Source organism: Pseudomonas sp. 2hn (genome assembly GCF_019646095.1).
GTDB classification, from domain to species: Bacteria; Pseudomonadota; Gammaproteobacteria; order Pseudomonadales; family Pseudomonadaceae; genus Aquipseudomonas; species Aquipseudomonas peradeniyensis.
This window is the reverse complement of sequence record NZ_CP081016.1, coordinates 5,421,330-5,479,000: the sequence shown is the minus strand read 5'-3', so window position 1 is coordinate 5,479,000 and position 57,671 is coordinate 5,421,330. Positions and strand designations below refer to the sequence as shown.

Below are 57,671 nucleotides of genomic sequence, written 5' to 3'. Positions count from 1 at the left end.
GCGCGCACCTTCTGCTGAGTGCGTGGCAAGGCGACAGGCGGCCGGTCTGTTTTTTTTGCAGCGTTTCGATTCGGGATCACGGTTTCCAGGTGCCTTTTATAACACCTTGCGCAGTAGGGCTATTGCACCAATTGCGCGGGACATAACTGTTTAGCCTCCACTGCCGCACTGCCCGGAGCATTCGTGCAATGAGTTCTGCCTCCCTGACAACCCCCCCCGCCGAGCGGGTACGGGTCAACCGCGTGGTGTTCTACACCTCGGCGCTGATGATCCTCGTTCTGACTGCCCTGCTGATCGCTGTCCCCGAAGCCGCTGGCCAGGCGCTGGGCGTCGCCCAGAAATGGCTGACCCGTACCTTCGGCTGGTACTACATGCTGGTGATCTGCGGTTACCTGCTGTTCGTCGTCTACCTGGCCTTCTCCGACTACGGCAAGCTCAAGCTTGGCGGCAAGGACGATACCCCCGACTTCAGCTACGGCGCCTGGGCCGGCATGCTGTTCTCCTCGGGCATCGGTATCTCGCTGCTGTACTTCGGCGCCTCCGAGCCGCTGGACCATTACTTCAACCCGCCAGAAGGCACCCCAGCCAGCCTCGAGGCCGCGCGCCAGGGCCTGCAGCTGACCTTCCTGCACTGGGGCCTGCACGGCTGGGCGATCTACGCCCTGGTCGGTCTTGCCGTGGGTTACTTCGCCTACCGTCACAACCAGCCGCTGGCGCTGCGTTCGGCGTTGTACCCGCTGGTCGGTGAGCGTTGGGTCAAGGGTGGCGCGGGTCATGCCGTGGACATCTTCGGCATGTTCGTCACCCTGCTGGGCCTGGTGACCAACCTCGGCATCGGCTCGATGCAGGTCGCCTCGGGCCTGGAATACCTGTTCGGCATGGACCACAGCAAGACCAACCTGCTGGTGGTGATCCTGGTCATGGCCGGCGTTGCCACCGTGGCCGCGGTGTCGGGCGTGGAGAACGGTATCCGTCGCCTGTCCAACCTGAACATCCTGCTGTTCAGCGGCCTGCTGATCTTCGTGCTGCTGGCCGGCAACACCCTGCACCTGCTCAACGGCTTCGTGCAGAACATCGGTGACTACCTCAACGGTGTCGTGCTCAAGACCTTCGACCTCTACGTCTATGAAGGCGACAACGACAAATCCGAGCGCTGGCTGGGCCTGTGGACCGTGTTCTACTGGGCCTGGTGGATCTCCTGGGGCCCGTTCGTCGGCATGTTCATCGCCCGTATCTCCAAGGGCCGTACCGTGCGCCAGCTGGTCAGCGGCGTGCTGCTGATCCCGCTGGGCTTCACCCTGGCCTGGCTGTCGATCTTCGGCAACACCGCGCTGGACTTGGTGATCAACCAGGGCGCCGTGGAGCTGGGCAAGACGGCGCTCGAACAGCCGTCGATGTCGATCTACCAGCTGCTGGAGTTCTTCCCGGCGGCCAAGATCGTCATCGGTGTGGCAGTGTTCGTCGGCTTCGTGCTGTTCCTGACCCCGGCCGACTCCGGCGCGGTGATGATGGCCAACCTGTCGTGCAAGGGCGGCAAGGTCGACGAAGACGCCCCGCACTGGATGGTGGTGTTCTGGTCGGTGGTCATCACCCTGGTCACCATCGGCCTGCTGTTCGCCGGTAACTTCGAAGCCATGCAGACCATGGTGGTGCTGGCCGGCCTGCCGTTCTCGGTGGTCCTGGTGCTGTTCATGTTCGGCCTGATGAAGGCCATGAAGCAGGACGTCGCGGTCGAGAGTGAGCGCGCCGAACTGGCCGCCCGTGGCCGTCGCGGCTTCAGCGAGCGCCTGAGCCAGCTGGACCTGCAACCGACCCAGGCCGTGGTCCAGCGCTTCATGGACAAGCAGGTCAGCCCGGCGCTGAAAGAAGCCGCCGAGCAGCTGCGCACCCTGGGCTTCGAGGTCGAGACCCGTGTTGGCCAGTCGCGCAACATGATGGGCCTGCGGGTGATGATGGAAGAGGGCAACCCGTTCGTCTACGAAGCCAGCCTGGACGGCTACATGGCCGCGCCTAGCGAGGCGCCGGTCGAGGGCGAGCCGGAAGTGCGCCAGCGCTTCTACCGTGCCGAGGTCTACCTGCACGACGGCAGCCAGGAGTACGACCTGATGGGCTTCACCCGTGAGCAGATCGTGCGTGACGTGCTCGATCAGTTCGAAAGCCACCGCCAGCTGCTGGGGCGCGTGTATAGCTGATCACGGCTGAAGTGAGCGAGGGGCCCGGCGCGCAAGCGTCGGGCCCCTTGTCGTTTCGGGTGGGCAATATGTAGTGCCTGCCCCGTGCGGGGGCGGGGGCATGGTGGCGGCTCATCCATGAGCGGAGCCCTTGCATGAGCAATACCTCGACCCAGATCTTCGACTTCAAGCGCGCCGTTGCCAGGCAGTTCGCAGACCGCCCGACCCTGCGTCAGGTTGTCAGCCGGCAACTGCTGCAAGTACTGCTGACGGAGCTGCCCTGGCTGGCTTTCGTCGAGCCAGCGTTGGAATCAGCCGATCCGCTGATCCTGGACAGCCCTGATCCCGATAGCGAGTACTGGACCACCGCCTCGCTGGTGGATGTCGTGCTGCAGGCGATGCTCGACGGCACACCGTTGGACCTGGAAGCTATCGACGGGCGTCATCACAACCTCGGCCTGGCAGGTCTACACCGTTTCCCCGGCTCGCACAACGCGCTGGACACGCGTCGCCTCACGGGTATTTCTCCGGCGCTCAACGCATTGCCGGCAGCAGTGATCGAGCACTTCTGCCAGGCTCAGGTCGACTACTGGCGCGAGCCGGGCAGCTCAGGCAAGAGTCGCGACAGCTGGTTTCAGCTGATGCTGAAAATGGCGCTGTTGCGCAATCTGCCGCTGCATGGGCTGGACGACCAGCAGCAAGCCTGTGTCCGAGGCTTGATCCGCGGCGGCGATGACCAACCTTCGGTGTTCGTCGTGGAGGCGAAGCTGACCGCGGATGGACAGCAGTACCCGCTGATGCAGCCTGGCTTGCTGTTGGCGGGAGAGTGGGATGAGCGTGAGGTCGTGCTGTGGTGCGCGCCGTCGAGTCAGGTCAGGGCTTTCGCGGCGCTGGATGATTTCGCCCTGGCGTTGCGTGACGAGCTTGCATTGCGTTACCGGTTCACCGCCATGACCTGGGATCGTCACGAGCTCGAAGGCAATGTTTTCGCCCAGCTGAGCGCATTGCTGCTCGGGCATATGCTCGAAGGTATCGGGCAACTGCGCTTGCAGGGATTGACCCTGGCCCGGCTGGAAGACCTGTTCGCGGATCTGAGCGACCCTGCGCAGTGGTTCGTGGGCGGCTACTTCGTCGAAGAGGACAGTTCGTCTGCGGTGCCGCCAGGCATAGGCCTTGCGTCGGCGAGCGACAGCTTTGCCTATCAGTCGGGGTTGTTGGACCTGGCCCTGGACCAGGCTGACGCAGAAGGTGTGGCGGCCCTGGACGGCGTGCTCGACCTGCGGGCCTATGCCCGTCAGCAACTGCGCAAGCAGATGCTCGAGGACTATCCGGTGGATGCCAACTACTTCCCCGATGAGCTGGTCCTGGAACTTCAGGTCGGCAAAGGCATGCCGGGTGGTGCAGGCATTGGCAGCGGCGGTGGAGAACCTCTGGTGCCGGCGGGCGAGATGACGCTGACCGAGTTCGCCATTGCCAATCTCGGCGCCCTGGGCGATGCCACCATCAAGCGCATCAGGCACACCCACGATCAATTGGTCACGTCCTGGATGAACGCCGCGTACCTGAAGAGGCTCGTGCAGGCTGTCGACATCGGTGGCCGTTATCCAGCTTACGTGGCCAATGCACTGGACGATCCGGCGAGCCGCTCCGAACGTACCCGGCGTTTCGCCCGGGAATGGCGCCAGTCCCTGCGGTTCACCGCCCTGCAGGCAAAACTCGACCGCAAGATTACCGAAGCAGGCCTGCAGTGCGTCCTCGACCTGTGCAAAGGCAGCTTCGACGCGGCGACGCAATCCGGCGGGTTGATACCGCTCGCCTTCAAGCGGCAGCAGTCGTCGGTTCGTTACGATCTGGTGCAGGGGATGTACGTGCTGTTTTCCACGGCGCCTTCACTGGTGCTGCTCTACCGCCCGCTCTACCAGACCGATCCGCTGCGCCAGTATGCCGATATCGACACGATGATGGCGGCGATTCGCACATTGGATACGTTGCAGCAGAGCATCCTGACCTGGATGGACCCGGATGTTCGCCCTGTCTATGACAACGGTGGATTTGCCGAGCCACACATCACCCATGTCGGTATCGACCCCTATCAGTTGCCCGAGCGGCCAGGGCCTGTTCGATTCGACGCGCACCTTTGGTTGAGTGATGTGGACGAGAAACTCTACGCAGCGAACCGGGCGGTGCTGGTGACCCTTGCCGATCGCCAGAGCACATCCAATGCCGAGCAGCGTTGGGCGACCCTTGGAAAAGGCGCCTGGCTGCTGTTTGATGTGGCCACCTTGCTGGTCCGGGGGCCAGTGGCCACTGTGGCCTGGCTGGTTCAGACCCTCGCCAGCCTGCAGGGTGACGGCCAGGCCCTGGAGCGGGGCAGTGAGTTCGAGCGGGAGGCGGCCACCGTCGATCTGCTTGTCAACCTGGGCATGACGCTGCTGCATGCACGGCTGCCGCGCGCAGAGGTGGCTGGGACGATTTCGACGCCCGATGCCAAGGCGTTCGACGGGCGACCGGCGCAGGAGGGTGGCCATGCGGCAGCCAGGGTCGAGCCGACGCAAGGCAAGGTGGGTATGCCGGGACCGCTCGCCATGCCGGATGGGCTGGCTATCGACTTTTCCTGGCGGGGCAACCAGGGGTTCAACTGGCTGGCTCCAGAGCAGCGCAAGGCGTTGATGGCGATGCGCGCGAGCATCGTGGTGGAGGGGCTGTCACCTTCGTCGACAGGCTTGTATGAGATTGGCGGTCAACAGTATGTCGCCATGCTCGGCGAGGTGTTCGCCGTGCAAGTGGCAGGTGAAGAAGTCAGGGTCATCGGTGCGGCCCGCAAGAAGGGGCCGTGGCTGGTGTTCGAGCAAGGCGCCTGGCGAATCGATGCCCGCTTGCGCCTCAGTGGTGGCATGCCAAGGGAACGCCTGGCGCAACAGTTTGCCAAGTTGCAATCTAGAACCGATGGGCTGGCCGAAACGGCCAATGTCGAAATGAAGGAATTCCATCGGCTCACGCGCGAGGTTATCAAGGCCGAGGAGCGAATCAGGCACCTGGGCGGGCTGAAGGAGGAGGAAGCGCGTCGGCGGCTGGAGGCCGAGCAGATCAAGGACGGCACATTCGACATGGCCAGCTCCGACAGGATCATGGCTTCCTACGAGCAGCGATATGCCGCGCTCGACATCGAGCAGGATCACCTGCGTCTGCAGGCAGTCGCCCAGGCTGAGCAGGTGGTGCGGCTGGATCGCGAGCAGTGCGACATCCTGCAGTCCATGCTCGAGCCCAAGTACGGCAGCTACCGAAAAGCGGGGTTCGCCCAGACGCTCCAGCTGCAAAGAGAGACGTTGATCGCCGGGCTGATCCGTAACAGCGATTTCATTCTCAGTGAGTTGCAGCACCTGGCGAATTTTCCGCGGATGACTGAATTGGCCGCGCAGTTCGACGCGGGTGTGGGAGCGCAGGTACGTCAGCAGTACCGGCAATTTCGTGCAGAGCTTGCAAAGGTCATAGAGATTCAGGAACGCATGCTGGTCGCCCAGGGCGCTCTGGACGAGTTGCTTGCTGGCGTGCCGGACGAACTGAATCTTGGCCTGGGTGGCATACAGTGGACGGTTGGACAAGTGGTCGCCAAGCGCAGCTTTACCACCATCGACCTGCGCTTTCACCACGCCCTGAATCTGGCCGACCTCGCGCTGCACCTGGATGGCGGTCAGCGCCAGTTGTTCAGGTACCGGGAAGACCTCGCAGCCGACACGCTTCGAGGGGCGGCCACCGCTCACGGTGAGTCACTGATGTCGAGCCTGGGCGTAGCCGACAGGATCAGCATTCTCCAGCAAGCCTGGGACGCCTATGCAGCGGCGATCGTCAACGCCCAGCACCTGGAACGCACGGGCGGGGCCCTGGTCGAGGTTGACATGCTCCAGCGTTACCGGACCCACATGCAGTTGCTCAAGGATGATGCCGGACGCCGTCTGGTGGATGCGCTCTGCGAACAGGATGGCGCACTGACAGCGCCCAGGAGAGTGCCTTATCCGAGGGCGGCGGTCCCCCAGCGGGCGTTGCGCAATAACGACGGTCTGTTGGTCGTTGCCACGCAGGTGGAGGGACAGGCGGCGTGGGAGGTTCAGGATCCGCTCAGCAAGAAAGCGCTACAGGTGTTTGAACTGACGGATGGTGAATGGCACCAGCGTGAGGAGACAGCCGAGGTGCCGCCGGTCGAGGGCGAGGCGGAGGATATCGAAGGGCTCTTGTCGTCATTGCTCGAGGATAAACAGGATGTGCTCGCCATCGCCGAGGCCTATGTGAGGGATGACGTCAACGGCCAGGCCATAGAGCGCTTGTTGAAGCGCCAGATCGAAAAAATGCAGGAAGCGGCTGCCGTGCTGGCCGAGCAGGGCGTGAGTGAGGTGCGGACCGCACCTCTGAGCGCCGCTGTGACCGATTTCGAGGTACAGCGTATTCGCCTGCTGACTGAACTGTACGGCAAGACCCGCTACCCGACCGCGCAGGGGTTGCGCTTCCTCCATGATCAGGGGCTGATCAAGGTGGATTACGTCAGGCGGGACACGTCGATTGCTACCAGTCCCTTCGACGAGTTCAGGATCACTCGCCTGAATGCCCCAGGGGCAACGAAGGGTCGTAGCCTCTGGGCGGCGCATTTCCATCTGGCATCACAGTCCGCGCCTTTGGATGCGTTTATCCATGGGCATCTGAAGGTCTGGAGCCAGCGTTTCATGGGGCGACAGTACGAAGCGGTCAGTGGCGAGCGGGTGCACAGGGGGCGACTTACTGCAGCCGATGTGGCGGGAATCATTCCCCTGAGCTGACGGAGCGGCCCTGTCTGCAAGCAGGCAGGGCCCTGGGTCATCGCTCCTGCGCGGGCAACAACTCGCGGTGAGTCGACGCCACCTGCCTGTCGAGATCGATGGCGCGGCTACAGAGTATCGCCGGCAACCGTGATGCCTGAATGACCTGGGTGGGTGTCAGGGCGCGGCGGTAACCGAAGTCGCTGTCGCAGTCCATCCGGTCCGCAGCGCCGTACTTGACCAGGTAGTGGCTCAGGTAGGGCTGCTCGGAATGCCAGTCGACGATGACGTGGCCCTGCTCGTGACGATCAAGGCTGTAGCGGACCTCAGGAAGCCCCGCCGGAATCACTTCGACGGGCAAGCTCAGGGCGTTGGCCAGCAGCGCCGGAAAGGGACGCTGCTCAGGCGATTGCACGCCGACCAGGCACAGGTAGTAGCGGCCAGGCTCGCTGCCGATCGGGTCGTCGATGCGCCGTTCGCTGGCGGAGATCGTGCCGCTGTAGCCAACCGCGTCCTCGCACTCGAGCGCGTCGCGCACCTGCTTGTAGCGGTAGCGCGGAGTATCGATCTTGAGGGTCAGGTCCCAGGTGGCGGCCGATAAGTCGTTGCCAAGTCGCCTGAGCAGGCGGGCCGGTCCTTGCTGGGTGATCTGGAAGCCGGGTAGCAGGGCGCATTGTTCGAAGCTCAGGTCGGCGTGACCCTGGTGAAAGCAGCCGAGCACACGTTGGACCGGGATGGCGTAGTTGTTCTGCGTTGCGCCGAAGGGCGCGCTGTTGACGACGCTGACCAGGTGTCCGCTCGCCTGGTCGATTACCGCGCTGCCCGAGGCGCCTTTGCCGCTGCTTGGGCAGTCGTTCACCTTGAGCTTGCGCCAGACCCAGGGAAACTCGGTCACGCTGGCCTGGTCCTGCTCTGTGCACTGGACCGCGCGCAGTCCTGAGTCTGGGTTGCTGGCCTCACCTACCATCACCACCGCGCTGCCTGGGGCTGAGCTGGAACCCAGTTTCAGCGGCTGGATACCTGCGGCCATTACCTGGGCGAGGCTGGCGTCCAGTTCCACCAGCGCCAGGTCGCTGCCCTGCATGCTGCTCCAGAGCGTGCGCTTGAGTGCGAAGCTTGGGCGCGTGTTCGGGGTGTCGGCGAAGTAGTTGAAGGTGATCGTGCCCTGGGCCGGCTGATCGTGGATGATCCGGCCATTGCGGGTGTCCAGGCAGTGGCCGCTGGTCAGCAGGTAGGCGGGACCTGTCTTGGTGGGTTCGGTGCCGCCGCTATCGATCAGTGTGGCAATGCATTGGTCGCCATTCGCCAGGTTCAGACGGCCGATGCCACTCCAGTGGGCGTGCTCGCCGTGGGCATTGTCCAGCAGTGTCGGCGTATCGGTGGTGTCTGCGAGTGTTGTGGTTATGGCCCAGGGCATGGCCAGGGCAAGGAGAGTGGTGGTTAACGTTGGCATCGGGTGAGCTCCTGTAGGGATGACCGATGCGAGCGTGCCTAGGGGGATGGGGCGTCAGGTGGTGCTTATGGATATGCGTGATAGGCGGCATGGGTATCACCAGCGAGGGAGCGGGATTGGCCCGCGATGCCCTGCCAGCACCGGCTTCGCCGGTGATCGCGGGGCTAGCCCGCTCCCACGTTGGTCTGGATCGGGCGACGCTTCAGCGATTGCTGTAGCGGCCCTGGTGGCCATGGGCGGGCATGGCCTGGTTGCCGCGTTCGGCGATCATCTGCGGCAGACCGATCAACTCGATGCCCTGGGCCTTGAGTCGGGGGATTTCACGAGCCAGCACCTCCAACGTCTGCGGATAGGGGTGGCCGATCAGCACCGCAGAGCCTTGCTTGCGGGCCTGGGCGATGCCTAGCTGAAGCTGTCCGCTTATCGCCTCCGTGGTGCGCACGTCATCGAGAAATACATCCCTTGAAACATGGGCCAGGCCAACCGCCTGGGCCTCGGCCGCCGCCACGGTGGCGGCGCTGGTGCGGCTGTCGACGAAGAACAGGTGGCGGCGTTGCAGTTCCTCCATCAGCCAGCGCATTGGTTCACGCTGGGCGGTCATGCGGCTGCCCATGTGGTTATTGATGCCGGCGGCGTAGGGCACCTTGGCCAAGGCGGCGTCCAGGCGCCGGGCCAGTTCCTCGATCGCCGTGCCGGGGTGCCAGGCGTAGGGGCCGTTGGCCGGGTCCATGGGCATGTGCAGGATCACCGTGCGCCCGGCCTTGTGGGCCTGGCGGGCGAAGTCGGTGGCGTGGGGCGTGTCGGGCATGATCGCCATCGTGACCGGGCCGGGCAGGGCGAGGGTGCGGCTGTCACGCTCGCTGCTCTGGCCCAGGTCGTCGATGATGATGCTCAGGTAGGCCTTGCCCGGCGCCGCCTGGGCGGCACCGAACATGAGGCAGAACAGCGTGAACAGCAGGTAACGCATGGGAAGCGGTCAGTCGCCCTTGGTGATGTTCAGGCCCTTGAGCAGGCTGAGGGCCTGGCTGAGCTGGAAGTCGTTGTCCTGCGGGCGATCCTTGCGCTTGCTGCTGCCGCTCGGGCGGTCGGCGCCGCCGTTGCCGTTGCCCAGGTGGCCCTGCAGGTCGGCTTCCTTGAAGTTGTCGTTGTCGGCCTCGGCGGTGAGCTTGGCCGGACGCACCTCGATGTCCGGGACGATGCCCTGGGCCTGGATCGAGCGGCCGTTGGGGGTGAAGTACAGCGCGGTGGTGAGCTTCAATGCACGGTCGTTGGCCAGCGGCAGCACGGTCTGCACCGAGCCCTTGCCGAAGCTGTCGGTGCCCATCAGCACGGCGCGTTTCTGGTCCTGCAGGGCGCCGGCGACGATTTCCGAGGCCGAGGCGCTGCCGCCGTTGATCAGCACCACCAGCGGCACGCCTTCGCTGGCGTCGGCCGGGTCGGCGGAGTAGCGCAGCTCGGAGTTGGCGATGCGGCCCTTGGTGTAGACGATCAGGCCCTTGGTCAGGAAGTGGTCGGCCACCTCCACCGCCGACTGCAGCACGCCGCCGGGGTTGTTGCGAAGGTCCAGGACCACGCCGCGCAGCTTCTTGCCGTTGTCCTTGCGCAGCTTGGCCAGGGCCTTGCCCACCTCGTCGCCGGTCTTGACCTGGAACTGGGTGATACGGATGTAGCCGTAGTCGTTCTCCAGCAGCTGGCTCTTGACGCTCTTGACCTGGATCACCGCGCGGGCCAGCGTCACGTCGAACGGCGTGCCGCCGTCGCGCACCAGGGTCAGGGTGATCTTCTCGCCGATCTTGCCGCGCATCTTGTCCACGGCCTCGGTCATGGTCTGGCCGCGGGTCGGCGCGCCGTTGATCTTGACGATCAGGTCGCCGGCCTCGATGCCGGCGCGGGAGGCCGGGGTGTCGTCGATGGGCGAGACCACCTTGACGAAGCCGTCTTCCATGCCCACTTCGATGCCCAGGCCGCCGAACTCGCCGCTGGTGCTTTCCTGCAGCTCCTGGAAGTCCTCGGGGCCAAGGTAGGCCGAGTGCGGGTCGAGGTTGCTGAGCATGCCCTTGATGGCGTTCTCCAGCAGGGTCTTGTCGTCGACAGGCTCCACATAGGCGGCCTTGATGCGGTCCATGACCTCGGCGAAGGTGCGCAGTTCTTCCAGCGGCAGGGGCGCCTTGGCGGTCACCTCGGTGGCCGGCACCGCAGCCGACTTGGCCGCTGGCTTGGCCGGCTCGGCAGCAACGGCCAGGGGCGCGCCGATGACCAGGGCAATGGTCAGGGCCAGCTGGGTGAGGCGAGGCGAGTGCAGCATGTCGAACGAACTCCTGATCCTGTTGGTGCTCCCGTCGGGAGCATCGGCGCCGCCGTTTCGTGGGCAGCGCCGTAAAAGTAGCATTATCCAGTGCCCTGTCTCGGAAATAAGCTGTTCACTTTTGGCGGCGTCTTGGGCGCCCGGCCGGCGTTGCCACTCCTCGCCATAGCCCCGCTATGACTCGTCGCGGCGCCTTGGCCGAACACCCAAGCCACTCGCCAAAAGAGAACGTATTTCCGAGACAGGACACTAGCCTCGGCACCATTGCGCGGGGTCGGTGGGCCGCCCCTGCTGGCGAATAGCGAAATACAGACCGGCGTTGTCCTGGCCACCGCTGTCGCCGACGGTGGAGATGGCATCACCGGCCTTGACGATGTCGCCGGCGCTCTTGAGCAGGCTCTGGTTGTGGCCGTACAGGCTCAGGTAGCCATTGCCATGGTCGAGAATGACCAGAAGTCCAGCGCCGCGCAACCAGTCGGCGAACACCACGCGCCCGCCGTGCACGGCGCGTACCTGGGTGCCGGCGCTGGCGCCGATCATCACCCCGTCCCACTTGGCCCGGGCATCGCCACCGCGGGTATCGCCGAAGCGTGCCAGCAATCGACCATTGACCGGCCATGGAAGTTTGCCCCGGGCCGCAGAAAAAGCGCCACCGTAGCTGGCGCCATCGCTGGAAACCACCGGGCCGAGGGTGGTGCGGGCCTTCTTCGGCGCCTCCTCGGGCTCCTGGGCACGGGCCGCCGCGGCCAGGGCCTGCTCCTTGCGGCGTTTTTCTTCTTCCTGCCTGGCCAGCAGGGCGCGCTGGCGTGCTTCCTCGGCCTCGCGGGCCTGGCGGGCCAGGGTTTCCTCGATGGTCTTGAGCACCTTGCCCAGGTCGGCCTGGTCCTGCTCGCGGCTCTGCAGCTTCTGGTCGCGCTCTTTCATGTCGCTGTTGAGCTTGGCCAGCACCTGCTGGCGCTTGTCGCGTTCGGCCACCAGCGCCTGACGGCGACCGTCGAGGTCGGCGCGTTGGGTCAGCAGCTGTTCCTGCTGGCGGGCGATGTCCTGCTCGACGTTGGCCAGCTGGCGCAGCGTCTCGTTGAAGGCGCGCAACTGGTCCGTGCGCGCCTTGCTCAAGTAGTCGTAATACGTGAGGGTACGGGCGAACTTCTCGGGGTTCTGCTGGTTCAGCAGCAGCTTCAGATATTCTTCGCGGCCATTGTTCTGGTAGGCCGAACGGGCCTGGATGGCAATCAGGCGTTGCTGTTCAACGCGGGCGCTCTGGAGTTTTTTTTTCTCGTGATCAAGGCGCTCCAGCTCGCCCTCGGTCTTTTTTAGTTCTTGCTGCAGTGCCTCCACCTGTTTCTCGAGGGTGCCGATGTCGGTCTCGGTGGACTTGAGGTCTTTCTGCACGCCGGCTTTCTCCTCCTGGAGCTTGCCCAGCATCTTCTTCAGCTCGGCGATGTCCTGGCGGGTGGCGTCCAGCTGCTGCTGGGTCTGCGCGCGCTCGTCGGCGAAGGCCGGGGTGAGCAGGCATGACAGGGCTAGTAAGAAGAGGGCGCGGAGCATGGGGTTTGGCGTACCGGGGATGGAGACTGGCCTAGTATGCCCTTGCGGGCCTGCAAAAAAAACGCCCCGCGGCGTGGGCGGCGGGGCGTTGGTCTGGAAATCATGGGTAAAGCGGGTTAAAACCCTCGTGGGAGCGGGCTTGCCCCGCGATAGCGTCTTGCGCTGGATCATCACTGGCGCAGATGACGCCATCGCGGGTCAAGCCCGCTCCCACGGGCTGTTACTGATCGATCAAGATCGAGGTGCCGGTCATCTCGACCGGCTTTTCCAGCCCCAGCAGCTTGAGCATGGTCGGCGCCACATCGGCCAGCACGCCGCCTTCGCGGACCTTGACCTGACGCTTGCCGACATAGATGAACGGCACCGGCTCGCTGGTATGGGCGGTGTGCGCCTGGCCGGTGCACTCGTCTTCCATCTGCTCGACGTTGCCGTGGTCGGCGGTGATCAGCGCTTCGCCGCCGACCTTGTCCAGGGCCTCGACGATACGGCCGACGCAGACGTCCAGGGCCTCGACGGCCTTGACCGCCGCTTCGAACACGCCGGTATGGCCGACCATGTCGCCGTTGGCATAGTTGACCACGATCACGTCATAACGCTGCTGCTCGATGGCCTCGACGATGCGGTCGGTGACCTCGGGAGCGTTCATTTCCGGCTGCAGGTCGTAGGTGGCGACCTTCGGCGACGGGATCAGGATGCGTTCTTCGCCTTCGAACGGCTCTTCACGACCGCCGGAGAAGAAGAAGGTGACATGGGCGTACTTCTCGGTCTCGGCGATACGCAGTTGGGTCTTGCCGTTTTTCGCCAGGTATTCGCCCAGGACATTGTCCAGGCTGGACGGGGCAAAGGCGGCTGGCGCCGGAATTTTCGCCGAATACTGGGTCAGGCCGATGTACGCCGCCAGCTTGGGCAGGCGTGCGCGTGGGAATTCATTGAAGTCCGGCTCGACGAATGCCCGGGACAGCTCGCGGGCGCGGTCGGCGCGGAAGTTCATGAAGATGACCGCGTCGCCATCCTCGACCTTGACGGCTTCACCAATGCGCGTGGCCTTGACGAACTCGTCGTTCTCGTCGCGGGCGTAGGCGGCTTGCAGGCCGGCAAGGGCGCTGTCGGCGGTGTATTCGGCGGCGCTGTCGACGATCAGGTTGTAGGCGGCGCTGACGCGGTCCCAGCGGTTGTCGCGGTCCATGGCGTAGTAGCGGCCGATCAGGCTGGCGATGCGGCCCTTGCCCAGGCGGGCGAAGGTGGCGTCGAGCAGTTCGATCGACGACTGGGCGCTGCGCGGCGGGGTGTCGCGGCCGTCGAGGAAGGCGTGCAGGTAGATCTTCTCGGCGCCACGCTGCGCGGCCAGCTCGGCCATGGCGATCAGGTGATCCTGGTGGCTGTGCACGCCGCCGTCGGAGAGCAGGCCGAGGATGTGCACGGCCTTGCCGGCGCCGACGGCCTTGTCCACCGCGCCGCCGAGCACGGGGTTCTCGAAGAACTCGCCGTCACGGATGGCCTTGGTCACCCGGGTGAAGTCCTGGTACACCACGCGGCCGGCGCCGAGGTTCATGTGACCGACTTCGGAGTTGCCCATCTGCCCGTCGGGCAGCCCCACGTCCATGCCGGAGCCGGAGATCAGGCCATGCGGCTGGGTGGCGCGCAGGCGGTCGTAGACCGGCGTGTTGGCAGCGAAGATGGCGTTGTATTCGGGGCTTTCGCTGTGACCGAAGCCATCCAGGATGATCAGGACCAGGGGTTTAGGCGTACTCGTCATCAATCAAACTCACGGTTGTTCAAAGATGATAAAGACACGCATTTTAGGGCAAATCCGCCAGCGACGGCGAATATTCCTCCCCTTGCCCGACCAGCGCGGTCAGGCATGCAACATGAAGACGCGTTTGCCGCAAGCCCAGTGGGCTTTGGCGGTCATGGGGCGCTGTGTATACTGGCCGCCATTTTCAATCGCCTGGAACACCCCTGATGGTTGCTCACCTGATTCAATTCGCGACAGATCACTACATCCTGGTGGCCATTTTCGTCGTCCTGCTGGTCCTGCTGCTGATCAACGAAGTCCGCCGTGGCGGCCAGAGCCTGAGCAACGGCCAGCTGACCGCCCTGGTCAACGCCGACAAGGCCGTGGTGATCGATATCCGTACCGCCAAGGAATACTCGGCCGGGCATATCGTCGGTGCGCTGAACATTCCCCAGGACAAAGTCGCCGGCCGTATGAGCGAGCTGGAAAAACACAAAGAGAAGACCCTGATCGTCGTCGACGCGATGGGCCAGCAGTCCGGCACCCTGTGCCGCGAACTGCTCAAGGCTGGTTACACCGCCGCCAAGCTCAGCGGTGGCGTTTCCAGCTGGAAAGCCGATAACCTGCCCCTGGTGAAGTGATATGAAGCCCGTCATCGTCTATTCCAGCGACTACTGCCCCTACTGCATGCGCGCCAAGTACCTGCTCGAGAGCAAGGGCGTGGCGTTCGAGGAGATCAAGGTCGACGGCAAGCCCCAGGTTCGCGCCGAAATGAGCCAGAAGGCCGGCCGTACCTCGGTGCCGCAGATCTGGATCGGCAGCACGCACGTCGGTGGATGCGATGACCTCTATGCCCTGGAGCGCGCGGGCAAGCTCGACGCGCTGCTGGCGGCCTGATTCGCACTGCATTCAAGAACATTAGGAAAAGGATCTGCCATGACCGAGCAACAGACCAACGGCGCCACTGACGCCAACGCTCCACAATTCTCCCTGCAGCGCATCTACGTGCGCGATCTGTCGTTCGAGGCCCCGAAAAGCCCGCAGATCTTCCGCCAGCAGTGGGAACCGAGCGTCTCGCTGGACCTGAACACCCGCCAGAAGGCCCTGGAAGGCGACTTCCACGAAGTCGTGCTGACCCTGTCGGTGACCGTCAAGAACGGCGACGAAGTGGCCTTCATCGCTGAAGTGCAGCAGGCCGGCATCTTCCTGATCGCCAATCTGGACGCCTCCTCGATGAGCCACACCCTCGGCGCGTTCTGCCCGAACATCCTGTTCCCGTACGCCCGCGAGACCCTGGACAGCCTGGTGACCCGTGGCTCGTTCCCGGCGCTGATGCTGTCGCCGGTCAACTTCGACGCCCTGTACGCGCAAGAAATGCAGCGCATGCAGGAAGCCGGCGAAGTGCCGACCGTGCAGTAATCGCTGTAACAAGAAAGGGCGACTTCGGTCGCCCTTTTTTGTTCGTCTTTTAGCAAGGCTTAGCTTCGTGGGAGCGGCGGTGCGCCGATGCGACTTGCCCCGCGATAGGCCCTTTCAGGCAAACCCCTGCTGCCGCCACGCCTCGTACACCGTCACCGCCACGGTATTGGACAGGTTCAGGCTCCGGCACCCCGGCCGCATCGGCAGGCGCAAGCGCTGCTCGGGCGCCAGGCTGTCCAGCACCTCGGCCGGCAGGCCACGGCTTTCAGGCCCGAACAGGAAGGCGTCACCGGGCTGGTACTCGACCTCATGGAACGGGTGCGAGCCCTTGGTGGTGAAGGCGAACAGCCGTGGCTGGTTCAGGCTTTCCAGGCAGTCGGCCAGGCTTTGATGGCGCTTGAGCGTGGCATACTCGTGGTAGTCCAGCCCTGCCCGGCGCAGGCGCTTGTCGTCCAGTTCGAAGCCGATCGGCTCGATCAGGTGCAGGTCGCAGCCGCTGTTGGCGCACAGGCGGATGATATTGCCGGTATTCGGCGGAATTTCTGGTTGAAAAAGGATGACGTGAAACATGCACGGCTCCAAGCATGAAGATGACGGGCATTCTACCCCCGAACCCGACCCGCGTTCGAAGGCCTTCCCGCGGGTGATCCTGTCGCTGGCGATTGTCGGGCTGATGGTCGGCATGATGATCGGCCGCCTGACCACTCCGGAGGAACGGGTGCTCGAGCAGGTGCAGGTGGTGCAGGATGGCCTGGACCTGTGGTTCAACGAAGAGCCCAGGCTGCATGGCGAGAACGTCCAGGGCACCGTGGCCATCGTGTTCGAAGCCCAGGGCAAGACCCAGCGGGGTCAGCTGACGCTGCAGGACAAACCGGTGGGCTGGCGCCTGCAGAAGAGTGAGGAGGGGCTGGTGCTGACCGTGGTGGCCGCCCGCCCCCTGCGCGGCGAGTGGAACGCGACGGAGGAGGCGGGGCGCTGGCGGGTGCAGGTGAGGCTGCACGAATAAAAGAGGGGATTTCCCGGCCTGCCTGTACCGAGGTCCCCAAAACTGGAGGTACTGGGTACTTAGCAGGGAGCGTGCCAGGTCTGGTCGGCCCAGAAATGCGGTGTTCTGGTCATTTTTCGAGGGGTTATGAGGACTAATCTGCCTTTTGCTGGTGCATATGGCACAGCAACGGTGCAAAGGGGCTCTATCCGGTAGAAGTAGACATCAGGCGGGGGAGGCTTCTACCGGGACCTGATAATTTTGCCAGTATCGGACACTGAGTAGCCTCGGTTAGCTTTCGTCTCATGATTCCATGGTCCTGTGGGAGCGACTGTTTATGAGCCTGTACTTGCCGATACTCGATCACCAGCGATCACCGTTTTGGGGAAGCAATTTCTCCAGAGCGTATACGCCATATGGTGCCACTGCCGTTTCAGATGGACCGATGCTCGGCTTTTGCGGACAACCTAGTGATAAGGTGACCGGCAGTTATCTGCTGGGTAATGGCCACCGTTGCTATTCTCCAGGGCTATTTCGGTTTCAATCTCCAGATCAGTTAAGTCCATTTGGTAAGGGTGGTATAAATGCGTATGCCTATTGTGGTGGCGATCCTGTAAATCGGTGGGATCCTAGCGGTCAAGTTATTGAATCTGGATTAAATATCACGCTGGCCTTGTTCGCTGCTCGCGACGCAGGGAAGACTGTTCACCAGACAAATACCTCGGGGCGCGCAATTGTCGCTGAACAGCGCCACTCCACTGATCCCAATGTTCTGAATAAGGTGAAGCCAACACTGTCAAGGCAGATTGGTGAGACGTCGGCAGTTGTGGTACCTGTGGTTGCAGCTGTTGGGACGGGAGTAAGTTTAGCCACTGGAGGGGCCGCTCCAGCGCTGTTAGGGACGGTTGGTACAATTGCTGGAGTTGTGGCGTTGGTCTTTTCGAAGGGTGCAAAGCGCCGTGAGAATAAATTAGCAAAAGATGAATACTACTACCTGAATCACAGTACAGGTCAGGAAGCTAATAGGGTTGCCGCTGTGTTTAATGATGTTAAGGATAGGATCAATCAAGACATCAGCCGAGGAGTGTGGCCATCCCCCGATAAAAACGAGAGCTCGATTGATAAGTCATTCAATGCGGTGTTGGAGGTCGGAGAGGAACTGAGGAATTTAGCCTAGTGTGCCTGTTTCATCAGGCGTTCGCGAGCGAACTAGCTTATGGGTGCACCTGAGTCAGGAGGGCCATGTGTGGCCCTCTCTTCACCGAAGCACACTCATTAATCAGTGCTCTTCCCCGTCATCATCATCCCCTCCATCCACCTTCATCCCCAACTCCTTGATCTTGCGCGTCAAGGTATTACGCCCCCACCCCAGCAACAACGCCGCATCACGACGCCGCCCGGCCGTATGCTTGAGTGCGGTCTCGATCATGATCCGCTCGAAACTGGGCACGGCGCTGTCGAGCAGGCTCGACTGGCCACGGGCCAGGGCCTGGTCGGCCCACTGACGCAGGGCCTGCTCCCAGTTGGTCACCGGCGCGGCGTCCTGGGGCAGGTTGAGTAATTCCGGCGGCAGGTCGCCGACCAGCACTTCGCGGCTGGAGGCCATCACCGTAATCCAGCGGCAGGTGTTCTCCAGCTGGCGCACGTTGCCCGGCCACGGCAGGTTGCGGATGAACTCCTCGGTCTCCGGCTTGAGCAGCTTGGGTTCCACCGCCAGCTCCTGGGCGGCGCGGCCGAGGAAGTGGCGGGCCAGGGCCGGGATGTCCTCGCGTCGATCCGCCAGGCGCGGGATATGGATACGGATCACGTTGAGGCGGTGGAACAGGTCTTCACGGAACTTGCCGGCCTGCACCAGCGACTCGAGGTTCTGGTGGGTGGCGGCGATGATGCGCACGTCCACCTTCACCGGCACATGGCCGCCGACCCGGTAGAACTCGCCATCTGCCAGTACCCGCAGCAGGCGGGTCTGGGTGTCGGCGGGCATGTCGCCGATCTCGTCGAGGAACAACGTGCCGCCGTCGGCCTGCTCGAAACGGCCGCGGCGCAGGTTGGCGGCGCCGGTGAAGGCGCCTTTTTCATGGCCGAACAGCTCGGATTCCATCAGGTCCTTGGGGATCGCCGCCATGTTCAGGGCGATGAACGGCGACGCCGCACGCGGGCTGTGGCGGTGCAGGGCGTGGGCCACCAGCTCCTTGCCCGTGCCGGACTCACCGTTGATCAGCACGGTGATGTTGGAGTGGCTTAGGCGACCGATGGCGCGGAACACCTCCTGCATCGCCGGCGCCTCGCCGATGATCTCGGGCGTGCGGGCCAGCGCCTGGGGCACTTCCAGGGCTTGCTGCTCCTGGGCATGCTGGTTGGCGCGCTTGACCAGCGACACCGCCTCGTCGACATCGAACGGCTTGGGCAGGTACTCGAAGGCGCCGCCCTGGTACGAGGCCACGGCGCTGTCCAGGTCGGAGTGGGCGGTCATGATGATCACCGGCAACCCCGGGTGCTGTTCGCGGATCTGGGCGAGCAGGTCGAGGCCGCTGGCACCCGGCATGCGGATGTCCGAGATGATCACGTCCGGCTGCTGGCGGGCCAGCCGACCCATGACGCCGTCGGCGCTGTCGAAGCTCTGGGTGGTCATGCCTTCCTGCTGCAGGGCCTTTTCCAGGACCCAGCGGATGGAACGATCATCATCGACGATCCAGACGGTTTCACTTCGGCTCATGGGGCAGTGGCTCCTTGTTCCAGGGGCAGGTAGATCGAGAAGGTGGTGTGGCCGGGGTGGCTTTCGCACTCGATCAGGCCCTGGTGCTGGCTGATGATGTTCTGGGTGATGGCCAGGCCCAGCCCGGTACCGTCCGGGCGGCCGCTGACCATGGGATAGAAGAGGGTGTCCTGCAGTTCCGCGGGGATGCCGGGGCCGTTGTCGACGATCTCGATCCTGGCGACCAGGCGGTGGCGCACATGGCCGATGGTGAACTGGCGCACGGCGCGGCTGCGCAGGGTGATGCGGCCCAGGCGCAGCTCGTTCTGCCCGCCGATGGCCTGCATGGCGTTGCGCACGATGTTGAGCACGGCCTGGATCATCTGCTCGCGGTCGATCAGCACGTCCGGCAGGCTCGGGTCGTAGTCGCGCACCAAGGTGATGCAGCCCTGGCTCTCGGCCTCGACCAGGCTGCACACGCGCTCGAGCACCTCGTGGATGTTGGTCATGGCCAGCGACGGCAACTTGTTCGAGCCGAGCATGCGGTCGACCAGGTTACGCAGGCGGTCGGCCTCTTCGATGATCACGTTGGTGTAGTCGCGCAGGCTCTCGTCCGGCAGTTCGCGGGCCAGCAACTGGGCCGCGCCGCGGATGCCGCCGAGGGGGTTCTTGATCTCGTGGGCCAGGCCGCGCACCAGCATCTTGGTGGTCTCCTGCTTGCTCAGCTGGGCCTCTTCCTTGGTGATGCGCAGCAGGCGGTCACGCGGGTGCACCTCCAGCAACAGCAGGGTCTGGCCCAGGTGCAGGATGGGGGTGACGGCATAGTCGACGGTGATGGTCTGGCCGGTCAGCGAGGTCAGCTGCGCTTCACGCTTGGTGAACGGGTGCGCCTGCTCCACCGCCTGGCGCAATGAATTGAGCGCCTCGGTCGATTCGGTGAACAGCTCGCTGATGAACTGCCCGTGGCTGCGCTGGCCGCTGACGGCCAGCAGCATCTCCGCGGCCGGGTTCATGTATTCCAGGCGCAGTTCAGAGTTGAGCAGCAGCGTGGCCGTGGTCAGGTTGTCCAGAAGCAGACGGTGCTGTGCATCGCTGATGGTCATAAGGCGTCGTTGACCTCTTTTGGCACAGTGGCGCCCAAGAGCTCAGGCCTGGGGCGCGCACGGAAGAGTGCTGGATGCAGTGAAAATGCAAGAACCAAACCAAGGCTCCGAAAAGAAGCGGAAATTCCGGATAGAGACCTGGAATTGCGCGAATTCGAGCCAGAAAGCCCTGGTTTATCGATTCATGTGACCCAAATTGGGATGCATGATGGGGCGTTTTGCGCAGTCATGCACCAATATGGAGCATAGGGCGGTCAGCGCAATTTGCACAGCTGGGCGCTGGCACGAACCAGGGCGAGGTGGCGGGTGGTGTCCTGGGTGCGTTGTTGCAGGGCATCGGCCAAGTGGTTGGCGCAATTGTCCGGCGGGGTCTGGTCAAAGCGGGCGAGGGCGCTCAGCAGCTGTTCCTGCAGCAGGTCCAGTTCAGGGCGCACTTCACTGGCCAGGTCGCGGCGTGGAAGAGCTGGCGCTTTTCGGGCGCGATGCCAGGTGTCGAGCAGGTGGTACTGCAGGAGCTTGTTGGCTTCGATCTGGTCGGCAAAGAAGGCCTCGACGCGTGCCGGATCCAGGTGGTGGGCGACGGCGGCCTGGCGTGCGCCGAGCAATACCTGCTGCTCGCGGACGCTGGCCTGCACGGGTTGCTGGTGATCCCACTTGTGCAGTGCGACCGCTTCGGCCAGGTCCAGGCGCCGGTCGATGGTGGCAAGCAACTGATCCAGGGTTGGCGTGACGCTCGGTGAGGTGGCGCAACCGGACAGGGCGAAGCCGCAGGTGAGGGCGAGGATGGTGGCACGCATGGCGATCTCCTTGGGAATGAAGCCTCGAGTGTCGCCTTTGGCGTTGCGGCGGCTAATAGGTGTTGTTCGATGATGAGGGTATGAAAAAGAAACGGCCTCCCGAGGGAGGCCGTCCTGATGTCATCGACGCGGGGCGCCGACCATATCAGCAGCTGTAGTACAGCTCGTATTCCAGCGGGTGCACGAAGGTGCGGACCTTGATCTCCTCTTCGCTCTTCAGCTCGATGAAGGCATCGATGAAGTCGTCGGAGAACACGCCGCCTTTGGTCAGGAACGCACGGCCCTTGTCCAGCTCTTCCAGGGCTTCCTTCAGGCTGCCGCACACCTGCGGGATGTCCTTGGCCTCTTCAGGCGGCAGGTCGTACAGGTTCTTGTCGGCGGCATCGCCTGGGTGGATCTTGTTCTGGATACCGTCCAGGCCGGCCATCAGCAGGGCCGCGAAGGCCAGGTACGGGTTGGCCGATGGGTCCGGGAAGCGTGCTTCGATACGGCGGGCTTTCGGGCTGCCGACGTATGGAATACGGATCGAGGCGGAACGGTTGCGCGCCGAGTAGGCCAGCATTACCGGGGCTTCGAAACCTGGGACCAGACGCTTGTAGGAGTTGGTCGACGGGTTGGTGAAGCCGTTCAGGGCCTTGCCGTGCTTGATGATGCCGCCGATGAAGTACAGGGCGGTGTCGGACAGGCCGGCATAGCCTTCACCGGAGAAGGTGTTCTTGCCGTCTTTCCAGATCGACATGTGCACGTGCATGCCCGAGCCGTTGTCGCCGTACAGAGGCTTGGGCATGAAGGTGGCGGTACGGCCGTAGGCGTCGGCAACGTTGTGCACGACGTACTTCAGGGCCTGTACTTCGTCAGCTTTCTTCACCAGGGTGTTGAACTTGACGCCGATTTCGTTCTGGCCGGCGGTCGCCACTTCGTGGTGGTGGACTTCGACGGTCTGGCCCATTTCTTCCAGGGCGTTGCACATGGCGGTGCGGATTTCGTGGTCGTGGTCGAACGGCGGAACCGGGAAGTAGCCGCCTTTCACGCCCGGACGGTGGCCTTTGTTGCCGCCTTCGACGTCAGCGCCGGTCATCCACGAGCCTTGCTCGGAGAAGATCTTGAACATCGAGCCGGAGATGTCCGACTGGAACTTCACTTCGTCGAAGATGAAGAACTCAGGCTCCGGGCCTGCGAACACGGTGTCACCGATGCCGGTGCTCTTCAGGTACTCTTCGGCGCGCTTGGCGATGCCGCGTGGGTCGCGATCATAGCCCTGCATGCTCGACGGATCGACGATATCGCAGGTGATGATCAGGGTCGGCTCTTCGGTGAACGGGTCCAGCACGGCGGTTTCGTCGACCGGCATCAGGATCATGTCGGAGGCTTCGATGCCTTTCCAGCCAGCGATGGAGGAACCGTCGAACATCTTGCCGACTTCGAAGAAGTCTTCGTCCAGGCCATCGCGCGCCGGCATGGTCACGTGATGCTGAACGCCCTTGGTGTCCGTGAAACGCAGATCAATCCACTTGACGTCATGATCTTTGATGAGTTGAACCGACTTCGACATGTTGTCCTCCGGATGGTCTAGGGCGCAGTTGGCCGCTGCCCTGGAAAAAGGGTGTCGCTGGGCGCGGATAGTCGGCCAAGCGTACCTGCCTCACAAGGGAGCAAATTGCATGCCAGTGCCCAAAAATGGCGAGCGTGGGATGAAAGGGGGCGTTGGCGGGCATTTCATGAAGATGTGGAGTGTAGTCTTGCACTCATAAGATGCGCTTTTTGATGCTTATGCACCATTATGGTGCGTTTGTGCCGGCGCAGGCCTTATCGCGGGGCAAGCCCGCTCCCACGCAGCAGGCCGACGAGGGGTGGTGCGGCCAACATAAATCGCACCTTCTGTACAAAAGTTGCTCAAACCTTGAGCGATTTCCGCTATAATTCGCGCCCCCTATTTTCGGCAGGCCCTGCGCGCGCTGTTAAACCAATGAAACTTATCGTCAAAGTCTTCCCAGAGATCACCATCAAGAGCCGGCCGGTGCGCAAGCGCTTCATCCGCCAGCTCGCCAAGAACATCCGCAACGTGCTCAAGGACCTGGATCCCGAGCTCGCGGTTGACGGTGTCTGGGACAATCTCGAGGTGGTTACCCGCGTCGAGGACGAGAAGATCCAGCGCGAGATGATCGAGCGCTTGTCCTGCACCCCGGGTATCACCCACTTCCTGCAGGTCGAGGAATACCCGCTGGGCGACTTCGACGACATCGTCGCCAAGTGCAAGCACCACTTCGGCCACCTGCTGGCCGGCAAGTACTTCGCCGTGCGCTGCAAGCGCGGCGGCCACCACGACTTCACCTCGATGGACGTCGACCGCTACGTCGGCAGCCAGTTGCGCCAGCAGTGCGGCGCCGCCGGCATCGAGCTGAAGAAGCCAGAGGTGCTGGTGCGCATCGAGATCCGCGACCAGCGCCTGTACGTGATCCACAACCAGCACAACGGCATCGGTGGTTATCCGCTGGGCGCCCTGGAGCAGACCCTGGTGCTGATGTCCGGTGGCTTCGACTCTACCGTGGCGGCCTACCAGATGATGCGCCGCGGCCTGATGACCCACTTCTGCTTCTTCAACCTCGGTGGCCGCGCCCACGAACTGGGTGTGATGGAAGTGGCCCATTTCCTGTGGAAGAAATACGGCAGCAGCCAGCGCGTGCTGTTCATCAGCGTGCCGTTCGAGGAAGTGGTCGGCGAAATCCTCAACAAGGTCGACAACAGCTACATGGGCGTCACGCTCAAGCGCATGATGCTGCGCGCGGCTGCTCGCATGGCCGACCGCCTGCAGATCGACGCCCTGGTCACCGGCGAGGCGATCTCCCAGGTCTCCAGCCAGACGCTGCCGAACCTGTCGATCATCGATTCGGCCACCGACAAGCTGGTGTTGCGTCCGCTGCTGGCCAGCCACAAGCAGGACATCATCGACCAGGCCACCGAGATCGGCACCGCCGATTTCGCCAAGCACATGCCCGAGTACTGCGGCGTGATCTCGGTGAACCCGACCACCCATGCCAAGCGTCACCGCATGGAGCACGAAGAGAAGCAGTTCGAGATGGAAGTGCTGGAGCGAGCCCTGGAGCGCGCCAAGTTCATTTCCATCGACCACGTGATCGATGAACTGGGCAAGGACATCGAAATCGAGGAAGTGGCCGAGGCGCTGCCCGGTCAGATCGTCATCGACATTCGTCACCCTGATGCCCAGGAAGACGAACCCCTGGCGCTGGAAGGTATCGAAGTCCAGGCCATGCCGTTCTACGCGATCAACAGCAAGTTCAAGCACCTGGACCCTACGCGCCAGTACCTGCTGTATTGCGACAAGGGTGTGATGAGCCGTCTGCACGCACACCACCTGCTCAGTGAGGGACATGCCAATGTGCGTGTTTATCGTCCGACATAAGACGCCAGGGCTGTATGGCGGCAGCATCCGCCATCGCCCTCCCGACCGCCGGGCCCGCTGAGCCTTAAACAGTACATATTGGCCGCCTACACTGGCGGCAACCGAATCCTCTGATCGAGATACAGTTGTGATCGAAAATCTGCGTAACATCGCCATCATCGCCCACGTTGACCATGGTAAAACCACCCTGGTCGACAAACTCCTGCGTCAGTCCGGCACCCTGGAGCGTAACGAGCTCAACGACGAGCGCGTCATGGACTCCAACGACCAGGAAAAAGAGCGCGGCATTACCATTCTGGCGAAGAACACCGCCATCAACTGGAACGGCTACCACATCAACATCGTCGACACCCCCGGCCACGCCGACTTCGGTGGCGAGGTCGAGCGTGTAATGTCGATGGTCGACTCCGTGCTGCTGCTGGTCGACGCGCAAGACGGCCCGATGCCGCAAACCCGCTTCGTGACCAAGAAGGCCTTCGAAGCCGGCCTGAAGCCGATCGTCGTGATCAACAAGGTCGACCGTCCGGGCGCGCGTCCTGACTGGGTTCTGGACCAGATCTTCGACCTGTTCGACAACCTCGGCGCCACCGACGAACAGCTGGACTTCAAAGTCGTCTACGCCTCGGCCCTGAACGGCATCGCCGGCCTGGACCACACCGCCATGGGCGAAGACATGACCGCGCTGTACCAGTCGATCGTCGACAACGTACCAGCACCGTCGGTTGACCGTGACGGCCCGTTCCAGATGCAGATCTCCGCTCTGGACTACAACAGCTTCCTCGGCGTTATCGGCGTTGGCCGTATCGCCCGTGGTCGCGTCAAGCCGAACACCCCGGTCGTCGCCATCGACACCGAAGGCAAGAAGCGCAACGGTCGTATCCTCAAGCTGATGGGCCACCACGGCCTGCACCGCGTCGACGTCGAAGAAGCCCAGGCTGGCGACATCGTCTGCATCAGCGGTTTCGACGAGCTGTTCATCTCCGACACCCTGTGCGCCCCGGATACCGTCGAGGCGATGAAGCCGCTGACCGTTGACGAGCCGACCGTTTCGATGACCTTCCAGGTCAACGACTCGCCGTTCTGCGGTAAAGAAGGCAAGTTCGTCACCAGCCGTAACATCAAGGACCGTCTGGACAAAGAGCTGCTGTACAACGTTGCCCTGCGCGTTCAGGAAACCGATTCCCCTGACAAGTTCAAGGTATCGGGCCGTGGCGAGCTGCACCTGTCGGTACTGATCGAAACCATGCGCCGTGAAGGTTTCGAGATGGCCGTGGGCCGTCCGGAAGTGATCATCCGCGAAGTCGACGGCGTCAAGCAGGAGCCGTTCGAGAACGTCACCATCGACATCCCTGAAGAATCCCAGGGCAAGGTCATGGAAGAGATGGGCCTGCGTAAAGGCGACCTGACCAACATGGTTCCGGATGGCAAGGGCCGTGTTCGCCTGGAGTACAACATTCCAGCCCGTGGTCTGATCGGTTTCCGTAACCAGTTCCTGACCCTGACCAACGGTGCAGGCATCCTGACCTCGATCTTTGATCGCTACGACACCATGAAGTCGGGCCAGATGTCCGGCCGCCTGAACGGTGTCCTGGTTTCGGTCGAGACCGGCAAGGCACTGACCTACTCGCTGGAAACCCTGCAGGCTCGCGGCAAGCTGTTCGTTGAACACGGCCAGGAGATCTACAACGGTCAGATCATCGGCCTGAACAGCCGTGACAACGACCTGGGCGTGAACCCGACCAAAGGCAAGAAGCTCGACAACATGCGTGCTTCGGGCAAGGATGAAGTCATCGCCCTGGTTCCGCCGGTTCGCCACACCCTCGAGCAGGCCCTGGAATTCATCCAGGACGACGAGCTGTGCGAAGTTACGCCGAAGTCGATCCGTCTGCGCAAGAAGATCCTCGACGAAGGCGAGCGTACCCGCGCTGCCAAGAAAGCCAAGAACTGAGTCATTAGTTCAGGCTGAATGAAAACGCCCCCGGTCGAAAGGCCGGGGGCGTTTTTGTTTGTTTGCCTACAGAATTCAGGGGCCGCTTTGCGGCCCTTTCGCGGCACAAGGCCGCTCCTACAGAAAGCCGCAATACCCTGTAGGAGCGGCCTTGTGCCGCGATGGGCTGCAAAGCAGCCCCAGGATTTCAAAAGCAAAGCAGGATCAGCGGGTAACCATCTTGGGCTTGTACGCACAATACCCCGGCCGCGGCCCGACCTTGGGATGATTGCGACAGGTATCCGGACGCTTGTCATAAATGGTGCACAGCCGGCTCTTGCGGTCCAGATAGAGGCAGTCGTCGTTGCTCATCCGGGTCAGGGTGAAGATCCCCGACTTCTGGTTGAAGCGTTCGATGATGCCGTCCTTCTGCAGGCGCTTGGCGATGTTCTTCGGTGGCTCGTCCTTCTCGAACTCGTCCACCACGCCGATGCGGATCAGATCCTTGATCTTCACCTCCACCGGCAGGGTGCAGCAGGTCGAGTGGCAGCCACCGCACATGTGGCTGGCGTAGCGCTGCCAGGTCTCCAGGCGGTCGACTTCGGCGGCGGCGATCAGGGTCGGTTTCATGGTTGCGGTTTTATTCTTGCAAGGGAAATCACGGTTTTGGGGCGCGCGATGATACCGGAGTTGTTCAATTTGTGAACAACCTTTTGCCGGTTTCGCCCGCGGTGGATGAAAACCGCGAACCGTCGCTGTCGCTCCGTGTCAGAGCGTCTAGGCTGAACAATCTCCCTGCGCTTTCGCCCATTTGCCCGAGGATGCCTCATGTCCCAGGAAACCGAAGCCCGTGACGAAAAGGACCATAGTGCAGAGGTGGCGGCCTTTCGCGCCGCCGTGCTGGCCAAGCTGACCTACGCGGTCGGCAAGGACCCGGAACACGCCTTCGACCACGACTGGTTCGAAGCCATTGCCCTGGCGGCCCGCGACCATATGGTCGATCACTGGATGGACCACACCCGGCGGGCCTACCGACGCAGCCAGAAGCGCGTCTATTACCTTTCCCTCGAGTTCCTCATCGGTCGCTTGCTGTACGACAGCCTGAGCAACCTCGGCTTCCTGGAGATCGCCCGCGAGGCCCTGCAGGGGCTGGACGTGGACCTCGAGCGCATCCGCCTGCTCGAGCCCGATGCGGCGCTGGGCAACGGTGGCCTGGGTCGGTTGGCGGCGTGTTTCATGGAAAGCATGTCGACCCTGGGCATCGCCGCCCATGGCTACGGCATCCGCTACGAGCATGGCTTGTTCCGCCAGGCGGTGGTCGATGGCTGGCAACAGGAGCAGACCGAGAACTGGCTGGATTTCGGCAACCCCTGGGAGTTCGAGCGCGCCGAGGTGATCTACCCGATCAGCTTCGGCGGCAGCGTCGAGACCGTGCATGAGGGCAATGGCCAGCAGCGCCAGGTCTGGTGGCCGGGCGAGACGGTGCGGGCGGTGGCCTACGACACACCGGTGGTCGGCTGGCGCGGCTCCAGCGTCAACACCCTGCGCCTGTGGCGGGCCCGGGCCCTGGAAGAGCTGCACCTGGAGCGCTTCAACGCCGGCGACCACTTGGGCGCGGTGGCCGAGGTGGCCCGCGCAGAGAGCATCTCGCGGGTGCTGTACCCGGCCGACAGCACAGAGGCCGGCCAGGAGCTGCGCCTGCGCCAGGAGTATTTCTTCGTCTCTGCCTCGCTGCAGGACCTGTTGCGCCGCCACCTGAACATGCACAAGGATCTGCTCAACCTGCCGGACGCCGCGGCGATCCAGCTCAATGACACCCACCCGTCGATCGCCGTGGCCGAACTGATGCGACTGTTGGTGGATCAGCACGAAATCTCCTGGGACAAGGCTTGGGAGCTGACCGTCGGAACCTTGGCCTACACCAACCACACCCTGCTGCCCGAGGCCCTGGAAACCTGGCCGGTGGCGCTGATGGAGCGCATGCTGCCGCGGCACATGCAGATCATCTACCTGATCAACGCCTACCATATCGATGCCCTGCGGGCCAAAGGCCTGCATGACTTCGACGTGCTGCGCGCGGTGTCGCTGATCGAGGAGGACAATGGCCGGCGGGTGCGCATGGGCAACCTGGCGTTTCTCGGCTCGCACAGCGTCAACGGCGTGTCGGCGCTGCACAGCAAGCTGATGAAGAGCACGGTGTTCGCCGAGTTGCACAAGCTCTACCCGCAGCGGATCAACAACAAGACCAACGGCATCACCTTCCGTCGCTGGCTGTACCAGTCCAACCCGCAGCTCACGGCGATGCTGATCGAGGCGTTGGGGCCAGAGGTGCTGGACGACCCGGAAGGCAAGCTCAAGGGGCTGGCGCCGTTTGCCGACAAGGTCACCTTCCGCAAGCAGTTCGCCGCCCAGCGCCTGCACAGCAAGCGCGCCCTGGCCAGCATCATCCAGGACCGGCTGGGGGTGACGGTCAATCCGGAGGCGCTGTTCGACGTCCAGGTCAAGCGCATCCACGAGTACAAGCGCCAGTTGCTCAACCTGCTGCACACGGTGGCGTTGTACCAGGCCATTCGCAACGACCCCGGCACCGACTGGGTGCCGAGGGTGAAGCTATTCGCCGGCAAGGCGGCGGCCAGTTACCACCAGGCCAAGCTGATCATCAAGCTGGCCAACGACATCGCCCGGGTGGTCAACAACGACCCCACGGTGCGTGGCCTGCTCAAGGTGGTGTTCCTGCCCAACTACAACGTCAGCCTGGCCGAGAGCATCATCCCGGCGGCGGACCTGTCCGAGCAGATCTCCACCGCCGGCTACGAGGCGTCCGGTACCAGCAACATGAAGTTCGGCCTCAATGGCGCGCTGACCATAGGTACCCTGGATGGCGCCAATGTCGAGATGTGCGAGCAGGTGGGCGCCGAGAACATGTTCATCTTCGGCCTGACCGCCCAGCAGGTGGAGGCACGCAAGCGCAGTGGCGATTTCGGCGCCGCCGCGGCGGTCGCTGCCTCCCATCGCCTGGGTGATGTGCTGCAGGCGATCCGCAGCGGGGTGTTCTCGCCGGATGACCCGGCGCGCTATGCGGGGTTGGTGGACGGGTTGATCGCCTATGACCGCTTTCTGGTATGCGCCGACTTCGATGCCTACTGGGACGCCCAGCGACGGGTCGAGGAGCTGTGGCACGCGCCGCAGGACTGGTGGCGCATGGCGGTGCTCAATACCGCGCGGATGGGCTGGTTCTCGTCGGACCGGACCATTCGCGAGTATGCGACCGAGATCTGGAAGGCGTTGGATTGAGGCCGCAGCCTGCGTAATCGCTGTAGGAGCGGCCTTGCCGAGGCGTCGGACCGGCCGGAAAGGGCCGCATTGCGGCCCCGGCAATATCCGCATTGACACTGAAATGCTGGGGCCGCTTAGCGGCCCTTTCGCGGCACAAGGCCGCTCCTACAGAGATCGTGCAGGCGGCAGCATGTTTGGTAGCCCGGCCGACCACCGGCCTGGCAGTGGATGAACTCAAGGGGCGAAGTCGAGTCTCTTTGCTCGCTAGCCCGCAACTCTCCCTGTAAACTGCGGGGGTTTTTCTCCCCCTATTCCTTTCGGAGCCATACATGTCCCGCGTTACCCTGAGTCGCTATCTGATTGAGCAGACCCGCAGCAACAATACCCCTGCCGATCTGCGCTTCCTGATCGAGGTGGTGGCGCGTGCGTGCAAGGAGATCAGCCACCACGTGTCCAAGGGCGCCCTCGGCGGCGTGCTGGGCAGCATGGGCACCGAAAACGTGCAGGGCGAAGTGCAGAAGAAGCTCGACGTGATCTCCAACGACATCCTGCTCGAGGCCAACGAGTGGGGCGGCCACCTGGCCGGCATGGCGTCCGAGGAAATGGACAACGCCTACCAGATCCCGGGCAAATACCCGAAAGGCGCCTACCTGCTGGTCTTCGACCCGCTGGACGGCTCGTCGAACATCGACGTCAACGTTTCGGTCGGCACTATCTTCTCGGTACTGCGTTGCCCTAACCAGTACCTGAGCCAGAACGAAAGCCTGAACGAAAATGCCTTCCTGCAGCCAGGCACCGAGCAGGTCGCCGCCGGTTACGCCATCTACGGCCCGCAGACCATGCTGATCCTGACCCTGGGCAACGGCGTCAAGGGTTTCACCCTGGACCGCGAGCTGGGCAGCTTCGTCCTGACCCACGAGAACATCCGCGTCCCGGAAACCACCGCCGAGTTCGCCATCAACATGTCCAACCAGCGTCACTGGGAAGCCCCGGTGCAGCGCTATGTGGGCGAGCTGCTGGCCGGCGAGACCGGTCCGCTGAAGAAGAACTACAACATGCGCTGGATCGCCTCGATGGTGGCCGACGTGCACCGCATCCTGACCCGTGGCGGCCTGTTCATGTACCCGCGCGACGCCCGCGAGCCGAGCAAGCCGGGCAAGCTGCGCCTGATGTACGAAGCCAACCCGATGTCGTTCATCATCGAACAGGCCGGCGGCGCGTCCACCAACGGTTACGAGCGCATCCTCGACATCAAGCCGGAGAGCCTGCACCAGCGCGTGTCGGTGATCCTCGGCTCGAAGGAAGAGGTCGAGCGCGTCACCGCTTACCACAAGGAGTAAGTCATGCTCGCACCTTGGCAGCCGTTGCTGGAGTGGTGGTTCGGTTGGGGCACTAGTGCCCAGGCCGTGGCTGACGAGAAGAACACGCTGTGGTTTGGCAAGCACCATGACGCCGAAGCCCAGGCTCAGTTCGGCCACCTGGTCGAGCAGGCCCTCTCGGGCGGGCTCGATGAGTGGCAGCAGAGCCCGCAGGGCTGGCTTGGCCTGCTGATCCTGCTGGATCAGCTGCCGCGCATGATCCACCGCGACACGCCGCGCGCCTTCGAAGGCGATCGGCGGGCGCAGGTGGTGGCCATGCAAGGCCTGCAGAAGGGCTGGGACTACCAGTTGCTGCCGATCCAACGGGTGTTCGTGCTGCTGGTGCTGGAGCACGCCGAGGTGCTGGACTGGCAGAACCTGTGTGTCGAGCGTTACCAGATGCTGCTGGCTGAGCAGCCCGAGGCCAACCGCCGGTTGTTCGAAGGCTTCCTCGACTATGCCGAGCAGCACCAGCGGGTGATTGCCCGGTTTGGGCGCTTCCCGCACCGCAACCTTGTGCTGGAGCGGCCGAGTACCAGCGAGGAGATGGACTTCTTGCTGGAGCCTGGTTCCCGCTTTTAAGGCTTCGTGACAGGGCGTGGGAGCGGGCTTGCCCCGCGATAGCGATGGTGGGTCTGACATCGCAATCGCGGGGCAAGCCCGCTCCCACGCAAATCAGCTTCAGATCCTGAAACTCCCCACCAGATGCTTCAACCGCTCGACCTGATGTTCCAGGTCGGTGCAGGCACGCAAGGTGCTCTGCAGGTTGTGCACCCCTTCCTGGTTCAATGTATTGATCTCGTTGATGTCGACATTGATCGACTCGACCACGGCCGTCTGTTCCTCGGTGGCGGTGGCCACCGACTGGTTCATGCCGTCGATCTCGCCGATGCGCTGGGTGACGCTGCCCAGACGCTCGCCGGCCTGGTTGGCGATGCCCACGCTGCGATCACTGTGCTGCTGGCTCTGGTTCATGGTGCTGACCGCCACCTGGGCGCCTGCCTGCAGCTCTTCGATCAGGCGCTGCACCTGCTGCGCCGAGTCCTGGGTACGGTGGGCCAGGTTGCGCACCTCGTCCGCGACCACGGCGAAGCCGCGCCCGGCCTCACCGGCGCGGGCGGCCTCGATGGCGGCGTTGAGCGCCAGCAGGTTGGTCTGCTGCGAGATGCCGCTGATCACATCGAGGATCTGACCAATGTTCGCGGTGTGGTTGTTCAGCGTCTCGATATTGCCGCTGGCGTCGCTGATGCGCGCCGACAGCTGGTTCATCACGTCGATGGTCTCGCCGACCACCTGCTGGCCTTCCTCGGCTAGGCCGCGGGCGGCGCTGGAGTGCTGCGAGGCGAGGGCGGCGTTCTGGGCGATTTCCTGGGCGGCGGCGCCCAGCTGGTTGATCGCCGCGGCCACGCTGCTGGTGCGGCTCGACTGCTGGTCGGCGTTGTGGATCGAGGCGTTGGAGGCGTTGACCACCTGGCTGGCCACGGCATTTACCTGGCCGGTGGCCGAGGCCACTTCACGGATCGACTCGTGGATCCGTTCGACGAAGCGGTTGAACGACTGCGCCAGGCTGCCGAACTCGTCCTGGGCGTGGATGTTCAGGCGTCGGGTCAGGTCGCCCTCGCCCTCGGCGATGTCGCGCATGGCGCGGCCCATGACGTGCAGCGGTTCCATCAGCACGCGGATCAGCAGGCCGAGCAGGGCGATGATCACCACCACTGCGATCAGCGTCGCCACCACCGCCGAAGTGCGCAGCTCGCCGAGCATGGCGAAGGCCGCGTCCTGGTCCAGCACCAGCGCCACGTACCAGTCCGCCGACGGCACGCCGTCGACATGGGTGAAACTGATGAACTGCCGACGGCCATCGACCTCGACCTCTTTCAGGCCGCTGCCGATGCGCAGGTCGCTGCCGGGGTAGACATCGGCCAGGGTCTTGAGCGCCAGCTCACCCTTGGGGTGGATGAGCACCTTGCCTTCGTCGTTGACGATGAAGGCATGGCCGCGACCGCCGAAGTCCAGGGTGTTGATCAGGTTGCTGATGGTCTGCAGGTCGGTGTCGACACCGCTCACGCCGATCATGCGCCCGCCCTGCTGCACCGGGGTGGCCAGGGTGATCACCAGCTTGCCGGCCGAGACCGAGATGTACGGCTCGGTGACGATGGTCTGGCCCGCCGCGCTGGCCGCCTTGTACCAGCCGCGCACGCGCGGATCGTAGTCGGCGGCGCGGTTGCCCACCGGCACCGACTGCATGCTGCCGTCCTGGCTGCCGAAGTAGGTGAGGATGAAGTTGGCGCTGTACACCGGCAACGCCAGGATGCGGTCGAGGCTGCCCTTGGCCGGGCCGTCGACGGCGATCTGCTGGGCCACCGAGTTCACCAGCTGGATGCGGCTGTCGAGCCAGGTGCGGATGTTGCCCGCGGTCAGGTTGCCCAGTGACTGCAACGTCGATTCGGTGTCGCTGCGCAGCGACTGGCGTTGCCGGTAGTCGTTGAACAGGACGAAGCAGGTGAAGGCGACGGCCACCACGAGGGCGGCGGCCAGCAGGATCTTGTGGCTGAACTTGAGGTTCTTGGTCATTTTTCTTGGAATCTGCGCACGGGCACGAAGGGGGGGGTGCGGCAAAAGGCCACACCACCGCTCTATGTCGACGCGCAGGAATAAAACATTAATCGTTTGCGCGCCAGGCGACCAACGGCGCACAACGAAACCTGGCCCGCCAGGGAACCGCGGAGCCTTTTTCCCTTCTAAGCTCCCTGCAGGCCCTCGTACCTGCGTATCCACCTCCAGGAGTGTCCCTTCATGTCGTTGCGTTCCCTCGCCCTGTTGTCCTTGTGCGTCGTCCTGACCGCCTGCAGCAAGATCAACCAGGAAAACTATTCCAAGCTCAAGGCCGGCATGAACAAGGCCGAGGTCGAGCAACTGCTCGGTTCGCCCAAGGAGTGCTCCGGCGCGCTGGGCATGAGCAGCTGCACCTGGGGTGACGAGAAGAGCTTCATCAGCGTGCAGTACGCGGCGGACAAGGTCCTCATGTATTCCGGGCAGGGCCTCAAATGAGGCATCTGCACCTGCTGCTGGGCGTGTGCCTGGTGATGCTGCTCGGTGGCTGCGCCACCTCGGCCACCGACCCGCTGGCGCCGAAGACCGCAGGTGCGGTCGACCTCAAGCGTTACCAGGGCAAATGGTTCGAGCTGGCGCGTCTGCCGATGAAGTACCAGGACGGCTGCGCCCAGTCCGAAGCTCACTACAACCTCAAGCCCGACGGTACGGTCGGTGTGCTCAATCGCTGCCGCACCCTGGGCGACGAGTGGCTGCGCGCCGAAGGCCATGCCACGCCGCAGGAGGCCGGGCACACCGACAAGCTGTGGGTCGAATTCGACAACTGGTTTACCCGCCTGGTGCCTGGCGTGGCCAAGGGCGACTACTGGATCCTGTTCGTCGACGAGCGCTACCGCACGGCGATTGTCGGCAGCCCGGATCGCAAGTACTTGTGGATTTTGTCGCGCACGCCTTCGTTGCCGGCGTGGGAACGCGAGAACCTGCTGGCCAAGGCGCGGCAGCAGGGCTTCGATACCAGCCGACTGATCTGGCGCACGCCCGACAGAGATATCGTTGCCCGTCATTGAGCAGCAGGCTGACGCGGTCCCTGTAGGAGCGGCCTTGTGTCGCGAAAGGGCTGCGTAGCAGCCCCGGGGTGTCAGCACCGACGCATAAATCGCTGGGGCCGCTTCGCGGCCCTTTCGCGACACAAGGCCGCTCCTACAGGGTCTGCGTTCAGGCTAGAACCTGGCGTAGCACCTCGACAAACGCCACCGCACTTTCCTCTTCCTGCCCATGCCGCCCCTGGCGCACCACCCACCGCCCATTGACCATCACATCGCGCACCTGGCGGTCACCGCCCGCGAACAGCCAGCGGTTCAGGATCGCATCGCCGTCGGCCACGGCCAGGTATGGATCCTGCCCATCGAGCACCAGCCAGTCCGCGCGCTTGCCCACGGCGAGTTCGCCGATCGGCTGCCCCAGCGCCTGGGCGCCACCCGCCAGGGCGGCATCATAGAGAGTGCGGCCGACCATCGGCTGGTCACCGCGATACAGCCGGTTGCGCCGCTGGTCGCGCAGGCGCTGGCCATACTCCAACCAGCGCAGCTCCTCGACCACGCTGAGCGACACATGGCTGTCCGAGCCAATGCCCATGCGCCCACCCTGGGCCAGGTAGTCCACCGCCGGGAAGATACCGTCGCCAAGGTTAGCCTCGGTGGTCAGGCACAATCCGGCCACCGCGCCGCTGCGGGCCATGGCGGCGACTTCGTCGGCTTCGGCGTGGGTGGCGTGAACCAGGCACCAGCGCTTGTCGACTTCGACATGCTCGTACAGCCACTGCAGCGGACGGCGGCCGCTCCAGGCCAGGCAGTCATCGACTTCCTTCTGCTGCTCGGCAATGTGGATATGCACCGGGCAGGCCGCATCGCCGGCGCCCAGCACATCGGCGATCTGGCCCGGCGTCACCGCGCGCAGGGAGTGGAAGCACAGCCCCAGCGCCTGCGCCGGTTGTTGCGCCAGCAAGGGGGCAAGCTGCTGTTGCAGGCGCAGGTACTGCTCGGTGGAGTTGATGAAACGCCGTTGGCCGTCGTTGGGCGCCTGGCCACCGAAGCCGGAATGGCTGTACAGCACCGGCAGCAAGGTCAGGCCGATGCCGCTGGCACTGGCGGCGGCGCTGATGCGGCGCGACAGCTCGGCGGGGTCGGCATAGGCCTGGCCGTTCTGGTCACGATGCACGTAATGGAACTCGGCCACCGAGGTGTAGCCGGCCTTGAGCATCTCGATGTACAGCTGGCGGGCGATCACCTGCAACTGCTCGGGGGTGATCCGGCCAACCAGGCGGTACATCAGCTCGCGCCAGGTCCAGAAGCTGTCGTTGGGATTGCCGGCCACTTCCGCCAGCCCCGCCATGGCCCGCTGGAACGCGTGCGAGTGCAGGTTGGGCATGCCCGGCAGCAACGGCCCGGCCAGGCGCTCGGCGCCATCGGCGCTGGCATCGGCCTCGATCGAGGCCAGTCGGCCGTCGGCAGCGACCTCCAGACGGACATTGCGGGCCCAGCCCGAGGGCAGCAGGGCGCGTTCGGCGAAGTAGGCGGACATCGGTGAAATCCTGTTATTGTTAACTTGTATATACATATACAGCCGTTTGCCTGCCGGGTAAACTCCGGCAAGCTACCGTTCACTCCAACCGCACAAGGATTCAACGCCGTGCCGACACCTCCTGTCTCCGCGCTGGTTGCCCAGATGGGCGAAGGGCCGGCGCCGCTCTACGCCCGGGTGAAACAGATGATCATCCAGCAGATCGAGAGCGGCAGCTGGCCGCCTCATCACCGGGTGCCCTCGGAGAGCGAACTGGTCAGCGAGCTGGGCTTCAGCCGCATGACCATCAACCGTGCCCTGCGCGAACTGACCGCCGAAGGCCTGCTGGTGCGCATGCAGGGCGTCGGCACCTTCGTCGCCGAGCCCAAGAGCCGCTCGGCGCTGTTCGAGGTCAACAACATCGCCGACGAGATCGCCGGCCGTGGCCACCAGCATAGCTGCCAGGTGATCACCCTGGCCGAGGAGGCCGCGGGCTCCGAGCGCGCCCTGGCCCTGGACATGCGCGAAGGCCAGCGGGTGTTCCATTCGCTGATCGTGCATTACGAGAACGGCGTGCCGGTGCAGATCGAGGACCGCTACGTCAACGCGGCCATCGCCCCGGACTACCTCAAGCAGGATTTCACCCGGCAGACGCCTTACGCCTACCTGTCTCAGGTCGCGCCGCTCACCGAAGGCGAGCACGTGGTCGAGGCCATTCTCGCCGAGCCTGAAGAATGCACGCTGTTGCAGATCGAGCGGGGCGAACCGTGCCTGCTGATTCGCCGCCGCACCTGGTCGGGACGCCAGCCGGTGACCGCCGCGCGCCTGATCCACCCCGGTTCCCGTCACCGTCTGGAAGGACGATTCAGCAAATGACTCAGCTGCAGCTGTTGCGTGCCCGGAATTATCCGCGCATGCCCTGGAAGAACGGTGGTGGCTTCACCGAAGAGATCACCCGCGATGGCGGCGACAGCCTGGACGGTTTCGGCTGGCGCCTGTCGATTGCCGATATCGAGGAGTCCGGTGGCTTTTCCACCTTTGCCGGGTATCAGCGGATCATCACCGTGCTGCAGGGCGACGGCATGCGCCTGCTGGTCGATGGTCAGGCCAGCCGGCCGCTGCTGCCGTTCGATGCGTTTGCCTTCAGTGGCGAGAGCCAGGTCAGCTGCAAGCTGCTGGGCGGGGCGATTCGCGATTTCAACCTGATCTACGCGCCGCAGCGGTATCGGGCGCGGTTGCAGTGGTTCGATGGCGGCAACCGGGTGTTCAGTTCGGCGTCGACGCTGTTGCTGTTTGCCGCCAGCAATCATGTCGAGGTGGGGTTGGCCGGGGAGGAGACGCAGCAGCTTGGGCGGTATGACTGCCTGCGGATCGATGGCAACGAGGGGTTGCTTGAGCTGGATGTACAGGGGCGGTTCTGCCTGATCGAGCTGATTCAGCGCTGAGTTCGAATTACGTGAATTGGGGCTGCTGCGCAGCCCTTTCGCGGCACAAGGCCGCTCCTACAGGTCCCGCGCAATCCTGTAGGAGCGGCCTTGTGCCGCGAAAGGGCCGCGCAGCGGCCCCTTTTCGTTTTCATCCGAGGAATGGTCGTTCTTTTTTGGTTGCCTATGCTTGTACATACAAGTAAAGGTGTGTTTGTATAGTCGCCACGACACACACATGCCGTCGGACGACCGCAGAGGACCTCTCCCGTGACTGACAACAACAAATACCGTGACGTAGAAATCCGTGCCCCGCGTGGCAGCAAGCTGACCGCCAAGAGCTGGCTGACCGAAGCCCCGCTGCGCATGCTGATGAACAACCTCGACCCGCAGGTCGCCGAAAACCCGAAAGAGCTGGTGGTGTACGGTGGCATCGGCCGCGCCGCGCGCAACTGGGAGTGCTACGACAAGATCGTCGAGACCCTGACCCGCCTGGAAGACGACGAAACCCTGCTGGTGCAGTCGGGCAAGCCGGTCGGCGTGTTCAAGACCCACAGCAACGCCCCGCGCGTGTTGATCGCCAACTCCAACCTGGTGCCGCACTGGGCCAACTGGGAACACTTCAACGAGCTGGATGCCAAGGGCCTGGCCATGTACGGCCAGATGACCGCCGGCAGCTGGATCTACATCGGCAGCCAGGGCATCGTCCAGGGCACCTACGAAACCTTCGTCGAGGCCGGTCGCCAGCACTACAACGGCAGCCTGAAAGGCAAGTGGGTACTGACCGCGGGCCTCGGTGGCATGGGCGGCGCCCAGCCACTCGCGGCAACCCTGGCCGGTGCCTGCTCGCTGAACATCGAGTGCCAGCAGAGCCGCATCGATTTCCGCCTGGAAACCCGCTACGTCGATGAGCAGGCCAAGGACCTGGACGACGCCCTGGCGCGTATCGCCAAGTACACCGCCGAAGGCAAGGCCATCTCCATCGCCCTGCACGGCAACGCCGCCGAGATCCTGCCGGAGTTGGTCAAGCGTGGCGTGCGCCCGGACATGGTCACCGACCAGACCAGCGCCCACGACCCGCTCAACGGCTACCTGCCGGCCGGCTGGACCTGGGAGCAATACCGCGACCGCGCCCAGACCGACCCGGCTGCCGTGGTGAAAGCCGCCAAGCAATCGATGGCCGTGCACGTCAAGGCGATGCTCGACTTCCAGAAGCAAGGCATCCCGACCTTCGACTACGGCAACAACATCCGCCAGATGGCCAAGGAAGAGGGTGTGACCAACGCCTTCGACTTCCCAGGCTTCGTACCGGCCTACATCCGCCCGCTGTTCTGCCGCGGTGTCGGTCCGTTCCGCTGGGCCGCGCTGTCCGGTGACGCCGAGGACATCTACAAGACCGACGCCAAGGTCAAGGAATTGATCCCGGACGACGCCCACCTGCACCGCTGGCTGGACATGGCCCGCGAGCGCATCAGCTTCCAGGGCCTGCCGGCACGTATTTGCTGGGTCGGCCTGGGCCTGCGCGCCAAACTGGGCCTGGCGTTCAACGAGATGGTGCGCAGCGGCGAGCTGTCGGCGCCGGTAGTGATCGGCCGTGACCACCTGGACTCGGGTTCGGTGTCCAGCCCCAACCGCGAGACCGAAGCCATGCGCGACGGCTCCGACGCGGTCTCCGACTGGCCGCTGCTCAACGCCCTGCTCAACACTGCGGGCGGCGCCACCTGGGTTTCACTGCACCACGGCGGTGGCGTGGGCATGGGCTTCTCCCAGCACTCGGGCATGGTCATTGTCTGCGACGGTACCGACGAGGCCGCCGAGCGTATCGCCCGCGTGCTGACCAACGACCCGGGGACCGGCGTGATGCGCCACGCCGATGCCGGTTACCAGATCGCCATCGACTGCGCCAAGGAGCAGGGCCTGGACCTGCCGATGATCACCGGCTGATCGCCGCGCTTTGGATCGCACCCTTCACGGGTGATACTGAACAACAAGTAGGGGCCCCGCGTGGCCCCAAGCGATTGGAGTAGCGAAGTGACCGAATTGACCCTCAAGCCCGGCACCCTGACCCTGGCCCAGCTGCGCGCCATCCATGCCGCCCCTGTGCGCCTGCAACTGGATGCCAGCGCCGCGCCGGCCATCGACGCCAGCGTCGCCTGTGTCGAGCAGATCATCGCCGAAGACCGCACCGCCTACGGTATCAACACTGGTTTCGGCCTGCTGGCCTCGACCCGCATCGCCAGCCACGACCTGGAGAACCTGCAGCGTTCGCTGGTGCTGTCCCACGCCGCCGGTATCGGCGCGCCGCTGGACGACAGCCTGGTGCGCCTGATCATGGTGCTGAAGATCAACAGCCTCAGCCGCGGCTTCTCCGGTATCCGCCGCAAGGTGATCGATGCGCTGATCGCCCTGGTCAACGCCGAAGTCTACCCACACATCCCGCTCAAAGGCTCGGTCGGCGCCTCGGGCGACCTGGCCCCGTTGGCGCACATGTCGCTGGTGCTGCTGGGTGAAGGCAAGGCCCGTTACAAGGGCCAGTGGCTGTCGGCTACCGAAGCCCTGGCCGTTGCTGGCCTGGAGCCGCTGACCCTGGCCGCCAAAGAAGGCCTGGCCCTGCTCAACGGTACCCAGGCGTCCACCGCCTACGCCCTGCGCGGTCTGTTCCAGGCCGAAGACCTGTACGCCGCGGCCATCGCCTGCGGCGGCCTGACCGTGGAAGCGGCACTGGGTTCGCGCTCGCCGTTCGATGCGCGTATCCATGAAGTGCGTGGCCAGCGCGGCCAGATCGACACCGCCGCCTGCTTCCGCGACCTGCTGGGCGACACCAGCGAAGTGTCGCTGTCGCACAAGAACTGCGACAAGGTCCAGGACCCATACTCCTTGCGCTGCCAGCCCCAGGTCATGGGCGCCTGCCTGACCCAGATCCGCCAGGCCGCCGAAGTACTGGGTATCGAAGCCAACGCCGTGTCGGACAACCCGCTGGTGTTCGCCGCCGAAGGTGACGTGATTTCCGGTGGCAACTTCCACGCCGAGCCGGTGGCCATGGCCGCCGACAACATTGCCCTGGCCATCGCCGAGATCGGCTCGCTGAGCGAACGCCGCATCTCACTGATGATGGACAAGCACATGTCCCAGCTGCCGCCGTTTCTGGTGGAAAACGGCGGGGTCAACTCCGGCTTCATGATCGCCCAGGTCACTGCCGCCGCGCTGGCCAGCGAGAACAAGGCGCTGTCGCACCCGCACAGCGTCGACAGCCTGCCGACCTCGGCCAACCAGGAAGACCACGTGTCGATGGCCCCGGCTGCCGGCAAGCGCCTGTGGGAAATGGCCGAGAACACCCGTGGCGTGCTGGCCATCGAATGGCTTGGCGCCTGCCAGGGCCTGGACCTGCGCAAGGGGCTGAAGACTTCGGTCAAGCTGGAGCAGGCGCGCCAGGCGCTGCGCAAGGACGTGCCGCACTATGACCGCGACCGTTTCTTCGCGCCGGATATCGAGGTGGCGTCCGAGCTGCTGGCCAAAGGTACCTTGACCGGCCTGCTGCCGGCTGGGGTCCTGCCTAGCCTGTAATGCCGTCGGGGGCCGCTTTGCGGCCCTTTCGCGGCGCAAGGCCGCTCCTGCACAGGCAATGCGTTCCCCTGTAGGAGCGGCCTTGTGCCGCGATGGGCTGCGCAGCAGCCCCCTCATTCTCACGACCAGAACAACAATAAGGACGTGACATGCAACAAGCTCAAGGTCTCAAGCGCGGGCTATCGGCCCGGCATATCCGTTTCATGGCGCTCGGTTCGGCAATCGGTACCGGGCTTTTCTACGGTTCGGCCTCGGCCATCCAGATGGCCGGCCCGGCCGTGCTGCTGGCCTACCTGATCGGCGGCGCTGCCGTTTTCATGGTCATGCGCGCCCTCGGCGAGATGGCCGTGCACAACCCGGTGGCCGGCTCCTTCGGCCACTACGCCAGCACCTACCTCGGCCCCATGGCCGGCTTCATCCTCGGCTGGACCTATGCCTTCGAGATGGTCATCGTCGCCATCGCCGACGTCACCGCCTTCGGTATTTACATGGGCTTCTGGTTCCCCGAGGTCGCCCGCTGGATCTGGGTGCTGGGCATCGTCTTCCTGATCGGCGGCCTGAACCTGTGCAACGTGCGGGTCTTCGGCGAGATGGAGTTCTGGCTGTCGCTGCTCAAGGTCGGCGCCATCGTCGCGATGATCCTCGCGGGCCTCGGCATCATGGCCTTCGGCTTCAGCCAGGTGGGCACCGGGCACGCGGTCGGGGTGAGCAACCTGTTCGACCACGGCGGCTTCATGCCCAATGGCGTCAGTGGCCTGATCGCCTCGTTCGCGGTGGTGATGTTCGCCTTCGGCGGCATCGAGATCATCGGCGTCACCGCCGGTGAGGCGAAAGACCCACAGCGCGTGATCCCAAAAGCGATCAACGCCGTGCCGCTGCGCATCCTGCTGTTCTACGTGCTCACCCTGTTCGTGCTGATGTGCCTGTACCCGTGGCCGCAGATCGGCAGCCAGGGCAGCCCGTTCGTGCAGATCTTCAGCAACCTGGGGATTGGTTCGGCCGCGGCCGTGCTCAATATCGTGGTGATCTCGGCGGCCATCTCGGCGATCAACAGCGACATCTTCGGCGCCGGCCGCATGATGTACGGTCTGGCCCAGCACGGCCAGGCGCCACGCGGCTTCGGCAAACTGTCGAAACACGGCGTGCCGTGGATGACCGTGGTGGTGATGGGCGCGGCGCTGCTGATCGGCGTGCTGCTCAATTACCTGATCCCGGAAAACGTGTTCCTGCTGATCGCTTCGATCGCCACTTTCGCCACCGTATGGGTGTGGCTGATGATCCTGGTCACCCAGGTCGCCATGCGCCGCAGCATGAGCCGCGAGGAGGTCGCCCAGCTCAAGTTCCCGGTACCGTTCTGGCCCTATGGCCCGGCCCTGGCCATTGCCTTCATGGTGTTCATTTTCGGTGTGCTCGGCTACTTCCCCGACACCCAGGCGGCCTTGATCGTCGGGGTGATCTGGGTGGTGTTCCTGGTGGCCTCCTACCTGCTGTGGTGCAAGCCGCGCGCCGGTGGTGGCGAGCCGCTCCGGGAGCCTGCCGAGCTGCACCGCTGAATTAGAAAGGAGATCCTGATGAGAACCCTCTGGCAGCACTGCCACGCCGCGACCATGACCGACGGCCGTTACTCGATCATCGAGGACGCGTCGATTGTCACCAGCGCTGGTCTGATCGAGTGGATCGGCCCGCGCGATGACGTGCCGCCGGTCGTGGCCGACCGTGTCGTCGACCTGGGCGGTGCCTGGGTCACCCCCGGGCTGATCGACTGCCACACCCACGCGGTGTTCGGCGGCAACCGCAGCGGCGAGTTCGAGCAGCGCCTGCAGGGCGTCAGCTATGCCGAGATCGCTGCCCAAGGCGGCGGTATCGCCAGCACCGTGCGGGCCACCCGCGCGGCCAGCGAGGACGAACTGCTGGCCAGTGCCCGCCAGCGGGTCCAGGCACTGATGCGCGACGGCGTGACCACGATCGAGATCAAGTCCGGCTACGGCCTGGACCTTGAGAACGAACGCAAGATGCTGCGCGTCGCCCGGCGTCTGGGCGAGGAACTGCCGGTCACCGTGCGCAGCACCTGCCTGGCCGCCCACGCGCTGCCGCCGGAATACGCGGGCAGGGCGGACGACTACATTGACCATATCTGCGAGCAGATGCTTCCGGCGCTGGCCGCCGAGGGACTGGTGGATGCGGTGGATGCCTTCTGCGAACACCTGGCGTTCTCCCCGGCCCAGGTCGAGCGCCTGTTCATCAAGGCGCGCGAGCTGGGGCTGCCGGTCAAGCTGCACGCCGAGCAGTTGTCATCGCTGCACGGCTCGAGCCTGGCGGCCCGCTACCAGGCGCTGTCGGCCGATCACCTGGAGTTCATGACCGAGGAAGACGCCATCGCCATGGCCGAGGCCGGCACCGTTGCCGTGCTGTTGCCGGGGGCGTTCTACTTCCTGCGCGAAACCCAGTTGCCACCGATGGACGCCCTGCGCCGGCATGGCGTGAAGATTGCCTTGGCCAGCGATCTCAACCCAGGTACTTCACCGGGGCTGTCGCTGCGCCTGATGCTGAACATGGGCTGTACCTGTTTCCGCATGACCCCGGAAGAAGCGCTGGCCGGCGTCACCGTGCATGCCGCCACGGCGTTGGGGCTGGGCGACAGCCACGGCTCGCTGGAAGTGGGCAAGGTGGCGGACTTCATCGCTTGGCAGATCGAACGCCCGGCCGACCTCAGCTACTGGCTCGGCGGTGACTTGCCCAAGCGCGTGGTGCGCCTGGGGCATGAGATATCCAACTGAAAGGCTCAGAGTTGCACTGCGGTGCCGGAAGCAGAGCTTCGTGGGAGCGGGCTTGCCCCGCGATGGATGGCACCGGCTTCGCCGGTATCGCGGGGCAAGCCCGCTCCCACGAAGGTCAATCAGATACGCTGTAGGAGTCATATGGACAAGGTATTGAGTTTTCACCAGGGCCGCCTGCCACTGCTGATCAGCATGCCCCACGCCGGGCTGGGCCTGACGCCAGCCGTGCGCAATGGCCTGGTCGACCAGGCACGCAGCCTGCCTGACACCGACTGGCATATTCCGCGCCTGTACGACTTCGCCCGTGACCTGGGCGCCAGTGTGGTGGCGGCGGAGTATTCGCGCTTCGTCATCGACCTGAACCGCCCGGATGACGACAAGCCGCTGTACGCCGGCGCCACCACCGGCCTGTACCCGGCGACCTTGTTCGATGGCAAGCCGTTGTTCAAGGACGGGCAGGTGCCGAGCGCCGATGAGCGGGCGACGTACCTGGAAGGGATCTGGCGCCCGTACCACGACACGATTCGTCGTGAACTGGAGCGCCTGCGTGCCGAGTTCGGCTATGCGTTGCTGTGGGATGCCCACTCGATCCGTTCGCTGATCCCGCACCTGTTCGACGGCAAGCTGCCGGACTTCAACCTAGGCACCTTCAACGGCGCCAGTTGCGATCCCGAGCTGGCCGAGCGGCTGCAGGGCGTGTGCGCCGAATTCCCGCAGTACAGCCATGTACTCAACGGCCGCTTCAAGGGCGGACACATCACCCGCCACTACGGTGACCCTTCCCGACAGATCCATGCCGTGCAACTGGAGCTGGCGCAGAGCACATACATGAATGAAGTCGAGCCATTCGCCTACCGCGAGGACCTGGCGCAACCGACCCAGGTGGTCCTGGGACGGTTGCTGGAGACAGTCCTCGCATGGGGCCGGGAGCGATACGGGCGTTAGCCCTCAACTGCGATCCGGGTTGGCCAGCGTGGTCAGTTCACGGATCAGGTGCTGTTCCCGTGCCTGCTTGTCGTTTTCCAGCGCCTCGTACTCGGGGGCCAGTTCTTCTAGGCTTTGCGGGGACTCGTCCAGGGCGCTGACCTGCGCCCTGTACTGCTGCTCGATGGCGTCGAAGCGTGCTGCGTAGGTCAGCCGCAGGTACCGGCACCATTCGTCATTGCTCGCGGCATACCTCAGGAACGACTCACCCTGCTCATCCCGGTGTACCTGGTCCATCGCCGCTGTCAGCTCGCTGCGGCTGACATCGGCAAAGGCCTCGTAGAGCATGTTGTCGTCGGGTACGCCCAGCTTCAGCTCCTGGTTCAGCCCGCGGCGATAGGCCAGGCGGACCTCCGCCTCGTCCCGGCCTTTGGCTTTGTCGCGGGCGATCTCATCCAGTCGGTACAGGCGGTAGAGACGCGTGAGTTCCTGGTAGAGCGTATGTTCCGTATCGCCTGCGGTTCTCAGCAGGCTACGGCTGTCGATCAACAGCTCGATGTTCTGGAACACCAGCAATGCCCCGTCGTGACAGGTCTGGCTGCCGGTGTCCGGTTGCACCAGTGCCTCCTGTGCGATGGCATTGAACAGCGCGCGTTCTTCCGGCCTGACCAGCGCCTTGATCAGGACCATGCGCACGCGCTGGCAGAAGGACGGGCGGGTGGCGCCATTGCGAAAGGGGGCTGACTGCTGCAGGCGCCCGACCAGCGACAGCAGGTTGCCCGCATCGCCGGCCTGTTGCAGTTGCTGCCAGGCATCGCGCAGCGCTTCGTTTTCCAGCTGTGCGCCTTGCAGCCAGGCCTCCAGGCGCGGCTGGTCCTCGGCAAGGGGAAGGATTGGATTATGCAGGTGCCCTCCCGCCAGTTCCTCATCCGAAGACGTCGCGGTCAGCAAGTCATCGGGCAGGCTCATGGCGAAGGTGAAGTTGCGCTGGGTATCGGAGGATGTGCGTGCGCGGAACATGGTGCTGCGGGTCAGTGGGTTGTCGAACAGGGCAATGGACGACACGGGGAAGTCATGATCGAGGTTGCTGAAGATGTGTTCAGGCAGTTCGGTCAAGCGGTTCTCGCTCAGGTCGAGCAGCTCCAGCGGCAGCAGGCTGTCTAGCCAGGTGGGCCAGCGCTCGATGCCCATGTTGTTCAGTTCAAGCCGGCTCAGGTTGCGCAAGGTCTCGGGCACCTCGGTGATAGTGCCCAGGCGGTTGCCGGCCAGCTCCAGTGTGCTGAGATTGCCCAATGTGGCGAACGTGGCGAGTACGCTGTCATCGATTACCAGACCCATGTCGCGCAGGGACAGGTAGATAAGCCTGGGAAGCCGTCGGAGTGCCGTCGGCAGTGTCTGGCTTGGCTGGGCGTGTTCGACGAGGCTGAGGTTTTCCACCAAGGGGAAGCGCCTCAGGAAGTCATCCAGCTGGGCGGTCGTGCTGCTGATCCTGGCCAGTGACAGGCTTCGGACCCGTTGGTGGAAGAAAGCCGGCAGACTCGGAGGAAAATGCTCCAGGGCGATGTTCTCCAGGCGCAGTGTTGTCTGGCGCATGCCCAGTTCCTGGTTGCGCCAGAACGTGTTGATGCTGACCCCGATCCGGTTGCGCATGGCCATGGCGCCCTGGCTCAGCGGCGCCGTCGAGCTTGAGGCGTTGGCCCAATTGTCGAGAGCATCGCGCAATGCTTCGCGCTGCTGGGTGTAGTGGCGCAGCCGGGTATTCAGGGAGGGTGAAATGTCAGCATGGATCCGTCCGGCCTGACCCTGTTGATTGAGCATGATGCGCAGCAGTTGATCCTCGATGATGGGATTGCCTTCCAGGGCAATGACTGTGTGGGTGGCGAGGTCCGGTTCATTGCTCGTGAGAAAGCTCGGCAGTGAGCGGATACGGTTGTCGCGTAACGAGACTTCCCTGATGCGGGTCAGGGGGCGTGGCCTGAGGCCTTGGGGCCAATGGTCGAGCGTCATGCGCTCGAGGCCCAGGTAGTCGAGGGTCAGGCCTTCGAAAGCCTGGTAGCCGTGGGTGAGCAGCCGATTGCCATCCAGGGTGAGCCGGCGCAAGCGTGGCAACGTTCGCAGGCTTTCGATCTCCCTGCTCGACAGCGGCAGGTTCAGGTTGGTGATGCTGAGGGATTCAAGCTGCGGAAGGCGACGGATGATTGAACCGAGGTCGTACAGGAAGTCGGAAGCTGGCGCGTTGTCGACATAAGGTCGGGTCACTTCCAGTGAGTGTAAGCCTGGGAACTGCTGGAACAGATTGGTGAGCAAACGTTCGCGCCGTCCCAGACTCGAAGCGCTGCCGTGGGATGGGTCGATGAGCTGAAGGTGCCTGACACTTTCGCCAAAAAACGTGGGCAGGTCGGATGGGAAGGTGTCCAGCGCGATCTGCTCCAGGCGAAGTGGTGTCGTCTCGTGAGGCGTCACAGGCAGGGCGTTGTCATACCAGTGCTGGATGAGCCGCTCGTGCAAGGTGTCGATCGCGTCAGTGTCATGCCCGGCTGTGGATCGTGTCGTTCGTCGCCATTCGGCCAGCGTGCGACGTAAGGATGTGTGTTGTTCGAGCAATGCTTGCAAGCGCAGGTTTATCTCGCTTCGGCTTAGTCCGCTGCCTTCCAGGTCGGCCAGTATCTGGTCGGCCGTGCGCGTCGTGTGTACGGGCAGACCAGTCTCCCTGATCATGCGCAGCAGGGTGTGGCGGGTAAACCCGCCCCCAGTGCCGCCTTGGCCGCCCAGTGGGTATCCCAGGCGGCCATCGGCCAGACGCATCGGCGAGTGGAAGCCTTGTCGCACGGGCTGCATGCGCAACACCTTTCTCAACGTCTCGCGCGAAAGTCGAGGCCTCTGGCGAAGCAGGCGCTTGAGCGCTTGCGTGTAGCTCGCTCCCAAGTTGGCCAGTACGGTGATTGCGGGTGTTGGCAGGGCTTTCATCAGCGCACTGTAGAGTGTGTCGTGAAGCATCTCAGAGGCTTGCGAGGCACTGCTGCCGTCGACGATATAGCCGGTTGTCGTGCTGAAAATGATGGCGTTGGGCTCAGCGGCCTGTGCTCCGATTCGTGTGCGCTCGATGGGCCAGTGCAGGTGTTGCTCAAGATCGATGACCGTATCGGCGGGCCAGCCGGGAAGCTGTTCCAGCGTATGCAGAATCAAGCGGTCAGTGTCCCAGTTGCGTACCGCGTCCAGATACAGCCCTTCATAGGCGCGGGCCAGGCGAACCTGCTGCTGGTAGGTGCGAGACTCTGCGGCAAGGCGGGCGTGGATCCTGCCTTGATCCAGGCTCTGCAACTCCACCTGGCTGGCATTGCGCAACAGCTCTTCGATGACGGGAAGCGGCAGCTGTGGATAACGTTGCCGCAGGGTGGCGCCGCGAGCGGCGGGCTTGGCGTACAAAAGGTCGTAGCGCTTCTGGAACGTCTTGCGCAGCATGTGGGGTTCAGTCACTGAGGTGCGCAGTTCCTGATCCAGCTTGAAACGAGACAGCGTGTCTTCCAGCAATGCCGGCAGGCGCAGGTTCCGGCTGACGACTCGGCGCAACACGGACACATCGGTGGCGCTGACTTCAAGTATCTGGGCCAGGGTGGCTTCGTCGAACTCCGCAGCCAGCTGGCCTGCCCGGTTGGCCAACTGGTTCAGTGGCCATGCCTGTGGTCGGTCCAGGCCATGCAGCCATGCACCTGCGCCATTGTGGCGCAATCGAGGTTGATAGCCATGGGGGCTTTGCGGGTGTACGAGGACGTAGTCGTGGGGCACTGTAATGGGGCTGACTGAAAACAGGCGGTCTTCCAGCGCCAGCCAGGTCTTGCCTGCGTGGTGGTACAAGCCGAACTCATCCGCCTTCAAGCCTGCAGGCAGCACAATGTCATGGGCAAACGGTTTCAGGTCCGGGGACCACAGGCGGACATCGCCGTCAGGCCTGCGCACGGGCTCCAGTTCTTCGACAAATGAAGGCGTCTCGACAGTGATTTTCTCGACGGCAGGTTTTCCGCCGCTCGCCTCCCAGACGCCCAGTACCGCCAACTGGGCAACGTTCTCAACCACGTCTACCAGGTAGGCCAGGGCTTGCTGTCTGTCGCCCCGCGCCCAGCTGGCAAACCCTTCGTATACCTCATGCCCCAGTTGCAGCGCGGTCAGCCCCAGCATCACCGGGCCCAGGGCCGGCACGAAGAAAACGCCCAGGGCCAGGGCGTCGAAGGCCAGGCCGGTGTAGTACGCCAGCTGTTTCTGCGCTGTTATCCGGTCTTCCGTCGCGGTGGGGACCGCGTGGAACAGGGCATCGTCCGAGAGCCTTTGGCGTTTCTGCGCGACCAGCGCCTCGCGCAGGCCTTGCCCGAAGGGCTGCTGTGCCGCCGTCACTCGAGCATTCGGATCGCGCACACGGTTTACCGTGCCGCCGTATTGGCCCGGAATGACCTTGGAGGTACGCCAGTCCACCGGTTGCAGGCAGTCCAGCAACTGGGTGTAGAAGGCACTGCTGTCCCGTGCCGGCACGCTGTCGAGCAGTTGCCGGCGGGTCATGGCCCCCAGCTGTTCGCGCAGGTAGGCCTGCAGCGCCTCGGCGGTGGCGTGGCGCTGCAAGGGGATTCGCGCGCCGGGCAGGTAGGTGACCAGCCAACCCTGGAAGGGCAGATTAAACGCAGGGTAGCGCGCTGGCATGCTGGGGCCGGATTCGACACCGAAGATCAACGCGCCCGTTACCGAGCTGCCGAACAGTTGCAGGAAGGTCGCGCCCAGCGGGCGGCCTTCGTACTCGGCCTGGCCGTGTTCGACCAGCTTGAGCAAGGCCGCATACAGGGGTTGCTCGAGCCTTTCGCCGAGGTAGGCCCTGTGCAGCTCCAGGCGCAGGGTGCTCAGCTCAGCGTCGCCGAATACCTTGGCCGCCTGCGGATCCGCCTGACAGACCGTTTCGATCAGCGCCTGGTACTGACCACCGATGTCCAGCTCGCGGGAGAGTGCCGCGAATTCGCTCGGCGAGATCCCGACCTGGTTGCCGCTGGGCACCACGCCCACGAACGCATTGCTGTCGAGCACCCGTGAGCTGAGCCTGGCGGTATCCAGCCCACCGGGCAGCGCATGTTCGGCCTCGAAGTTCTGCAAGGCGCTGTGCAGCAAGGACTGGGTGGCTCGTCTGAACGACCGCGCCGCCTGAACGATAGGGTCGCCGTAAGAGGCGTCCTGATAAGCCTCGGCCCGGCGGGCGTTGAACAGGTAGGTCCTGTTCACGTCCAGCTCCAGGTCAAAGCGCTGCTTGATCGCCTGGGTCAGCTGCTGCGTGGCGAACTGCCGTAGATCGGGTAGCTGCTTGAGCAGCCTGGCCACATCGTCCTGGGTCTTTCGATGGGTGCCATATTCCTGCACCAGTTGCCGGGCAATGTCCGGATGGGCCAGGCAGGCCCTGTCGAACCAGGCGCTTGGCCGGCTCAGGGCATTGCGCATGTGGGCATGGGCCGGCTTTGCGACGTGCTTCAGCCAGTCAGGCATCTTGTCGGCGATCAGCCGTTTCGACAGTGAGCCTATGGGTTCGTCCGTTGCTGGCGCGCCAGCGACGCCGTTGTTGTTGACGCTCATGATGGGGCCTCGATGGAAGGGAGGCCCGGATGGTATGGACTGATTCACCGGCCCAGGACATAACATGATCTGGCCGTCGGACCTGTCGGTACGCATCGCATCCAGCACGAGAGCATGCTCAAAGCGCAATTCAGGTTTATGATGCCCAACGGCAGACAATATCCTCACACGGAGTGCGCGATGCAGACCCTCTACCCGCAGATCAAACCCTACGCCCGGCACGATCTGGCCGTGGAAGCGCCGCATGTGCTGTATGTCGATGAGAGCGGCTCGCCGGAAGGTCTGCCCGTGGTGTTCATCCACGGTGGCCCGGGCGCGGGCTGCGATGCCCAGAGCCGTTGCTACTTCGACCCCAACCTGTACCGCATCGTCACCTTCGACCAGCGTGGCTGCGGTCGCTCCACGCCCCATGCGAGCCTGGAGAACAACACCACCTGGCACCTGGTCGAGGACCTGGAGCGCATCCGCGAGCACCTCGGCATCGACAAGTGGGTGCTGTTCGGCGGTTCCTGGGGCTCAACCCTGGCCCTGGCCTACGCCCAGAAACACCCCGAGCGCGTGCATGGCCTGATCCTGCGCGGCATCTTCCTGTGCCGCCCGCAGGAGATCCACTGGTTCTACCAGGAAGGCGCCAGCCGCCTGTTCCCCGACTACTGGCAGGACTACATCGCGCCGATCCCGCCGGAAGAGCGCGGCGACCTGGTCAAGGCCTTCCACAAGCGCCTGACCGGCAACGACCAGATCGCCCAGATGCACGCCGCCAAGGCCTGGTCCACCTGGGAGGGCCGCACCGCGACCCTGCGCCCGAACCCGCTGGTGGTCGACCGTTTCTCCGAGCCGCAGCGCGCCCTGTCGATCGCCCGCATCGAATGCCACTACTTCACCAACAACGCTTTCCTCGAACAGGACCAGCTGATCCGCGACATGCCGAAGATCGCTCACCTGCCGGCGGTGATCGTGCATGGTCGCTATGACGTGATCTGCCCGCTGGACAACGCCTGGGAGCTGCACCAGGCCTGGCCGAACAGCGAGCTGAAGGTGATCCGCGACGCCGGCCATGCCGCCTCCGAGCCTGGCATCACCGACGCCCTGGTACGCGCCGCCGACCAGATGGCCCGGCGCCTGCTCGACCTGCCCCTGGAAGAAGCATGAAGGGGCTGATCCAGCGCGTGCGTGGCGCCCGGGTGGAAGTGGCAGGGGAGATTGTCGGCGCCATCGACCAGGGGTTGCTGGCGCTGGTGGCGGTCGAGCCTGAAGATTCGCCCGAGCATGCCGACAAGCTGTTGCACAAGCTGCTGAACTACCGGGTGTTCAGCGACGAGCAGGGCAAGATGAACCGCTCGCTCAAGGATGTCGGCGGCGGCCTGCTGCTGGTGTCGCAGTTCACCCTGGCCGCCGACACCCGCAACGGCATGCGCCCGAGCTTTTCCACGGCTGCGCCACCGGCCCTCGGCGCCGAGCTGTTCGACTATCTGCTGCGCCAGGCACAGGCTCGGCACCCGCTTGTGGCCAGTGGTCGCTTCGGTGCAGACATGCAGGTGCATCTGGTCAATGATGGCCCGGTAACATTTATGTTACAAATATGAGGTCAAAAAACCCTTTGTTTGTCGAAAAACAAGGGGTTTTGTACGATAAATAGTTTGTTCAGCCTGATGCGTTGTAACGCGACCTGCTGGATAATCGCGCGCTGCATGAACCTGCGTTCGCAGGTTCGTTTCACTTTGACTCGAGCATTGTCAGGATCCGTTTGGGGAATCATTACGCCCTCACGGGGTCCGAACAGTGCTCGCCAACCCGGCATTGGTCGCTGGCCGTTGGTTTCATGATCTGTTTTCGGCGAGGATTGCTCGTGATTGTAAGCCCCTGTATTGCACCTAGAATCCCCGGTACCCGGCTGCGCAAGGCCATGCTGGCCGGCGTGGCGCTGGTCGGCCTGTTGAGCGCGGGCCAGCTGTGGGCATTCAATCTGGACGACGTTGCAGCCAAGGCAAAGGATCTGGCCGGTCAGAAGTTCGAGGCACCGAAGAGCAACCTGCCGCCGGTGTTCCGCGACATGAAGTACGCCGACTACCAGAAGATCCGCTTCCTGCAGGAAAAGGCCGAGTGGGCCAAGGACAAGACGCCGTTCAAGCTCTCGTTCTACCACCAGGGCATGCATTTCGACACGCCGGTGACCATCAACGAGATCACCGCCAACAAGGTCAAGGAAATCAAGTACGACCCGAGCCGTTTCGAGTTCGGTGACGTGCCGCATGACGCCGAAGCCACCAAGAACCTCGGCTACGCCGGTTTCCGCGTGCTCTACCCGATCAACAAGGCCGACAAGCAGGACGAGATCATGACCCTGCTTGGCGCCAGCTACTTCCGCGTGGTCGGCAAGGGCCACCGCTACGGCCTGTCGGCCCGTGGCCTGGCCATCGACACTGCGTTGCCGTCCGGCGAGGAATTCCCGCGCTTCCGCGAGTTCTGGATCGAGAAGCCCAAGCCGAACGACAAGCACCTGGTGATCTACGCGCTGCTCGATTCCCCGCGCTCCACCGGCGCCTACAAGCTGACCCTGCGTCCGGGCGAGGACACCCTGGTCGACGTCAAGTCGCGGGTCTACCTGCGTGACAACGTCAGCCGCCTGGGCATCGCCCCGCTGACCAGCATGTACCTGTTCGGCCCCAACCAGCCGTCCAAGGTCATGAACTACCGTCCGGCCCTGCACGACTCCGAAGGCCTGGCGATCCACGCCGGCAACGGCGAGTGGCTGTGGCGTCCGCTGAACAACCCGAAACACCTGGCCGTGAGCAACTTCAGCGTGGAGAACCCGCGTGGTTTCGGCCTGCTGCAGCGCCAGCGCGACTTCAGCGACTACGAAGACCTCGACGACGAGTACGAGAAGCGCCCGAGCGCCTGGATCGAGCCGAAGGGCGACTGGGGCAAGGGTACCGTCGACCTGGTCGAGATCCCGACCGCCGACGAGACCAACGACAACATCGTGGCCTTCTGGAGCCCGGAAAAGCTTCCTGAAGTGGGCAAACCGTTCGAGTACGACTACCGCCTGCGCTGGACCATCAAGGAAGACCAGCTGCATTCGCAGGAACTGGGCTGGGTCAAGCAGACCCTGCGTTCCACCGGCGACGTCAAGCAGTCCAACCTGATCCGCCAGACCGATGGCACCGTTGCCTTCCTGGTCGACTTCATCGGCCCGAACCTGGCCACCCTGCCGGCCGACACCGCCGTGCGCAGCCAGGTCAGCGTCGGCGACAACGCCGAGGTGGTTGAGAACAACCTGCGCTACAACCCGGAAACCAAGGGCTGGCGCCTGACCCTGCGCCTGAAGGTGCAGGATCCGAAGAAATCCACCGAGATGCGTGCCGCGCTGCTGCGCGACGTTCCGGTCGAGCAGCCCAAGCCGGCCAAGCAGGACAAGGCCGCGGCCAAGCATGCTCACGCCAAGGCCGAGAAAGCCAAGGCCGAGAAGGCTGCCGAGCAACCCGCCGCCGATGCGGCATCCACCAACGGGACCCCGGCCACCACCGAGAAAGTGCTGACCGAGACCTGGAGCTATCAGTTGCCTGCCGATGAGTAACTCAAGCGCAAGGCCGGAATCGCTGAGCGAGTACCTGGCCCACCTTCCCCTGAGCGACGAGCAGCGTGCGGAACTCGCCCGCTGCACCTCCTTCAGCGAGCTGCACCAACACCTGGCGGCCCAACCGGCCGCCGGCACCGCCGAGGCCGCCCAGGCTTCGGTGGGCGCCCGTCTTACCGTCGGCAGCGCCGCCGAGCTGGAAGACGCCGAGATGCTCGGCGTCGATGCCGGCGGGCGGCTGTGCCTGAAGATCTCGCCGCCGATCAAGCGCACCAAGGTCGTGCCCGAGCCGTGGCGCACCAACATCCTGATTCGCATGTGGCGGCGCATGACCGGCCGCACCAACGCCCCGCAGCCGCCCAAGCGCGAGCTGCCGCCGGCGCGCTGGCGTACGGTCGGTTCGATCCGCCGTTACATCCTGCTGACCCTGATGATCGGCCAGACCCTCGTCGCGGGCTGGTACATGAAGGGCATCCTGCCGTACCAGGGCTGGTCGTTCGTCGATTTCGACGAGATCGTCAACCAGCCCCTGTGGGACACGGTGGTGCAGGTGTGGCCATATGCGCTGCAGACCTCGATCCTGGTCCTGTTCGGCATCCTGTTCTGCTGGGTGTCGGCGGGCTTCTGGACCGCCCTGATGGGCTTCCTCGAGCTGCTCACCGGGCGTGACAAGTACAAGATTTCCGGCAGCAGCGCCGGCAACGAGCCGATCGCGCCCGAGGCGCGTACCGCGCTGGTGATGCCGATCTGCAACGAAGACGTGCCACGGGTGTTCGCCGGCCTGCGCGCCACCTTCGAGTCGGTGGCCGCCAGCGGCAATCTCGACCGCTTCGACTTCTTCGTGCTCAGCGACACCAATGACACCGACATCGCCGTCGCCGAACAACAGGCCTGGCTCGACGTGTGCCGTGAAACCAAGGGCTTCGGCCGCATCTTCTACCGTCGCCGCCGGCGCCGGGTGAAGCGCAAGAGCGGCAACCTCGACGACTTCTGCCGTCGCTGGGGTGGCGAGTACAAGTACATGGTCGTGCTCGACGCCGACAGCGTCATGAGCGGCGAGTGCCTGAGCAGCCTGGTGCGCCTGATGGAGGCCAACCCGGACGCCGGCATCATCCAGACCGGGCCGAAAGCCTCGGGCATGGACACCCTGTATGCGCGCATGCAGCAGTTCGCCACCCGCGTGTATGGCCCGCTGTTCACCGCCGGCCTGCACTTCTGGCAGCTGGGCGAGTCGCACTACTGGGGCCACAACGCGATCATCCGCATGAAGCCGTTCATCGAGCACTGCGCCCTGGCGCCGTTGCCGGGCAAGGGCGCCTTCGCCGGCGCGATCCTGTCCCACGACTTCGTCGAAGCCGCGCTGATGCGCCGTGCCGGCTGGGGCGTGTGGATCGCCTACGACCTGCCGGGCAGCTACGAAGAACTGCCGCCGAACCTGCTCGACGAGCTCAAGCGCGACCGTCGCTGGTGCCACGGCAACCTGATGAACTTCCGCCTGTTCCTGGTCAAGGGCATGCACCCGGTGCACCGCGCGGTGTTCCTCACCGGGGTGATGTCGTACCTGTCGGCGCCGCTGTGGTTCCTGTTCCTGGTGCTGTCGACGGCGCTGCTGGCGACCAACACGCTGATGGAGCCGCAGTACTTCATCGAGCCGTTCCAGCTCTACCCGCTGTGGCCGCAGTGGCATCCGGAGAAGGCCATTGCGCTGTTCTCCACCACCATCGTGCTGCTGTTCCTGCCCAAGCTGCTCAGCGTCATCCTGATCTGGGCCAAGGGCGCCACCGAGTTCGGCGGACGCATCAAGGTCACCCTGTCGATGCTGATGGAGATGCTGTTCTCGATGCTCCTGGCACCGGTGCGGATGATCTTCCACACCCGCTTCGTGCTGGCCGCGTTCCTCGGCTGGGCCGCGACCTGGAACTCGCCGCAGCGTGACGACGACTCCACGCCGTGGAGCGAAGCGGTGCGTCGTCATGGTCCGCAGACCCTGCTGGGCATCGCCTGGGCTGGGCTGGTGGCCTGGCTGAACCCGAGCTTCCTGTGGTGGCTGGCGCCGATCGTCGGCTCGCTGGTGCTGTCGATCCCGGTGTCGGTGATATCCAGCCGCACGCGCCTGGGCCTGGCGGCCAAGGACGAGAAGCTGTTCCTCATCCCCGAGGAATACGCAACGCCGCAAGAGCTGCTGGCGACCGACCAGTACACCCACGAGAACCGTTGGCACGCCCTGCATGACGGTTTCGTCCGTGCCGTGGTCGACCCGCGCCAGAACGCCCTGGCCTGTGCCATGGCCACGGCGCGTCACGGTCAGGCGGCCCCGATCGAGGCGCTGCGCGTCGAGCGCGTTGCCAAGGCACTGGAAGTCGGCCCGAAAGGCCTGGACCTGAACACCCGCCTGGCGCTGCTCAGCGACCCGGTGGCGCTGGCGCGCCTGCACGAGCAGGTGTGGGCCGGGCATAACACGGCGTGGATCGATGTGTGGCGGGCATCCATCGCCAACGATCCGCACTCGCCATTGCTGCCGCTGCATCCGGAGAACGTGGCCCAGCCAGCCCTGGCTTGAGTCCGTTGCTCCGATAATCGCGGGGCCAGCCCGCTCCCACGCCATCTCAACGGTGCGTGGGAGCGGGCTGGCCCCGCGAAGCTTTCTGGTCGATTTTGGCCAACAAAGTCCCCCCCGGCTCTAGGTCCCAGCTCACGCATGCGTTAGCATCCGTCCCGATATTGCGCATCGGTCTGTCGGACCGTGCTTACAAGAAAAATCTGCGTACTTCTTGCTAGGGGACTTGGTGATGATTAAGAAATACCTGTCGCGACTGCTGGTAGGTGCGACCGCCCTGATCGCGGTGACCGCCGCCCAGGCCGGCGCCATCGACGACGCGGTCAAGCGTGGCACCCTGCGCGTGGGCATGGACCCGACCTACATGCCGTTCGAAATGACCAACAAGCGCGGTGAGATCATCGGCTTCGAAGTCGACATCCTCAAGGCCATGGCCAAGTCCATGGGCGTCAAGCTGGAGATGGTCTCCACCGCCTACGACGGCATCATCCCGGCCCTGATGACCGACAAGTTCGACTTCATCGGCAGCGGCATGACCCTGACCCAGGAGCGCAACCTGCGCCTGAACTTCAGCGAACCCTTCATCGTGGTCGGCCAGACCCTGCTGATCCGCAAGGAGCTGGCGGGCGAGATCAAGTCGTACAAGGACCTGAACAACGAGAAGTACCGCCTCACCTCCAAGCTCGGCACCACCGGCGAGATGGTCGCGAAGAAGCTGATCAGCAAGGCCAAGTACCACGGCTACGACAACGAGCAGGAAGGGGTGATGGACGTGGTCAACGGCAAGGCCGACGCCTTCGTCTATGACTCGCCGTATAACGTGGTGGCGGTAGAGAAGGCCGGCGCCGGCAAGCTGGTATTCCTGGAAGAACCCTTCACCTACGAGCCGCTGGCCTTCGGCCTGAAGAAAGGCGACTTCGACAGCATCAACTACATCAACAACTTCCTGCACCAGATCAAGCATGACGGGACCTACGATCGTATTCACGACAAGTGGTTCAAGAGCAAGGAATGGCTGAAGGAAATGGAATAAGGCCCGGGCCAAAACCCCAGGCGCTGACCTCGACGCGCAGGCAAACCCTGCGCGTTTCGCTTTTACGGAAGTACCCCACGTGATCAAACACAAGAAAGCACAGTGGCCCTGGCATGGGCTGA

41 protein-coding genes and 1 pseudogene (1 of these 42 only partly in view) are annotated in these 57,671 nt (G+C 64.0%); 27 read left to right on the top strand and 15 right to left on the bottom strand.

What is annotated here, in order from left to right:
* Positions 1–188 precede the first annotated feature (188 nt).
* The gene (locus K2O50_RS24685) at positions 189–2,192 is read left to right on the top strand and encodes a BCCT family transporter (RefSeq protein ID WP_050707305.1); all 2,004 of its coding nucleotides are present in this window, start codon (positions 189–191) and stop codon (positions 2,190–2,192) included.
* A 134-nt stretch (positions 2,193–2,326) separates the two neighbouring features.
* Complete coding sequence (locus K2O50_RS24680) at positions 2,327–6,979, top strand: dermonecrotic toxin domain-containing protein (protein ID WP_050707304.1); 4,653 nt, start codon at positions 2,327–2,329, stop codon at positions 6,977–6,979.
* A gap of 37 nt (positions 6,980–7,016) precedes the next feature.
* On the opposite strand, the gene K2O50_RS24675 is transcribed toward K2O50_RS24680, so the two are convergent.
* The 5 genes from K2O50_RS24675 to gpmI form a co-directional block, all read right to left on the bottom strand.
* Positions 7,017–8,411, bottom strand: coding sequence for a serine protease (locus K2O50_RS24675; RefSeq protein WP_050707303.1), 1,395 nt, complete (start codon positions 8,409–8,411; stop codon positions 7,017–7,019).
* A 202-nt stretch (positions 8,412–8,613) separates the two neighbouring features.
* Entirely contained in the window at positions 8,614–9,378 is a 765-nt protein-coding gene (locus tag K2O50_RS24670; RefSeq protein WP_050707302.1) for a divergent polysaccharide deacetylase family protein, read from the bottom strand.
* Between the two features lie 9 nt (positions 9,379–9,387).
* Positions 9,388–10,716, bottom strand: coding sequence for a S41 family peptidase (locus K2O50_RS24665; protein WP_050707301.1), 1,329 nt, complete (start codon positions 10,714–10,716; stop codon positions 9,388–9,390).
* A gap of 249 nt (positions 10,717–10,965) precedes the next feature.
* Entirely contained in the window at positions 10,966–12,264 is a 1,299-nt protein-coding gene (locus tag K2O50_RS24660) for a murein hydrolase activator EnvC (RefSeq protein WP_050707300.1), read from the bottom strand.
* A 220-nt stretch (positions 12,265–12,484) separates the two neighbouring features.
* Positions 12,485–14,020 carry a 2,3-bisphosphoglycerate-independent phosphoglycerate mutase gene (gene gpmI / locus K2O50_RS24655; RefSeq protein WP_050707299.1) on the bottom strand — a complete coding sequence of 512 codons (1,536 nt, stop codon included), beginning with the start codon at positions 14,018–14,020 and terminating at the stop codon, positions 12,485–12,487.
* Between the two features lie 206 nt (positions 14,021–14,226).
* On the opposite strand from gpmI, the gene K2O50_RS24650 reads away from it, so the two are divergent.
* The 3 genes from K2O50_RS24650 to secB are packed head-to-tail and all read left to right on the top strand — an operon-like array spanning position 14,227 to position 15,418.
* Positions 14,227–14,640 (top strand): rhodanese-like domain-containing protein, encoded by a 414-nt coding sequence (locus K2O50_RS24650; RefSeq protein WP_028688411.1) that lies wholly within the window; start codon positions 14,227–14,229, stop codon positions 14,638–14,640.
* Between the two features lies 1 nt (position 14,641).
* Entirely contained in the window at positions 14,642–14,896 is a 255-nt protein-coding gene (gene grxC / locus K2O50_RS24645; protein WP_003249204.1) for a glutaredoxin 3, read from the top strand.
* 39 nt (positions 14,897–14,935) lie between these two features.
* Positions 14,936–15,418 (top strand): protein-export chaperone SecB, encoded by a 483-nt coding sequence (gene secB, locus K2O50_RS24640; protein WP_050707298.1) that lies wholly within the window; start codon positions 14,936–14,938, stop codon positions 15,416–15,418.
* Between the two features lie 114 nt (positions 15,419–15,532).
* Here the strand turns inward: secB and trmL are convergent, their stop codons facing one another.
* Positions 15,533–15,988, bottom strand: coding sequence for a tRNA (uridine(34)/cytosine(34)/5-carboxymethylaminomethyluridine(34)-2'-O)-methyltransferase TrmL (gene trmL / locus K2O50_RS24635; RefSeq protein ID WP_050707297.1), 456 nt, complete (start codon positions 15,986–15,988; stop codon positions 15,533–15,535).
* Between trmL and K2O50_RS24630 the strand changes: the two genes are divergently transcribed.
* Together K2O50_RS24630 and K2O50_RS24625 are read left to right on the top strand one after the other, a co-directional pair.
* Complete coding sequence (locus K2O50_RS24630) at positions 15,987–16,424, top strand: hypothetical protein (protein ID WP_050707296.1); 438 nt, start codon at positions 15,987–15,989, stop codon at positions 16,422–16,424. The genes trmL and K2O50_RS24630 overlap by 2 nt on opposite strands.
* Positions 16,425–16,740: 316 nt before the next feature.
* On the top strand, positions 16,741–17,580 hold the full coding sequence (locus K2O50_RS24625) for an RHS repeat-associated core domain-containing protein (RefSeq protein WP_256206035.1): 840 nt from the start codon (positions 16,741–16,743) through the stop codon (positions 17,578–17,580).
* A 102-nt stretch (positions 17,581–17,682) separates the two neighbouring features.
* On the opposite strand, the gene ntrC is transcribed toward K2O50_RS24625, so the two are convergent.
* The 4 genes from ntrC to glnA all read right to left on the bottom strand — a co-directional run bounded on the left by ntrC (position 17,683) and on the right by glnA (position 22,550).
* Positions 17,683–19,119 carry a nitrogen regulation protein NR(I) gene (gene ntrC / locus K2O50_RS24620; RefSeq protein WP_050707295.1) on the bottom strand — a complete coding sequence of 479 codons (1,437 nt, stop codon included), beginning with the start codon at positions 19,117–19,119 and terminating at the stop codon, positions 17,683–17,685.
* Positions 19,116–20,201 carry a nitrogen regulation protein NR(II) gene (glnL, locus tag K2O50_RS24615; RefSeq protein WP_050707294.1) on the bottom strand — a complete coding sequence of 362 codons (1,086 nt, stop codon included), beginning with the start codon at positions 20,199–20,201 and terminating at the stop codon, positions 19,116–19,118. The genes ntrC and glnL overlap by 4 nt, the downstream gene beginning before the upstream one ends.
* 254 nt (positions 20,202–20,455) lie before the next feature.
* A complete protein-coding gene (gene aroQ / locus K2O50_RS24610) occupies positions 20,456–20,998 on the bottom strand; it encodes a gamma subclass chorismate mutase AroQ (RefSeq protein WP_050707293.1) in 543 nt (180 codons plus the stop codon).
* A 145-nt stretch (positions 20,999–21,143) separates the two neighbouring features.
* Complete coding sequence (gene glnA / locus K2O50_RS24605; protein WP_050707292.1) at positions 21,144–22,550, bottom strand: type I glutamate--ammonia ligase; 1,407 nt, start codon at positions 22,548–22,550, stop codon at positions 21,144–21,146.
* Between the two features lie 414 nt (positions 22,551–22,964).
* Between glnA and thiI the strand changes: the two genes are divergently transcribed.
* Entirely contained in the window at positions 22,965–24,419 is a 1,455-nt protein-coding gene (gene thiI / locus K2O50_RS24600; RefSeq protein WP_050707291.1) for a tRNA uracil 4-sulfurtransferase ThiI, read from the top strand.
* 127 nt (positions 24,420–24,546) lie between these two features.
* Positions 24,547–26,367 carry a translational GTPase TypA gene (typA, locus tag K2O50_RS24595; protein ID WP_050707290.1) on the top strand — a complete coding sequence of 607 codons (1,821 nt, stop codon included), beginning with the start codon at positions 24,547–24,549 and terminating at the stop codon, positions 26,365–26,367.
* Between the two features lie 204 nt (positions 26,368–26,571).
* Here the strand turns inward: typA and K2O50_RS24590 are convergent, their stop codons facing one another.
* Positions 26,572–26,976, bottom strand: coding sequence for a YkgJ family cysteine cluster protein (locus tag K2O50_RS24590; RefSeq protein ID WP_050707289.1), 405 nt, complete (start codon positions 26,974–26,976; stop codon positions 26,572–26,574).
* A 198-nt stretch (positions 26,977–27,174) separates the two neighbouring features.
* On the opposite strand from K2O50_RS24590, the gene K2O50_RS24585 reads away from it, so the two are divergent.
* From K2O50_RS24585 to K2O50_RS24575, 3 genes are all read left to right on the top strand, one after another.
* The gene (locus tag K2O50_RS24585) at positions 27,175–29,640 is read left to right on the top strand and encodes a glycogen/starch/alpha-glucan phosphorylase (protein WP_050707288.1); all 2,466 of its coding nucleotides are present in this window, start codon (positions 27,175–27,177) and stop codon (positions 29,638–29,640) included.
* 311 nt (positions 29,641–29,951) lie between these two features.
* Positions 29,952–30,962 carry a class 1 fructose-bisphosphatase gene (locus K2O50_RS24580; protein WP_050707287.1) on the top strand — a complete coding sequence of 337 codons (1,011 nt, stop codon included), beginning with the start codon at positions 29,952–29,954 and terminating at the stop codon, positions 30,960–30,962.
* A 3-nt stretch (positions 30,963–30,965) separates the two neighbouring features.
* Entirely contained in the window at positions 30,966–31,562 is a 597-nt protein-coding gene (locus tag K2O50_RS24575) for a DUF924 family protein (RefSeq protein ID WP_050707286.1), read from the top strand.
* A 99-nt stretch (positions 31,563–31,661) separates the two neighbouring features.
* Here the strand turns inward: K2O50_RS24575 and K2O50_RS27045 are convergent, their stop codons facing one another.
* Together K2O50_RS27045 and K2O50_RS27040 are read right to left on the bottom strand one after the other, a co-directional pair.
* Entirely contained in the window at positions 31,662–32,387 is a 726-nt protein-coding gene (locus K2O50_RS27045) for a methyl-accepting chemotaxis protein (RefSeq protein ID WP_371263164.1), read from the bottom strand.
* A 177-nt stretch (positions 32,388–32,564) separates the two neighbouring features.
* Positions 32,565–33,554: pseudogene (locus K2O50_RS27040) on the bottom strand (cache domain-containing protein); the annotation flags it as partial.
* Positions 33,555–33,776: 222 nt separating this feature from the next.
* Between K2O50_RS27040 and bamE the strand changes: the two are divergent.
* Positions 33,777–34,031, top strand: coding sequence for an outer membrane protein assembly factor BamE (bamE, locus tag K2O50_RS24565; RefSeq protein ID WP_028688397.1), 255 nt, complete (start codon positions 33,777–33,779; stop codon positions 34,029–34,031).
* Positions 34,028–34,600 (top strand): lipocalin family protein, encoded by a 573-nt coding sequence (locus K2O50_RS24560; RefSeq protein WP_050707281.1) that lies wholly within the window; start codon positions 34,028–34,030, stop codon positions 34,598–34,600. The genes bamE and K2O50_RS24560 overlap by 4 nt, the downstream gene beginning before the upstream one ends.
* 148 nt (positions 34,601–34,748) lie before the next feature.
* On the opposite strand, the gene K2O50_RS24555 is transcribed toward K2O50_RS24560, so the two are convergent.
* Positions 34,749–36,113 carry a formimidoylglutamate deiminase gene (locus K2O50_RS24555; RefSeq protein WP_050707280.1) on the bottom strand — a complete coding sequence of 455 codons (1,365 nt, stop codon included), beginning with the start codon at positions 36,111–36,113 and terminating at the stop codon, positions 34,749–34,751.
* Positions 36,114–36,257: 144 nt separating this feature from the next.
* Between K2O50_RS24555 and hutC the strand changes: the two genes are divergently transcribed.
* The 7 genes from hutC to hutG all read left to right on the top strand — a co-directional run bounded on the left by hutC (position 36,258) and on the right by hutG (position 44,802).
* Positions 36,258–36,968 (top strand): histidine utilization repressor, encoded by a 711-nt coding sequence (gene hutC, locus K2O50_RS24550; protein ID WP_177330863.1) that lies wholly within the window; start codon positions 36,258–36,260, stop codon positions 36,966–36,968.
* Positions 36,965–37,537, top strand: a complete 573-nt coding sequence (locus tag K2O50_RS24545) for a HutD family protein (protein ID WP_050707278.1) — start codon at positions 36,965–36,967, stop codon at positions 37,535–37,537. Before hutC ends, K2O50_RS24545 begins: the two co-directional genes overlap by 4 nt.
* A 249-nt stretch (positions 37,538–37,786) precedes the next feature.
* The gene (gene hutU / locus K2O50_RS24540) at positions 37,787–39,460 is read left to right on the top strand and encodes a urocanate hydratase (protein ID WP_050707277.1); all 1,674 of its coding nucleotides are present in this window, start codon (positions 37,787–37,789) and stop codon (positions 39,458–39,460) included.
* Between the two features lie 87 nt (positions 39,461–39,547).
* Positions 39,548–41,080, top strand: coding sequence for a histidine ammonia-lyase (gene hutH / locus K2O50_RS24535; protein WP_050707276.1), 1,533 nt, complete (start codon positions 39,548–39,550; stop codon positions 41,078–41,080).
* A 149-nt stretch (positions 41,081–41,229) separates the two neighbouring features.
* Complete coding sequence (locus K2O50_RS24530) at positions 41,230–42,633, top strand: amino acid permease (protein ID WP_050707275.1); 1,404 nt, start codon at positions 41,230–41,232, stop codon at positions 42,631–42,633.
* An 18-nt stretch (positions 42,634–42,651) separates the two neighbouring features.
* Positions 42,652–43,857, top strand: a complete 1,206-nt coding sequence (gene hutI / locus K2O50_RS24525; RefSeq protein WP_050707274.1) for an imidazolonepropionase — start codon at positions 42,652–42,654, stop codon at positions 43,855–43,857.
* Positions 43,858–43,998: 141 nt separating this feature from the next.
* Positions 43,999–44,802 carry an N-formylglutamate deformylase gene (gene hutG, locus K2O50_RS24520; RefSeq protein WP_050707273.1) on the top strand — a complete coding sequence of 268 codons (804 nt, stop codon included), beginning with the start codon at positions 43,999–44,001 and terminating at the stop codon, positions 44,800–44,802.
* A 3-nt stretch (positions 44,803–44,805) separates the two neighbouring features.
* Here the strand turns inward: hutG and K2O50_RS24515 are convergent, their stop codons facing one another.
* A complete protein-coding gene (locus K2O50_RS24515; protein WP_082337825.1) occupies positions 44,806–50,628 on the bottom strand; it encodes a dermonecrotic toxin domain-containing protein in 5,823 nt (1,940 codons plus the stop codon).
* On the opposite strand from K2O50_RS24515, the gene pip reads away from it, so the two are divergent.
* From pip to K2O50_RS24485, 6 genes are all read left to right on the top strand, one after another.
* Complete coding sequence (gene pip, locus K2O50_RS24510; RefSeq protein WP_050707271.1) at positions 50,563–51,534, top strand: prolyl aminopeptidase; 972 nt, start codon at positions 50,563–50,565, stop codon at positions 51,532–51,534. The two genes, K2O50_RS24515 and pip, sit on opposite strands and share 66 nt — an antisense overlap.
* Positions 51,531–51,968: a D-aminoacyl-tRNA deacylase gene (gene dtd / locus K2O50_RS24505; RefSeq protein ID WP_050707270.1), complete on the top strand. Its 438-nt coding sequence runs from the start codon at positions 51,531–51,533 to the stop codon at positions 51,966–51,968. Before pip ends, dtd begins: the two co-directional genes overlap by 4 nt.
* Positions 51,969–52,288: 320 nt before the next feature.
* On the top strand, positions 52,289–53,959 hold the full coding sequence (locus tag K2O50_RS24500; protein ID WP_156329678.1) for a glucan biosynthesis protein G: 1,671 nt from the start codon (positions 52,289–52,291) through the stop codon (positions 53,957–53,959).
* Positions 53,952–56,519, top strand: a complete 2,568-nt coding sequence (mdoH, locus tag K2O50_RS24495) for a glucans biosynthesis glucosyltransferase MdoH (protein ID WP_220689950.1) — start codon at positions 53,952–53,954, stop codon at positions 56,517–56,519. The genes K2O50_RS24500 and mdoH overlap by 8 nt, the downstream gene beginning before the upstream one ends.
* Positions 56,520–56,751: 232 nt before the next feature.
* Entirely contained in the window at positions 56,752–57,549 is a 798-nt protein-coding gene (locus K2O50_RS24490) for a transporter substrate-binding domain-containing protein (RefSeq protein WP_050707284.1), read from the top strand.
* Between the two features lie 79 nt (positions 57,550–57,628).
* On the top strand, positions 57,629–57,671 hold the 5' end (the start) of the coding sequence (locus K2O50_RS24485) for an amino acid ABC transporter permease (protein WP_050707268.1). The gene runs 920 nt beyond the window's last position; 43 of the gene's 963 nt are visible here — the first part of the coding sequence; its start codon is at positions 57,629–57,631; its stop codon lies beyond the right edge, outside the window.

Coding starts and splice junctions, on each gene's coding strand:
- K2O50_RS24685 (WP_050707305.1), top strand. CDS start 189: ATGAGTTCTGCCTCCCTGACAACCCCCCCCGCCGAGCGGGTACGGGTC.
- K2O50_RS24675 (WP_050707303.1), bottom strand. CDS start 8,411: ATGCCAACGTTAACCACCACTCTCCTTGCCCTGGCCATGCCCTGGGCC.
- K2O50_RS24500 (WP_156329678.1), top strand. CDS start 52,289: ATGCTGGCCGGCGTGGCGCTGGTCGGCCTGTTGAGCGCGGGCCAGCTG.
- aroQ (WP_050707293.1), bottom strand. CDS start 20,998: ATGCGTGCCACCATCCTCGCCCTCACCTGCGGCTTCGCCCTGTCCGGT.
- glnA (WP_050707292.1), bottom strand. CDS start 22,550: ATGTCGAAGTCGGTTCAACTCATCAAAGATCATGACGTCAAGTGGATT.
- trmL (WP_050707297.1), bottom strand. CDS start 15,988: ATGTTTCACGTCATCCTTTTTCAACCAGAAATTCCGCCGAATACCGGC.
- K2O50_RS24530 (WP_050707275.1), top strand. CDS start 41,230: ATGCAACAAGCTCAAGGTCTCAAGCGCGGGCTATCGGCCCGGCATATC.
- thiI (WP_050707291.1), top strand. CDS start 22,965: ATGAAACTTATCGTCAAAGTCTTCCCAGAGATCACCATCAAGAGCCGG.
- gpmI (WP_050707299.1), bottom strand. CDS start 14,020: ATGACGAGTACGCCTAAACCCCTGGTCCTGATCATCCTGGATGGCTTC.
- hutC (WP_177330863.1), top strand. CDS start 36,258: ATGGGCGAAGGGCCGGCGCCGCTCTACGCCCGGGTGAAACAGATGATC.
- K2O50_RS24625 (WP_256206035.1), top strand. CDS start 16,741: ATGAGCCTGTACTTGCCGATACTCGATCACCAGCGATCACCGTTTTGG.
- hutI (WP_050707274.1), top strand. CDS start 42,652: ATGAGAACCCTCTGGCAGCACTGCCACGCCGCGACCATGACCGACGGC.
- K2O50_RS24665 (WP_050707301.1), bottom strand. CDS start 10,716: ATGCTGCACTCGCCTCGCCTCACCCAGCTGGCCCTGACCATTGCCCTG.
- K2O50_RS24515 (WP_082337825.1), bottom strand. CDS start 50,628: ATGCGGCGCTTCCACGGCCAGATCGTGCCGGGCGTAGGGTTTGATCTG.
- grxC (WP_003249204.1), top strand. CDS start 14,642: ATGAAGCCCGTCATCGTCTATTCCAGCGACTACTGCCCCTACTGCATG.
- K2O50_RS24575 (WP_050707286.1), top strand. CDS start 30,966: ATGCTCGCACCTTGGCAGCCGTTGCTGGAGTGGTGGTTCGGTTGGGGC.
- glnL (WP_050707294.1), bottom strand. CDS start 20,201: ATGACCATCAGCGATGCACAGCACCGTCTGCTTCTGGACAACCTGACC.
- K2O50_RS24560 (WP_050707281.1), top strand. CDS start 34,028: ATGAGGCATCTGCACCTGCTGCTGGGCGTGTGCCTGGTGATGCTGCTC.
- K2O50_RS24660 (WP_050707300.1), bottom strand. CDS start 12,264: ATGCTCCGCGCCCTCTTCTTACTAGCCCTGTCATGCCTGCTCACCCCG.
- pip (WP_050707271.1), top strand. CDS start 50,563: ATGCAGACCCTCTACCCGCAGATCAAACCCTACGCCCGGCACGATCTG.
- K2O50_RS24580 (WP_050707287.1), top strand. CDS start 29,952: ATGTCCCGCGTTACCCTGAGTCGCTATCTGATTGAGCAGACCCGCAGC.
- ntrC (WP_050707295.1), bottom strand. CDS start 19,119: ATGAGCCGAAGTGAAACCGTCTGGATCGTCGATGATGATCGTTCCATC.
- hutG (WP_050707273.1), top strand. CDS start 43,999: ATGGACAAGGTATTGAGTTTTCACCAGGGCCGCCTGCCACTGCTGATC.
- K2O50_RS24670 (WP_050707302.1), bottom strand. CDS start 9,378: ATGCGTTACCTGCTGTTCACGCTGTTCTGCCTCATGTTCGGTGCCGCC.
- K2O50_RS24585 (WP_050707288.1), top strand. CDS start 27,175: ATGTCCCAGGAAACCGAAGCCCGTGACGAAAAGGACCATAGTGCAGAG.
- K2O50_RS24630 (WP_050707296.1), top strand. CDS start 15,987: ATGCACGGCTCCAAGCATGAAGATGACGGGCATTCTACCCCCGAACCC.
- secB (WP_050707298.1), top strand. CDS start 14,936: ATGACCGAGCAACAGACCAACGGCGCCACTGACGCCAACGCTCCACAA.
- mdoH (WP_220689950.1), top strand. CDS start 53,952: ATGAGTAACTCAAGCGCAAGGCCGGAATCGCTGAGCGAGTACCTGGCC.
- K2O50_RS24545 (WP_050707278.1), top strand. CDS start 36,965: ATGACTCAGCTGCAGCTGTTGCGTGCCCGGAATTATCCGCGCATGCCC.
- K2O50_RS24680 (WP_050707304.1), top strand. CDS start 2,327: ATGAGCAATACCTCGACCCAGATCTTCGACTTCAAGCGCGCCGTTGCC.
- K2O50_RS24555 (WP_050707280.1), bottom strand. CDS start 36,113: ATGTCCGCCTACTTCGCCGAACGCGCCCTGCTGCCCTCGGGCTGGGCC.
- K2O50_RS24590 (WP_050707289.1), bottom strand. CDS start 26,976: ATGAAACCGACCCTGATCGCCGCCGCCGAAGTCGACCGCCTGGAGACC.
- bamE (WP_028688397.1), top strand. CDS start 33,777: ATGTCGTTGCGTTCCCTCGCCCTGTTGTCCTTGTGCGTCGTCCTGACC.
- dtd (WP_050707270.1), top strand. CDS start 51,531: ATGAAGGGGCTGATCCAGCGCGTGCGTGGCGCCCGGGTGGAAGTGGCA.
- K2O50_RS24650 (WP_028688411.1), top strand. CDS start 14,227: ATGGTTGCTCACCTGATTCAATTCGCGACAGATCACTACATCCTGGTG.